Here is a 55,956-nt window from a genome sequence, read left to right as displayed (position 1 = left end):
GACGGCTTCGAGCTCGCCCGCGTCGACCTCGAGCTGCGGCAGGAGGGCGACGTGCTCGGCGCCACGCAGTCGGGCGGGCGGTCGTCGCTGAAGCTGCTGCGCGTCGCACGGGACGGCGACCTCATCGCCGACGCCCGCGAGCTCGCCGCGGAGGTGCTCGCCGCCGACCCCGGGCTCGAGCGGCACGGCGCACTCGCCGCCGAGGTCCGACGCCGCCTGGACGCCGAGACGAGCGGATTCCTGAGCAAGGGCTGAGACTCTCGGGCAGTGCTTCCCGTCCCGTTCCCGGGCACTACGCTGGGGGTTATGCAGCGGATCGCCGTCGTCCCAGGATCGTTCGACCCCGTCACGCTCGGCCATCTCGACGTCATCGGCAGGGCCGCCGGGCTCTACGACGAGGTGCACGTCGTCGTCGTGCACAACCCCGACAAGTCCGCGCTGCTGCCCATCGCCGAGCGCGTGGCCCTCATCGAGAAGTCCATCGCCGACGCCGGCCTCGACGGGCGCATCGTCGTGGCGTCGTGGAGCATGGGACTGCTCGTCGACTACTGCACCGACGTCGGCGCCTCCGTGCTCGTGAAGGGCATCCGGTCGCAGGTCGACGTGGCGTACGAGACGCCCATGGCCATCGTGAACCGGCACCTCGCGGGCGTCGAGACCATGTTCATGCTGACCGATCCCGCGCACGCGCACGTGTCCAGCTCCCTCGTCAGGCAGGTGGCCGCGCTCGGCGGCGACGTCTCGCCGTACGTGCCCCAGGTGGTGTCCGAGTTCCTGCAGGCGGCGATGACGCCATGAGCGAGGCAGCGGTCACGGTCGGCGGTACCGGCACGCCCGACGCACCTGACGTCGTGATGGGCATCGACGAGGTCGGCTCGCGTGCCGCGGCGGTCGTGCAGAACGTCGAGACCGTCATCGCCGGCAAGCGCGACGCCGTCACCGCCGCCCTGACGGTGCTGCTCGCCGAGGGGCATCTGCTCATCGAAGACGTGCCGGGCGTCGGCAAGACGATGCTCGCGAAGGCGCTCGCCCGTTCGGTGGACTGCAGCGTCAGTCGCATCCAGTTCACGCCCGACCTCCTGCCGAGCGATGTCACGGGGGTCTCCGTCTTCGACCAGGCGAGCCGGCGGTTCGAGTTCAAGCGCGGGCCCGTCTTCGCGAACATCGTCATCGGCGACGAGATCAACCGCGCGAGCCCGAAGACCCAGTCTGCCCTGCTCGAGTGCATGGAGGAGCGCCAGGTCACCGCCGACGGCACGACGTACGTGCTCGACCTGCCGTTCACCGTGGTCGCGACGCAGAACCCCGTCGAGATGGAGGGCACGTATCCGCTGCCCGAGGCCCAGCGCGACCGATTCATGGCCCGCATCTCGATGGGCTACCCCTCGCCGGCCGACGAGCTGGCCATGCTGTCGACGCGCGAGACGTCGAGCCCGCTCGAACGCCTGGCAACGGTCGTGACGCTCGGCGAACTCCGCGCCATGATCGCGGCCGTGCAGCACGTGTTCACGTCGCAGCCCGTGAAGGAGTACGCGGTCGAGTTGGCGCGGGCGACGCGCGACGACCGGCAGCTGCGCCTCGGCGCGAGTCCGCGCGCGACGCTGCAGCTCATCCGCGCCGCCAAGGCCCATGCCGCCATGCACGGTCGCGACTTCGTCCTGCCCGACGACGTCGACGCGCTCGCCGTGCCCGTGCTCGCGCACCGGCTCGTGCCGACGAGCCGCGCCGTCGGCGCGCACGACCGCGACAGCGGACCGCTCATCGACGCCATCGTGCGCCGCATCGTGGGGGAGACGCCGGTTCCGGTCGGCAGTGCACGAAGGATCTGACCCATGTTCCGCCCGCGCTCCGTTCGCGTCTCGGCCTGGCCGCGACTGACCAGGCGCGGCGGCTCGCTCATGATCGTGGGCGTGCTGCTCCTGGCGGTCTCGCTGTGGTTCGACCTGCGCGACATCCTGCTCCTGGCGTTCGTCGGCATCGCGATGCCGATCGCGGCGGCGGTGTTCGTCGCGGCGCGCGGCCCCAGACTCTCCGTCACGCGCGTGTTCGCACCTCCGGTCGTCGCGGCGGGAGCCTGGACGCGCGTCTCGATCGTCGTGAAGAACCGCGGCCGGCGCACCTTCGACGGCGCGCATTGGCGCGACACCGTGCCCGACGGACTGATGGGCCCGCCCGAGGCGATCCTGCCGGCCATCGGACCCTACGAGGGCGTCCTCCCATCGGGCGACGACACCGTGCGTCTCGAGTACCGGCTCCGGATGCCGCGGCGCGGCGTCTATTCGATCGGGCCGCTCCGCATCGGGGTGGCCGACCCGTTCGGCCTGGCCCGCATCGACCGCGAGGCGGGCGCGGGGCACGAGGTCGTGGTCACCCCGCGGATCACCCCGCTCGACGCCGCACTCGGCAGCGCCGCGTCCATCGACGGCGTCGTCCACGGGCTTCGTCGGCGGACGCATCCGAACTCCGACGAGCTGATCGCCCGCGAGTACCGCTACGGCGACCCCCTGCGTCGCGTGAACTGGGCGGCGACCGCCCGACGTGGCGAGCTCATGGTGCGCGAGGAGGAGCAGCGCGGCGATCCCGAGGCGCGCATCCTCCTCGACACGACGCTCTCCGGGCGCCCGCCGGGCACCCTGCGTCGGGACGACGACGAGGGGGCGCACTTCGGGTTCGAGCTCGGCATCGAGGTCGCCGCGTCGATCGGCATGCACCTGCTCGAGCGCGGGTTCCGCGTGCGCTGCACGCAGGTCGCGGATCCCGAGCGCGGCGTGATCCCCGGCGCCGCCCACGGCGGTGCGTACCGGATGCCCGGCGGGGACCGCATGCTCCTCGAGGACCTCGCGAGGCTCGACCGCCCGGGCAGGGCTGCGGGGCACGAGGCGGAGCCGGCCCCGTCCGACGCGCACCCCCGTGCGCGCGAGGCGCGTTCACCCGGGTTCGCCGTGCTCGTGGACCCCGACGAGTCGGACGCGCGTGCGCTCGTGGCGCTCCGTCCGACCTTCGAACCGGCGGTCGCGTTCGCCACCGACGGCGTCTCGCGCCTCGTGCTCGACCTCCTCGAGGACGCGGACTGGCGCGTCGTGCGCGTCCGCCGGCCGGCGGAGATCGGCGAGGCGTGGTCGGGCATCGCGACGACGCCGCGTGAGAGGGCGACGCATGCGCCCTGACCTCATGCCGCTCTCGCGCGCGCAGCGACTCGCCCTGACCGCCGCGTCGTTCCTGTTCCTCGTGATCGCGACGATGGCGCTCGGTCCCCTCATCGCGGGCAGCGGCTGGTGGTGGCTGTGCGCATTCATCGCCGCGGGAACGCTGTTCTCGGGCTTCGGCCTGCGTTCGATCCGAACGCCGCCCTCGCTCGTGCCGGTGCTGGAACTCGTGGTGCTGCTCCTCATGCTCACGCTGCTCTTCGGCGGCGGTACGAGCATCGCCCTCGTCGTGCCCACGGCGGGCACGTTCGAGACCTTCGGCGAGCTGATGGCGGGTGCGCAGCGCACGATCGAGCAGCAGTCCGTCCCGGCGGTTCCCGTGCCCCCGCTGACCTTCGCGCTCGCCGTCGGCACCGGGCTGCTCGCCGTCGTCGTCGACATCCTCGTGCAGACCGCCCGCATGCCGGCGCTCGCCGCGGCGCCCGCGCTGGTGCCCGTCCTCATCCCCGGCTTCATCATCGAGGCGGGCGCCGACGTGCCGACCCTGGTGCTCACCGCGGCCGCCTACCTGCTGCTGCTGCGGGTGGACGTGCGCGTGCGCCGACGCGCCCGCCTCGCGGCCGGCGAGGAAGGCGACCAGGCGGCCACCGTGATCGCGCCGAAGCGCGTTCCGATCGTGTCGACGTTCGGCGCATCGCTGGGCCTCGCCGCGGTCGGCCTGCTCGCGGCATCCGTGCTCGCGGCGTCCACGCCGAGCGTCTCCACGAGCCTCCTGCTCGGAAGTCCGTCGCAGGGCACGCTCTTCGCGCGCGGCGTGAGCCCGTTCATCGACCTCGGCCGCGACCTCCGCCGGCCCGAGCCGCTGCCGGCCTTCCACTACTTCGCCCGCGACGGCGACCGGCCGTACTTCACCCTGCTCACGCTCGACCGGTTCGAGGGCGAGGTGTGGGCGCCCACCGAGCGGGCCGTCGACGGCGACAACACCGTCGACCAGATGCCACGGCCCGACGGGCTCTCCAGCGCGGTCGAGACGTCGGAGCACCCGATCGACGTCGTCGTCGACGAGGTGCGCACCACGTGGCTGCCGGTGCCGTACCCGGCCGCGCGCATCGAGGGCCTCAAGGGGTCGTGGTTCTGGGACGACGGCTCGCTCACCGTGCGCAGCGTCGACACCAACACCGGCGGCCAGAGCTACCAGGTGACCAGGCTGGAGGTCGAGCCCACGCCGCAGCAGCTCCGCGCCGCCGATCGCGAGTTCGACGACGAGTTGGCATCGTTCCTCGACCTGCCCGATGAGATGCCGGCGATCATCGGGGAGACGGCGGCGGCCATCACGGCCTCGGCGGCGTCGCCGTACGACGCGGCCGTCGCGATCCAGGCGTACCTGCGCGGCTCCGAGTTCGACTACTCCACCGAAGCACCCGTCGAAGACGGCTACGACGGCGGCGGCTTCGACGTGATCGCGACGTTCCTCGAGACGAAGGCCGGCTACTGCGTGCACTTCGCATCGACCATGGCGGTGCTCGCGCGGGAGTCGGGCATCCCGTCGCGCATCTCGATCGGCTACACCCAGGGCTCGCCCACCGACGAGCGGGTCGACGGTGTCCTGCGCATCGAGGTCGACACCCATGACCTGCACGCGTGGCCCGAACTCTACTTCGAGGGCGTGGGCTGGGTGCCGTTCGAGCCGACGCCGGGCCGGGGCACGGTGCCCGGCTATTCGCGGCCCGGCGCGGGCGAGGAGGGCGCGCCGCCCCTCGCGAGCACTCCGGCCACCGGTCCCGGCTCGACCGGGCGACCCGACATCGACCCCGACACCGGCCTCGCGGGCCCGGTGGTCGACCCCGTCGCCACGGCGACGCAGCTGTGGATCCGCACCGGTGTCGTCGCCCTCGTCGTCGCCGTGCTCCTCCTCGTGCCGGCGGCGTTCCGGCTGAGCCGACGGCTGGCGCGCGTCCGGCGCATCCGCCACGGTGAACGACCGGCGGATGCCGCGTGGGACGAGCTCGCCGCGACCGCCGTCGACCTCGGTGTGGGCGGCAGCGGCGGCGAGACGCCGCGCGAGTTCGCGGCCCGGCTGACCGGGCGCGAGGCGTTCGGCGACGCCGCCGCCCGGGCCGCGGTCGTCCGCCTGCGCGACGCCGTCGAGCGGGAACGCTACGGCCCCGACGGGGCGGGAACGCCGAGTGCCGCGGCATCCGCATCGCTCGTCGACGACCTCGCCACCGCGCGCGCCGCGCTCCTGGCCGACGCGGTGGGCGCCGAGCGGGCGCGCGCGATCCTGATGCCGCCCTCGCTGGTCGACGGCGTCCGCCGGGTGCTCGGCGGACGCATCGCCCGCGGGGCGTAGAATCGTCGATCGTGGCCACTTCGCATTCGCCGTTCCGCGTGAACGTGCGCGACCTCGTGAACCGTCCGGGCGAGATGCGCGAGGAGCACCTCACCGTCCCCGTCGCCGAGCAGATGGGGGAGGGGCTCGTCGCCGTGCGCGAGGGCGCGGAGCTCGACCTCGACGTGCGGCTCGAATCCGTGCACGAGGGAATCCTCGTCACGGCCGAGGTCGACGCGGTCGCCGAGGGCGAGTGCGGGCGGTGCCTCATCGACATCGCCCTGCCCGTCCGAGTCGAGTTCCAAGAGCTTTTCGCGTATCATTCTGGAGAAGCTTTCGAGGTAGAGGTTCAAGACGACCACGTGGATCTTGAACCGCTCATCCGAGATGCGGTGGTGTTGTCGCTACCGTTCCAGCCGGTGTGCCGGCCGGACTGCCCGGGTCTCGATCCCGAGACCGGGGTCCGACTGGCCGATCATCCGGAACTCGTCACCCACGAGCACCGCGACCCGCGATGGGACGCGCTCGCCGGGTTCCAGGCTTCCGAAGACCAGGGCACGGATGTCGCATCCGAGGCCGATCAGCAGAGAGATTGAGAGAGAGTCATGGCTGTTCCGAAGCGGAAGAAGTCACGCGCCAACACCCACGCGCGCCGGTCGCAGTGGAAGGCCGAGGTCCCCACGCTGGTGAAGACCGTCGAGAACGGCAAGGTCACCTACAGCCTCCCGCACCGCGCGAAGGTCGTCGAGGACTCCGCGGGCACCCCGCTGTTCCTCGAATACAAGGGCCGCAAGGTCGCCGACGTCTAGTCGGCCGACGGCATCATCCGACCGGTCGTGACGCGAACGGAGCAGACAGGACACGCTGAGCACACGCTCGGCGACCTGCAGCGGACGCTGCAGGTCGAGGTGGATCCCGACCTGCTCCTGCTCGCGCTCACGCACCGGTCGTTCGCGTACGAGAACGGCGGCATCCCCACCAACGAGCGCCTCGAGTTCCTCGGCGACTCGATCCTCGGGCAGGCCGTCACCGTCAAGCTGTTCCGGGACCACCCCGAGCTCGACGAGGGCGAACTCGCGAAGCGGCGGGCCAGCCTCGTCTCGAGCGTGGCGCTCGCGGAGGTCGGCCGCTCGATCGGACTCGGTCCGCACATCCGCCTCGGTCGCGGCGAGACCATGACGGGCGGCGCCGACAAGCCGTCGATCCTCGCCGACACCGTGGAGGCGATCATCGGAGCCGTCTACCTGGACGCCGGTGGTGAGGCGGCCACCGGGCTCGTGCTGCGCCTCATCAGGCCGCTGCTCAGCGACCCCGAGCGCTTCGGCGCCGCCATGGACCCGAAGACGAGCCTGCAGGAGATCGCGGCGCGGCGCGGCGCCCCGCCGCCCGTCTACACGATCGCCGAGTCCGGACCCGATCACAACAAGCATTTCGTGGCGTCCGTGGTGGTCGGCGATCTCGTCGAGGCGTCCGGCGAGGGCTCGAGCAAGAAGCAGGCCGAGATGGCCGCCGCGCTCGAGGCGTGGACCCGACTGAACTCGCACTGACGTGCCCGAGCTGCCCGAGGTCGAGGTGGTGCGCGCGGGTCTCGCGCCGGCGGTCACCGGGGCGCGGGTGACGGCGGTCGAGGTACTCGACACCCGCGCGCTGACCCGTCACGACGCGGCATCCGGCGACTTCGAGCACCTCGTCACGGGGGCGCGCCTCGGCGCCGCGGTCCGTCGCGGCAAGTTCCTGTGGCTGCCGTTCGGCTCGGACCTGGCGATCGTCGGCCACCTCGGCATGAGCGGGCAGCTGCTGCTTCGGACCCCCGACCATCCGGGCGACGACCGGCACGCGCGCATCCGCTTGCATCTCGAGCACCCCGAGCACGGTGAGCTGCGCGTCGACTTCGTCGACCAGCGCACGTTCGGCTCGCTCGCGGTCGATCGGCTCGTGCCGACCGACGATGGCGAGATCGCCGGTTTCTCGGGGGGCGTCACCGGACCGTGGGCGCGGTCGATCCCGACGCAGGTCGCGCACATCGCACGCGACCCGCTCGATCCGGCGTTCGACGACCAGGCCTTCCTCGACGTGCTCGGGCGACGCGCGTCGGGAGTGAAGCGGGTGCTTCTCGACCAGCACGCGGTCAGCGGAGTCGGCAACATCTACGCCGATGAGGCGCTCTGGGCGGTGCGCCTGCACGGCGAACAGCCCGCGGCATCCGTCTCGCGTCGACGCGCCCGCGAACTGCTCGCGGCCGTGCGCGAGGTGCTGGAGCGGGCCCTGGCCGAGGGCGGCACGAGCTTCGACGAGCAATACGTCAACGTGAACGGGGCATCGGGCTACTTCGCCCACTCCCTGAACGCATACGGCCGGACCGGGCAGCCGTGCCGGCGCTGCGGTACTCCGATCGTGCGCGAGGCGTTCATGAACCGGTCGTCGCACCGATGCCCGCGCTGCCAGCCGCTCCGGCGGCCCCGGCCACCGCTCAGCCGGTGACGTGGGCGCCGCCGGCATCGCCTGCGCGCTGCCAGACCGCCTCGAGGCCGCACCGACGGAACCCGAGCCCGACGTTGATGGCGAGCATGTGCGCGTTCTCGTCGGCGTTCCACGTGTAGACGACGGCGCGTTGCGGAGCGACCTCGGCGAGTCGCACGAGGTTCGCGAGCTTCACGAGCATGCCGAGGCCGTGGCCACGATGGGCGCCCACGACGAGCGTGTCGAACTGGTAGGCGAAGTCGCGTTCGCGCGGCAGCTCGAGCTCGGTGTAGCCCGCGATCTCGCCGTCGTCGGTCACGACTGCGGACACGAGCAGGCTCGTGTCGCCGTCGAGCTCGCGGGACTCGTACTCGCGCACGCGGACGGCGTCCCAGTGCTCCTCGTCGATCGTCAGGCCTCCCGCCGGCACGTCCAGCGCCATGCGCGCCCGGGCCGCCGCGTAGGCGTCGACGAGCCCGGCGGGCGCGCGATCGGTCCAGCGCGCGAGCCGGTAGCCGAGGGCCTCCGCCCGGGCGAGCCGCTCGCCGAGCTCGGCGCGGAACGCCTCGATGCGTCCCGGCACCCGGATGCTGCTGATCCGCTCCAGCTGGCCGAGCGAATACCCGCGCGCCTCGGCGAAGGCGTTGGCGGGCGCGGATGCCGCGAGCACCGCGTCGCCGTCGGGTGCGCGCACGACGGGGCCGGTGGGAGCGGCGCCGTCGTCGGGGTGGTCGGAGTACGCCACGACCTTCGCCCGGCCGAGCTCGCGAGCGTGCTCCTCGGCGGCGACGAGGAGGCGCGAGCCGATGCCCCGACGGCGGTGCGACGGGAGTACCCCGAGGGTGAGCTCGACCGTCTCCGAGCCGGCCGTCAGCTCCCAGGCGAGACCGGCGCGACCCACGATGACGGCGCCGTCCCAGGCGGCGAACTCGGCGTGGCCGCGGCCCGCCGCGTGACGATGCATGGCCAGCAGTCGAGCCGCAGAATCCGCGAAGTGGTCGTGCCCCCAGTTGGCGCGCTCGAGTGCGAACCCCAGGTCGGCGTATGCCTCGAATTCGGCGGAATCGGGGGTGCCGAGGGCGTGGGGGACCGGGATCGGACGGACCTCGACGGACATCCGGACACCCCCTGCGCGGTCTCGACAGCCGCCCAGACTAACCCGGTCCGGTCGCAGGCGGCAAGGGTCGATCCCGCCGACGGCGGCGGGGGCGAACGGCGACGCGTCGTTCCTCGGCTACGCTCGTCGGCAGCGCGCTCGCGAGCCGGAAGGGTGGGACGTGTACCTCAAGAGCCTGACGCTGAAGGGTTTCAAGTCCTTCGCGCAGCCGACGACGTTCGCCTTCGAACCCGGCGTCACGTGCATCGTCGGACCCAACGGCTCGGGCAAGTCCAACGTGGTCGACGCGCTCGCGTGGGTCATGGGCGAGCAGGGGGCGAAGACCCTCCGCGGCGGCAAGATGGAGGACGTCATCTTCGCCGGCACCGCGACCCGCGGGCCGCTGGGGCGCGCCGAGGTCAGCCTCACGATCGACAACGCCGACGGCGCACTGCCCATCGAGTACAGCGAGGTGACCATCTCGCGCACGCTCTTCCGGAACGGCACGAGCGAGTACGCGATCAACGGCGAGACCTGCCGTCTGCTCGACGTGCAGGAGCTGCTGAGCGACTCGGGTCTCGGCCGCGAGATGCACGTCATCGTGGGGCAGGGGCAGCTCGACGCCGTGCTGCACGCGAGCGCGGAGGATCGCCGCGGCTTCATCGAGGAGGCCGCGGGCATCCTGAAGCACCGACGGCGCAAGGAGAAGACGCTCCGCAAGCTCGATGCCATGCAGGCGAACCTCACGCGCCTCTCCGACCTCGCCGGGGAGATCCGCCGCCAGCTGAAGCCGCTCGGCCGACAGGCCGAGGTCGCGCGCGAGGCGGCCACCATCGCGGCGGTCGTACGCGACGCCCGTGCGCGCCTCCTCGCCGACGAGGTCGTGGGTCTGCGCCGCGCGCTCGATGAGCACGGCCGCAGCGAGCACGAGCGACACAGCGAGCGCCTCGTGCTCCAAGACGAGCTCGAGCAGCACCAGGCACGCGTCGCCCGGCTGGAGGCCACCTACCTCGGCGACGACGTCGACACCGCGCGTTCCACCAGCCACGCGCTCGAATCGGCACAGGAGCGCCTGCGCGCCCTCGACGCCCTCGCCCGCCAGCGCATCGCCCTGCTGAGCGCCGAGGCCCAGCCCGCCGAGGCCGCGCCGACCGTCTCACGCGCCATGATCGACGAGGCGACGGACGGACTGGACGCGTTCACCGGCGCGGTCGCCGACGCGGCATCCGGCCTCGAGACCGCCGTCGCGGCCACGCGCACCGCGCGCGACGAGCTCGACGCGGTGGACGAGCGCATCGCCGCGCAGAGCGCGCGCGTCACCGCGTACGACCTCGAGCTCTCGAAGCTCGCGGGTCAGGTCGACACCGCCGCCTCCCGCCTCGCGACCGTGCGCGGCGAGGTGCTCCGGCACGCGAACGCGCTCGCCGCCGCCGCCGAGCGTCGTGACGCCGCCGCCGCCCAGCTCGCGCGCGCCGAGGCCGAGGCGGACGCCGGCGACGGCGCCGAGAGCGACCTCGACGAGGCGTACGAGCTCGCCCAGGCCGCCGTCTTCGAGGCGGAGGCCGAGATCGAGCGGATCCGCGACGAGTTGCACGGTCGCGAGCGCGAGCAGGGCGCCCTTGCCGCGCGCACAGCCGCCCTGTCGCTCGCGCTCGACCAGAAGGACGGCTCGGCGGCCCTCGTGGCGGCCGAGGTCGCCGGCGTGCGGGGCCTGCTGGCCGAGTCGCTGCAGGTCGAGCCCGGGTACGAGCCCGCGATCGCGGCCGCGCTCGGGTCGCTCGCCGACGCCGTGCTCGTCGACGACCGCGCCGCCGCGTTCCGCGCGCTCGAGCACGCCGTGCACGGCGAGCTGGGCCGGGTCGCGCTCACGCTCGCCGACGTGGGACCGGCGCCGAGCGCACTTCAGCCGGTCGGCGGCCTCGTTCCGGCGGCCGACGTCGTGACGGCCCCCGACGGCGTCGTCGCGCTCCTCGCGGAGGTGCTCGTGGCCGACGACCTCGCGGCCGCCCGGGCCGCAGAACCCGCCCTCGCGAGCCTCGACCGCCCCGTCACCGTCATCACGAAGGATGGCACGGTCGCCGGGCGCTACGTCATCCGCGGCGGCACCGGCCGCGAGCAGAGCCGCATCGAGCTCATCGCCGAGCGCGACCGCGCCGGCGCCCGCCTCGAGGAGGTGCGCGCCCTCATCGAGCGCTCCCGCGCCGACCTCGCCGAGCAGCGCACGATCCTCGAGCGCTCCAAGGAGCAGGCGAAGGCGGCGCTCGCCGCGCTCCGCGAGTTCGACGCGAAGCTCGCCCAGCGCACCGAGCAGCTGAACCGGGCCCGCGTGCAGGCCGAGGCGGTCGACGCCGAGACCGAGCGACTCCGCCAGGCCGCCGCCAACGCCGAGGAGCGCGTCGCCGACGCCGAACGCGCCGCCGACGAGGCCCGCGCCGCGCTCGACGCCGCGAAATCCGTCGCACGACCGGTGCTCGACGCGTCGGAGCGCGACGGCGCGCTGGCGGCGCTCGAGCGAGCGCGCGAGCGGGAGGTCGAGGCGCGGCTCCGGCTCGAGACGGCCAAGGAGCGCGTTCGCGCCGAGGAGGCGCGGGTGCGGGCCATGGAGCGCCAGTTCGAGGCCGAGCAGCAGGCGGCGGCGGATGCCGCGCGCCGCGCCGTCATCCGCCGGGCCCAGCTCGAGGCGGCCACCCGGGTCGCCGCGTCGCTGCCCGCGGCCCTCGCGTCGGTCGACGCGTCGGTCGCCGAGGCGCGCGTCGCCCTCGGACGCGCCGAGGCGGAACGGGCCAGCCGCAACGAGGAACTGCAGCGCGTGCGCCGCCAGGAGGCCGCCGTCCGCGAGCGCCTGCACGCGGTGACCGAGGACGTGCACGGCCTCGAGCTCAGGATCTACGAGAAGAAGCTGCACGTCGCAGGCCTCGTCGAACGCGCGGAGTCGGAACTCGGACTCACCGAGGACGTGCTCATCGCCGAGTACGGACCCGAGATCCCGGTGCCGGCCGAGCACGACGACGACGAGCCGCGCCCGTTCGCGCGCGAAGAACAGCAGCGCCGGCTCGCCGCCGCGGAGCGGAAGCTCGCCCAGCTCGGCCGCGTGAACCCGCTCGCCCTCGAGGAGTTCGCCGCGCTCGAGCAGCGGCACCAGTTCCTCACCGAGCAGCTCACCGACCTCGCGAACACGCGCAGGGACCTGCTCACGATCATCGAGGAGATCGACGGCAAGATGGAGGCCATCTTCCGCGGTGCCTTCGAGGACACGCGCGAGGCGTTCGCCGAGGTCTTCCCCGTGCTCTTCCCGGGCGGCACCGGCAGCATCTCGCTCACCGATCCCGAGAACCTGCTGACGACCGGCATCGAGGTGAGCGTGAAGCCGGCCGGCAAGAAGATCGAGCGGCTGTCGCTCCTCTCGGGCGGCGAGCGCTCGCTCGCGGCCGTCGCGCTGCTCATCGCGATCTTCAAGGCGCGGCCGAGCCCGTTCTACATCATGGACGAGGTCGAGGCGGCCCTCGACGACGCGAACCTGGGCCGGCTCCTCACGACCCTCGAGGACCTGCGCGAGTCGAGCCAGCTCATCGTCATCACGCACCAGAAGCGCACCATGGAGATCGCCGACGCGCTCTACGGCGTCTCGATGCGCCAGGACGGCGTGTCCGCCGTCGTCGGCCAGCGCGTGCGCGAGGACCGCGAGGCGAAGGCGAGCTGAGCCGTCGGGATGCGCCGCCTCCCGCGTCCGCCCCGCGTCCGCCCGCATCACCCCGCGTCCGCCCGGCGTCCGCCAGCATCCGCCCGGCGTCCGCCAGCATCCGCCCGGCGTCCGCCTGCATCACCCCGAGTCCAGAATTCAGGAGCCCGTCGGCGGCAGCGGATGGATGATTCGGTGCCGGGCTGGCTCCGTCGCAGCATCCGCTACCGAGTTCCGTGTTCTCGAGGATCGTGCGGGCGCCGGCCGCCAAGTGCACCCGCGCTCCTGAATTCTGAATGCACCTCGCGTCGGCCGGCAGCCGGCCGGCAGCCGACCGGGGCTCAGGTGAGTCGGCGGTCGCCCGGCGCGAGCACACGGAACCACCGGTACCCGTACGCGTCGAGCTCCACGTCGACGCGGCCGCGGTCGTCGAGCTCGTCCGCGGTCACCGCGAACTGGTCCGACAGCAGCGCGCCCTCGGGATGCGGTCCGAGCTCGAGGGTCACCGTGACCGGCCGGGGTGCGAAGTTGTGCACCGCGACGAAGCGCAGGTGGTCCTCGACGATCCGGTGCGCCAGCACGGTCGGCTCGCCCACGTCGAGCAGCTCGAACCGGCCCCAGCCGATCTCGGGCGACGCGCGGTAGCGCGCGGCGAACGCCCGGATCGTCGCGAGCAGCGAGAGCGGGTCGTGCATCTGCGCTTCCACGTTCACGTGTTCGGGGGCGTACCCGTCGGACGGCGGCGTCGCCACGAGCCGGCTCGGGGCGACCTGCGAGAACCCGCCGTTCTTCCCGCCCGTCCACTGCATCGGCGTGCGCACGCTCTGGCGCTTGCCCATCTCGCCGTTCTCGCCCATGCCGATCTCCTCGCCGTAGAAGAGCACGGGCGTGCCCGGCAGCGAGAAGAGCAGGCTGTAGACCATCCGCACCCGGCGCGGGTCGCCCTCCAGCATCGGCGGCAGCCGGCGCACGATCCCGCGGCCGTACACCCGCATCCAGTCCTCCGGGGCGAAGGCGTCGAACACCTCCTCGCGTTCCGCGTCGCTCAACTTGTCGAGCGTGAGCTCGTCATGGTTCCGCACGAAGTTCGCCCACTGCTTCTCGGGCTCGAGCTGCGGACGGCGCGCGAGGGTGTCGCGCAGCGGCGTGGCATCCTGCCGTGCGAGCGAGAGGTACAGCCGCTGCATCGCCTCGAAGTCGAACTGCATCGTCAGCTCGGCGGGGTCGCCCTCGCGTCCGAAGTAATCGAGCTGCTGCTCGTACTCGAGGTTCACCTCGCCGAGCAGGATCGCCTCGCTCGCCCGTCGCTGCAGGTATCGGCGCAGGTCGCGCATGAGCTCGTGCGGGTCGCCCACGTCCTCGCCGTCGGGCGGCTCGATGAGGAACGGCACCGCGTCCACCCGGAACCCCGAGATGCCGAGCTGCAACCAGAACCCGACCGTCTTGGCGATCTCGTCGCGCACGTCGGGATTCGCGATGTTCAGGTCGGGTTGGTGGCGGTAGAAGGAGTGCAGGTAGTGCTGTCCGGTGGGCTCGTGCCACTCCCAGACTCCGTCCTCCTCGCCGGGGAAGACGCTGGCGGGCGGGTTCGGCGGCACCTCGTCGCGCCACACGTAGAAGTCGCGGTACGGCGAGTTGCGGCTGCGCTTGGCCGACTGGAACCACGGGTGCCGGTCGGATGTGTGGTTCATGACCAGGTCCATGATCACGCGGATGCCGCGATCCTGCGCCGCCCGCGTGAACGCGACGACGTCGCCGAGCGAGCCGAACCTCGGGTCCACGCCGACGAAGTCGACGATGTCGTAGCCGTCGTCGAGGTCGGGCGACGGCTGGAACGGCATGAGCCAGATGCACGTCACGCCGAGCTCGGCGAGATGGTCGAGCCGCTGGGCGAGCCCTTCGAAGTCGCCGCAACCGTCGTCGTTCCAGTCCATGAACGTCTCGATGTCGAGGCAGTAGACGACGGCCGTCTTCCACCAGAGGTCGCCGCGATCGGTGACCCTCATCGGCCCGCCTCCCTGAGGTCGGGGAGCACGCGCTCGCCGAAGGCGTGGATGAACGCGTCCTGTTCGGTGCCCACGTGGTGCAGGAAGATGCGGTCGACGCCGAGCTCGGCGATGCCGGCCAGGTGGTCGAGGTGGCGCGACGTGTCGGCGGAGGCGACCAGGGTCTCGGCGACCTGCTCGGGCGTGACCTCCGCGGTGCGCTCGTCGAACTCCTCGGGCCGCTCGAGCTCCCACGCGAGGTGGGCGGGCACGAGGCTCTGCCGCCATTGGTCGTGCGCGATCGCGAGCGCCTCCTCGTCGGTGTGCGCCCAGCTGAGGTGCACCTGCACGGCGACCGGACCGTCGCCGCCGGCCTCGCGATAGGCGTCCATGACCTCCCGGAGCGCGTCGGGCGACTGGTCGATGGTGATGATGCCGTCGGCCCAGGCGGCGGCGTCGCGGGCGGTCTCGGTGCTCACCGCGGCCGCGAGCAGCGGCGGCGGCACCTCGGGGAGGCTCCAGACGCGGCCCCGGTCGACGCGGATCAGTCCGTCGGTCGTGACCTCCTCGCCGGCGAGGAGGCGCCGCATGACGTCGACGGTCTCGGCGAGCCGCGCGTCCCGCTCCTCCTTCTCGGGCCAGGGGTCGCCGGTGACGTGTTCGTTCACGGCCTCGCCGCTGCCGATGGCGGCCCAGAACCGTCCGGGGTACATCTGGCCGAGGGTCGCGATCTTCTGCGCCGCGATCACCGGGTGGTAGCGCTGCCCCGGCGCGGTCACCACGCCGAGCGAGAACCTCGTGGCCTCGAGCGCGGCGCCGAGCCAGCTCCAGGCGTACCCCGAGTGGCCCTGGCGGACGCTCCAGGGCTCCAGGTGGTCGCTGCACATCGCGGCGTCGAAGCCCGCCTCCTCGGCGAGCTTCACGGCGTGGAGCAGGGCGCCGGGCGGGAGCTGTTCGTGCGAGGCGTGGAATCCCACGATCGTCATGCGCATTCCTTCCGTTCGGTTCGAGGGTGTCGCCGGCCCACGGAGGCGGCAACCCCTTGCAATAGGCTCGAGGGCATGGCAGAACACGCATCCTGGTCGCTCGGTGCGACCCTCCGCGGGGTCTTCGGGGCGAGGACGATCGGCGAGGACACGTGGGAGGACCTCGAGTCCGCGCTCATCCGGGCCGACTTCGGCCCCGCCGTCACCGAGGAGATCATCGAGGACCTGACCGCGAAGGTGGACCGCTACCGCACCACCGACCCGCGGGACGTCCAGCGGATGCTGCGCGAGCTCATCGAGGAACGACTCTCGAAGTACGATCCGACGCTGAAGCTCACCGAGCGCCCCGCCGTGGTGCTCGTCGTGGGTGTGAACGGCGTCGGCAAGACCACGACGATCGGCAAGTTCGCGCGGTTCCTGCGCAACTACGATCGCACCGTGCTGGTCGGCGCCGCCGACACGTTCCGTGCGGCCGCCGTCGACCAGCTCGCGACCTGGGCCGAGCGCGCGGGCGCGGGCATCGTGCGTCCCGAGCGCGAGGGCCAGGACCCGGCATCCGTCGCCTTCCAGACGGTGGAGCAGGCCAAACGCGACGGCACCGAGATCGTGATCATCGACACCGCCGGCCGCCTGCACACCAAGGGCGGGCTGATGGACGAGCTGTCGAAGATCAAGCGCGTGCTCGAGAAGCAGGCGCCCATCAGCGAGGTGCTGCTCGTGCTCGACGCGACCACCGGGCAGAACGGCCTCGCGCAGGCCGAGGCGTTCATCGAGCACGGCGGCGTCACCGGGCTCGTGCTCACGAAGCTCGACGGCAGCGCGAAGGGCGGCTTCGTGCTGGCGGTGCAGGAGAAGACCGGACTGCCGATCAAGCTGATCGGCCAGGGCGAGGGCATCGGCGACCTCACGGGGTTCACGCCGCACGTCTTCGCACAACAACTCGTGGGGTAGGGGAGGACGGCATGGCCATCGAACACGACTACTTCGGCCTCATCGGCGACTACTGGTCGGAGCGCAAGGAGTTCGGCGACCAGGACGTCGAGGTCGTGCTCGACGCCGACGCCGACCTCGTGTCGTCGGCGGCGCTCGACGCGGCGGCCGTCATGGTGGGCGAACTCGAGCTCATCGACGACGAGTTGCGTTCGGCGTTCGTGACCCAGCTCGACTCCGGTCGCAGCCCCGTGACGCGCTTCCTGCGCACGGTGCTCGACGACGAGTACGCCGAGGCGACGGATGTCGCGATCACGCGCGAGTCCGGCGACCGCGACATCGACGCGCTCCGCTCGCTGAGCCTCGTGCGGGTCGACCTCCGCCCCGATGCGGACGGCGACGGCGAGGTCTTCGCGGAGTTCGAGTACGGCCTCGCCCCCGAGGACGTCGACGCCCGGCTCGTGGCGACGATCGACATCGGGCGCGAGATCGTCGACGTGCGCTACGACGGCTGACCCCGGCCCGCTCAGCGGGGACGCATCCGCTCTCGCCTAGAATCGAACAACCATGGCTACCTTCGGAAACCTGTCTGACCGCCTCGCCGAGACCTTCAAGAACCTCCGCACCAAGGGCAAGCTGTCGGCCGCCGACGTCGACGGCACCGTGCGCGAGATCCGGCGGGCCCTGCTCGATGCCGACGTCGCGCTCGACGTGGTCAAGCAGTTCACCGCGCACGTCCGCGAACGCGCGCTCGGCGATGAGGTCAACCGCGCGCTGAACCCGGCGCAGCAGGTCGTGCAGATCGTCAACGAGGAGCTGGTCGCGATCCTCGGCGGCGAGCAGCGGCGCCTGCAGTTCGCGAAGAACCCGCCGACCGTGATCATGCTCGCGGGCCTCCAGGGCGCCGGCAAGACGACCCTCGCGGGCAAGCTCGCGAAGTGGCTCGTGAAGGACGGCCACACGCCCATGCTCGTGGCGGCCGACCTGCAGCGTCCGAACGCCGTCAACCAGCTCCAGGTCGTGGGCGGACAGGCGGGCGTCACCGTGTTCGCGCCCGAGCCGGGCAACGGCGTCGGCGACCCCGTGAAGGTCGCGAAGGACGCCATGCAGCACGCGACGCGTTCGCAGCACGACGTGGTGATCATCGACACCGCCGGCCGGCTCGGCGTCGACGCCGAGATGATGAAGCAGGCCGCCGACATCCGCAGGGCGACGAACCCCGACGAGGTGCTCTTCGTCATCGACGCGATGATCGGCCAGGACGCCGTGACCACGGCGAAGGCGTTCCAGGACGGCGTCGACTTCACGGGTGTCGTGCTCTCGAAGCTCGACGGCGACGCGCGCGGCGGCGCCGCGCTCAGCGTGGCATCCGTCACCGGCCGACCCATCATCTTCGCGTCCACCGGTGAGGGCCTCGACGACTTCGAGCCGTTCCACCCCGACCGCATGGCGAGCCGCATCCTCGACCTCGGCGACATCCTCACGCTCATCGAGCAGGCGCAGCAGGCCTTCGACGAGGAGGAGGCTCGCAAGGTCGCCGAGAAGCTCGCGACCGAGCAGTTCACGCTCGAGGACTTCCTCGCGCAGATGCAGCAGCTCCGCGGCGCCGGGTCGATCAAGAAGATGATCGGCATGCTGCCGGGCGCGGGCGGCATGAAGCAGCAGCTCGAGAACTTCGACGAGCGCGAGATCGTGCGCACCGAGGCGATCATCCAGTCGATGACCCCGGCCGAGCGGCGCAACCCGAAGCTCCTGAACGGCTCGCGGCGGCTGCGCATCGCGAAGGGCTCGGGTATGACGGTGACCGACGTGAACCAGTTGGTGCAGCGCTTCGAGCAGGCCGCGAAGATGATGAAGACCGTGGCGCGCGGCGGGGTGCCGCAGATCCCGGGCATGGGTCCGATCCCGGGCGCCGGCGGGTACGGCGGCGGCAGGCGCCAGGCCGCGAAGGGCAAGAAGAAGTCGGGTTCGCGGTCGGGCAACCCCGCGAAGCGCGCCGCCGAGAACGCGGCCATCGCCTCGGGCGTGTCCCCGTCCGGCCAGGGGTCCGCTCCCGCGGGCTCGGGCTTCGGCCTGGGCGGCGGCGCGCCGAAGGGCGCGCCGAGCGAGGAGGAGCTCGCCGCCCTGCAGAAGTTCCTCGGCCGCTAGCGGCCGGCGCCGGCCAGGCGCGCCTCGATCTCCCGCATCCGGTCGATCTCGATCGCCTGCGCCGTGGCGATGGCGCGAGCCCACCGGGCGACGGCCGGGTCGCCCGCCTCTGCGAGCCGGGCCTCGGCCATCTCGACGGCGCCCAGGTGGTGCGGCACCATCGCCGCGAGGAACAGCTCGTCGAACGCGGGCCCGTCGAGTTCGGCCGCGCGGTCGAGCGTCGACCGGCTGATCTCGCCGCGCATCGTCACGCCGTGATCGTGGTCGGCGTCGGCTGAGTCGCGCGTGCGACGCCGTTCCAGCCATGACCGCATGGATGCCGCCTCGGCCGCCTGGGTCACCCGCATGCGGCTCGCGAGGTCGGCCAGCTCGGCGTCGGCGGCACGCGCGGCGGCGAGGTCGCCCAGCTCGACGGCCTGTTCGTGGTGCACGACCATCGCCTCGATGAACGCGACATCGGCCGCCGTGGCGTCCTGGTCCTGCGGCGGGGGCGAGGAACCGCCGCCGTCGGGCGAGGACGACCCGCGTGGGGGAGCGGGCGTGACGAACGCGGTGCCCGCCGCCGGCTCGTCGGGCGCCATGCAGGCCGGCAGCACGAGCGTGGACGCTGCCGAGAGTGCGATGGCGGCGGCGAAGCCGAGGCGGTGCGCCGGACGGCGCGGGCGGTGGGCCGAGTGGTGCGGCCGCGGCATCCGGTCGCTCACGGCCTGCTCCGACGGCGGGCGAGTACGGCGAAGGCGCCGGCGCCCACCACGAGCAGCACGGCGAGGGCCGCGAGGAACGGCCACCACGGCAGGCCGCTGCCGGCGGGCTCGACATCGGGTCCGGGCTCGGGGTCTGCGACGTCGACGATCCCGATCGCGAGCCGCGGCGCCGACGTGTCGCCGCGGACGACGAGGTCGTACCGTCCGGCGTCGAGCGGGCCCGGGACCGTCACCTCGGTCGCGGCGAGCGAGCCGTCGGCGCCCGCGGTGACCGTCGCGAGCACCGCCTGCGTCGGCATCCACCAGACATCGGCGGTCTCGCCCGGCTCGAGCGACCCGGGCGGCAGCGACACCGTCACCGTCGCCGCTGCGGCGGGCGCCAGCGTGGCCGGCTCCACCACCAGCGTCTCGAGCGGCGCGCGCTCGGCCTCCGGCACGACGGGCGCCTCGCGCCATACCCACGCGTACTCGGGCTGCGTCTGCGGGTTCAGACCCGAGTCGTCGTAGCGCGTCGCGTCGGCGAAGATCGGGTCGGTGAGGCGCAGCACCTCCAGCCCCTCGTACATGTCGCTCGCGTAGAGGTAGCCGCGGTACGGGTACACCGACCAGATGCCCGCCGTGTAGTCCATGGAGTACCCGTAGTCGGGCCGGTCGAACCAGGTGAGCTCGACCGGCGCCGCGGGATCGGTGAAGTCGATCACCGAGACCCCGCCCTCGAGCCACGCCTGCGCCACGATGAAGCGGCCCGGCACGGGCACGAGGCCGCCCGAGTGCGCGACGCACTTCTCCAGGTCGGACTGCGTGCGCGGCAGCTTGTACGTGCCCGCCTTCGCGAGGCCGTCGGGCTGGACGAGCCACACGGCGTCGGCGCCGCGGTCGGCACCGAACGCGGGCGAGCACGTGTTGATGAACCCGTCGCCGAGCTCGTCCTGGAACACGATGCGCGTCGCGTCGTGGTCGAAGATGCCGGAGTGCCAGAACGCCACCGCGGGATCCCGCACCCGCTGCAGCACCACCGGCGCCAGCGGATCGGCGATCGACAGCAGCAGCCCGTCGCCGCGGCAGGCCGCCACCGCGATGCCCTTGGCCGGGTAGGCGGTGATGTCGTGGCATCCGGTCGTCGACCGGGTCTCGGCGCCGCCGGCGACCCGGTCGTCGGGTCCGAAGGCCGTCGCATCGTCGAACAGGTCGAGCTCGGTCACGACCGCCGCGTCCTCGGGGGCGCCGAGGGGCACCTCCACGACCTGCAGGGGGTTGCGGCCCGTGCAGTTGAGGGACGCCCCGCGGCTGTACGCGTTGACGTAGACGAACACGCGCTCGTCGCCCGCGGGGTCGGGCACGATCGTGTGCGTGTGCGACCCGCACCGCGTGCGCACGGCCGCGGCGTAGCGCGGCTCGCGCGGATCGCTGATGTCGAAGATGCGGATGCCCTCCCAGTTCTCCTCCGTCTCGGGCACGCGCCACGCCTGGCAGGAGTCGTCGGACATGGTCTCGTCGATCGACACGATCACGAGGTTGCCGACGGCGCTGATGTCGCCCTGGCCGCCGGGACAGGACACTGCGCTCGTGAGCTCGGGCGCCGTCGGGTCGGCGATGTCCCAGACGGAGAATCCGGCGTAGTTGCCCTGCACGAGGTGGTCGCCCGTGAACGCGAGATCCGAGTTGATGAAGTCGGGGTCGTCGCCCTGCCGGAAGGGATTGTCGCGATGCGCCACCCACTCGAGGCCGGGCCCGATCGAGGGCTCGCGGTCGGCGGGCTGCGCCGCGGCGGACGGCGCGAGCAGGGTGGCACCGAGGGCGGCGATCAGCGCCGCGGCGGCCGGCCCCGTTCGCAGCGCGCCGCGATCGCGCATGGTGTCAGGCCGCGGCGTCGCCGTCGCGGCGCGCCGACGCGCCGTCGACGAAGTCGTCGTACGACGGACCGCGGAGCAGGTCGATGGGTCGCGAGCCGTCGTTCGCGCGGCGTGCGAACCCGTCGCCGTCGAGTGGGGCGTCGGATGCCGCGAACACGACGTTGCCGAGGCTCTCTCCCGCGACGACCGCCCGCGCGGCGAGCGCGACGACCTCGAGCTCGAGGGACGCGAGCGTCGCGCCCACCTCGCGACTCATCGAGAGCGCACGCGTCGCGAGAGTGTTCACGACGATGATGCCGCCGGGCGCGAGCAGCCCGCCGAGTTCCGTGAAGAACTCCGCCGTCGACATGTGGCGCGGCGAGACGCTGCCCGAGAACACGTCGACGACGGCGATGTCGTAGCCGCCGCCCGTGCGCGTCGCGCGCTCCACCGCGGCACGTCCGTCGTCGTACTCGATCGTGAGGTCGACGTCGTCGTCGAGCGGCAGCGCGCCGAGCACGAACTCGAGCAGTTCCCGGTGGAGCTCCACGACGTGCTGCACCGACCCGGGCCGCGTGGCGCCGACGTAGCGCGGAATCGTGAGCCCGCCCGCGCCGAGGTGCAGCGCCCGGATGGGACGGCCGGGCTCGCGACATCCGTCGATCATCGACGCCACCATGCGCGTGTACTCCAACTGCAGGTCGCGCGGGTCGCGTGGATTGACGTGCGACTGGGTGACGCCCTCGATGACGAGGGAGAACCCGCCGTTCGTGCCGCGCCCCGGCAGCAGCTTCGCGCTCACGTGCTCGCCGTCGAGTTCGAGTCGCCGATCACCCATGCGTCCCACCATAGGTGGGTGGCACGCGACTGACCAGACGGCGCGTCGAGATCGGATGCCGCGGGGCGGCGTGACCCGATCCGACGCCGACTGCGCCTATGATGTGCGCCAAGGGGCCGCAGCCGATGGTGGCGGCGGCACTGCCGCGATGCCGGGGGTTGGAGGCACGGTGCAGAGAACGGTGACGGCGAACGTCGTGCAGGCCGACCCGTCCTCGAGCGGATGGGACGACCGCATCCTCGCCGCGCACACGTTGCCGCATTTCATGCAGTCCAGCACCTGGGAGCAGATCCGGTCCGAGGGTCCGTGGGCGGCGTCGCCGCGCGTCCTCGACCTCGATCGGGACCTCCCCGTGCTCGCGTTCGAACGGCACGCGGAGGGATTCGGCACGCTGCAGCACCTGCCGCGCGTGAGTGGACTCGCCCCTGCCGACGTCCCGGCGCTCACGGAGCGCATCCGCGCCGAGCGCGGCGGCGCGTTCGCGACGAAGATCGAGGTGCATCAGCCCCGGGACGACGCGCTCGTTGCGGCGTTCGAATCGAGCGGATGGCGCCCGACCCGGGCATCGCAGTACCGGCACGCGATCGTCGTCGAGACGGACGTGGGCGAGGACGAACTCCTGGCCGGCATGAAGAAGCGTGCTCGCGCCGAGATCCGCGTCGCCGAGCGGAACGGGGTCACCGCCGGCCGGGTGGAGCTCACCGAGGAGAACCGCCGGCGCATGCTCGAACTCGTCCGCGAGACCGCGGAGCGCTCGGGCGCGTTCTTCCGCGGCGCGACCTACCTCGAACGCGTGTGGACGGCGTTCGACGAACACGACCGTGGCCGGCTGTACTTCGCGTGGCACGACGGTCGCGTGGTGTCGGGCGCCTTCGTCGCCGTCTTCGGCAACTGCGCCTGGTACAAGGACGGCGGCTCGCTCCGGGACCGGCCCCAGCTCATGGCGTCGCGGTTCCTGCAGTGGGAGATCATGCGCGATCTCGCGGCATCCGGGATCGCACGATACGATCTCGGCCACGTGCCGCCGCCGTCCGAGCCGCACGCGCCCGGCCAGGGCGTGCTGACGTTCAAGAGCGCGTTCGCGCGCGACGTGCTCGAGTACATGCCCGCGTTCCACCTCTCGCACGAGGATCACGCCGAGGCGTGGCGTCGCGGTGAGAGCGAGTTCCTCGCCGCGCATCAGTCGCGAACGGGCGACTACTGGTACTGAGCGACGTCATGGCGGGACGCCGGTCGCGGAACGGTCGGTCGCCCGCGCTACAGTGAGGCCGATATGGCATCGGATGCCGCGATCCGACGACTTGGAGCACGACGATGACGACCGGCAACGCCGACTACCGCGACGCGGGCCTGGCCTTCCCCGACGACTTCCTCTTCGGCTCGGCGACCGCGGCCTACCAGATCGAGGGCGCGGTTCACGAGGACGGCCGAGGACCGTCGATCTGGGACACGTTCAGCCATACCCCCGGCAAGATCTGGAACGACGACAACGGCGACCGGGCCTGCGACCACTACCACCGGCTGGAGTCCGACCTCGACCTGATGGTCGAGCTGGGCTTGGAGGCGTACCGGTTCTCGATCGCCTGGCCGCGCATCCAGCCCACCGGTCGCGGGCCGGCGAACGAGGCCGGCCTCGCGTTCTACGAGCGCCTCGTCGACGGACTCATCGCCCGCGGCATCCGGCCGATCGCGACGCTCTACCACTGGGATCTGCCGCAGGCCCTCGAGGACGTGGGCGGTTGGGCGAACCGCGCGACCGCCGAGGCGTTCGCCGAGTACGCCCGCATCGTGGGAGCGCGCCTCGGCGACCGGGTCGCCCTCTGGACGACGCTCAACGAGCCGTGGTGCAGCGCGTACCTCGGCTACGGATCCGGCGCGCACGCCCCCGGGCTCACCGACGGCGCCACGGCGCTCGCCGCGGTGCATCACCTGAACCTCGCGCACGGCCTGGCCGTCGCGGCGCTCCGGGACGTGGTCACGAACGACCCGGGCTACTCGATCACCCTGAACCTGCACGTGATCCGCCCGTCGGGCCCCACCGGCGCCGAGGCGGCGCGGCGCATCGACGGCCTCGCGAACCGCGTCTTCCTCGGCCCGCTCCTCGAGGGCGAATACCCGGCCGACGTCATCGCCGACACGGCGGGCATCACCGACTGGTCCTTCGTGAGACCGGGCGACACCGAGCTCATCCGTCAGCCCATCGACCTGCTCGGCGTGAACTACTACTCGACCGTGACGGTCGAGATGTGGGACGGCGTGTCGCCTCGCGTGCGGGCCGACGGGCACCAGGACATGGGCGGCACGCCGTGGCCGGGGTCGGAGCACGTCGAGTTCCTCCTGCAGCCCGGACCCTACACGTCGATGGGGTGGAACATCGACCCGTCGGGACTCGAGGACCTCCTCGTCCACCTGCACGAGGCCTACCCGGGACTGCCGCTCATGGTCACCGAGAACGGCGCCGCGTTCGACGACGTCGTGACGCAGGAGGCCGACGGACCGGTCGTGCACGACCTGGATCGCATCGACTACCTGCGCCGGCACTTCACGGCGGCGCACCGGGCGATGACACGCGGCGTCGACCTGCGCGGCTACCAGGTGTGGTCGCTGCTCGACAACTTCGAATGGGGCTACGGCTACTCCAAGCGCTTCGGCATCGTGCGCGTCGACTACGACACGTTCGAGCGGCTGCCGAAGGACAGCGCGAGGTGGTACGCCGAGCTGATCCGCGCTCGGGTCATTCCGGGCTGAGCCCCTCGCGCAGCTCCCGCGCGAGGTGCGCGACCACCGCGGTCAGGTCGCCGCCCGACTCCTCCGCGACGCGCAGTTGCCGCTGGTAGCTCGCCCCGCCGTCGAGCATCGTGCGCAGCTGCTGCAACTCGGCGGCGCACCCCAGCCGGAGCGAGATCGGCACGAGCGTCGTGATGAGGTCGTGCAGGTCGTCGGCGACGAGGCGCTCGGTGCCCGCGACATCCGTGATGATCCGGGCGTCCATGCCGTAGCGGGCGGCCCGCCACTTGTTCTCGCGCACGTACCACGGCTGCAGCACGGTGAGCTTCTCGCCGTCGTCGAGGCGCGTCGACATCCACTCGACGAGGCACTGCACGAGCGCGCCGATCGCGGCGATCTCCCACGCCGTGGAGACGCCGTCGCAGACGCGCACCTCGACGGTGCCCCAGCGGGGCGACGGGCGGATGTCCCAGCGCACCTCGGTGTGGTCCTCGATGACGCCCGTGCGCACCAGGTCGTCGACGAACCGCTCGTACGCCGCCCAGTCGGGGAGGGAGTAGGGCAGGCCTGCGGTCGGCAGCTGCTGGAACATCAGCGCGCGGTTCGAGGCGTAGCCCGTCTCGACGCCCGCCCAGAACGGGCTCGACGCCGAGAGGGCCTGCAGGTGGGGCAGGTAGGCGAGCAGCCCGTCGAGGATCGGCAGCGCCTTGTCGCGCTCCTCGATGCCGACGTGCACGTGGATGCCCCAGATCATCATGTTGCGACCCCACCAGCGGGTGCGCTCGATGAGCTTGTGGTAGCGGGGCTTGTCGGTGAGGTGCTGGTCGTACCACTGGCTGAACGGATGCGAGCCGCTGCAGACGACCTCGTATTCGCCGAGCTCGTCGATCACCGAACGGACCTCCGCGAGCTGGCCCTCGAGATCGGCGACGGCGCCCGCCACACGCTCGTGCACCCCGCTCACGAGCTCGACGGTGTTCGTGAGCAGCTCGGACGTGATCGACGGATGCCGCCCGCCCTCGCTTCTGGCGTCGAGTATTTCGAGCACCCGATCGGCGATCGGCGCGAGTTCCCCGGTGGTGCGGTCGACGATCGCGACCTCCCACTCGAGTCCCACGGTGGAGCGGGCCGACCGGGCGAACTGGATCTCCATACGCGAACCCCCTCGGGACGGCGGATGCACCGGTGTCGGCCCATCTTGGCATGCGAGCCGGGCGATTATCCTTACGCCGCGATATCTGCAAGAATGGTCAGTCGAGTTCTGTACCGCCCGACCCTCTATCCGGCGCGCAGAACCCCATTGAGCTTCCGCCGAGTGTGCACCCCACGCTCACGGCTGTCAGTTCGCCAACCTCATCACATCATCAGGAGAATTGTGGCTGTCAAGATCCGTCTCAAGCGCCTCGGCAAGATCCGTGCGCCGTACTACCGCATCGTCGTCGCCGACTCGCGCACCAAGCGCGACGGTCGCGTGATCGAGGAGATCGGCAAGTACCACCCCACCCAGAACCCCTCGTTCATCGAGGTCGACTCGGACCGCGCCCAGTACTGGCTCTCCGTCGGCGCCCAGCCGACCGAGCAGGTCGCCGCGATCCTCCGCCTCACGGGTGACTGGGGCAAGTTCAAGGGTGACAAGAACGCCGCCTCGAGGGTCGAGGTCGCCGAGCCCAAGGCCGCCTTCGTCGCCGACGAGGCGAAGAAGCCGGTGCTGAAGCCCAAGGCCGAGAAGCCGGCGAAGGCCGAGGAGGCGCCCGCCGACGAGGCCGCCACGGACGAGGCCTAGGCCTTGCTCCAGTCCGCGCTCGAACACCTCGTCAAGGGGATCGTCGATCACCCTGACGACGTGAAGGTCGTCGCAGCGTCGAGCGCACGCGGCGAGGTCCTCGAGGTTCACGTGAACCCCGAGGACCTCGGTCGCGTGATCGGACGCGCCGGCCGCACCGCGAAGGCGCTCCGCACGCTCGTGACCGCACTCGCCGACGGCCGACGCGTTCGCGTCGACGTCGTCGACACCGACGACTGACGTGAGCGCCGCAGCCCGAACGCAGCTCCGGGTCGGCCGTCTCACGAAGGCCCACGGCCTCAAGGGCGCCCTCAAGCTCGAGCTGTACACCGACGACCCCGAGCGCCGCTTCGTGCCCGGGGCCGAGTTCTCGCTGCAGGTGCCCGCCGATTCGCCCTGGCACGGCAGGCACCTGCGGCTGCGCGAGCTCCGGTGGTACAACGGCCACCCCGTCGGGTTCTTCGAGGGCGTCGACGATCGCACGGCCGCCGAGAGCCTCGTCAAGGCCATCCTCTGGGTCGACCACGTCGATCAGGAGGCACCCGAACCCGACGCGTGGTACGACCACCAGCTCGTGGGGCTCACCGTGCTCCGCGACGGCGAGAAGGTCGGCGAGATCGCGCACGTCGACCACCTCCCCGCCCAGGACCTGCTGATCGTGAAGACCCGCAGCGGCGAGGTCATGGTGCCGTTCGTCGCCGCGATCGTGCCCGAGGTCGACCTCGAGGCCGGCACCGTCACCGTCACGCCCCCGGCCGGGCTCTTCGAGGAACTGCCAGACGCCGGCGCTCCCGACGCGGAGACCGACGAGCGCGACGAGTAGGCGGGCGCCATGCGGATCGACATCGTCACGATCTTCCCCGAGTTCTTCTCGGTGCTCGACATCTCCCTGCTCGGCAAGGCCCGACAGGCGGGACTCATCGAGGTGGCCACGCACGACCTGCGGGACTACACGCACGACCGGCACCGCACGGTCGACGACACCCCCTACGGCGGCGGCGCCGGCATGGTCATGAAGCCCGAGCCGTGGGGCGAGGCGCTCGACGCGATCGTCGGCGACGGGGCATCCGACGCCCTGCTCGTGGTGCCGTCGCCCGCCGGCGAACCGTTCACGCAGACCATCGCCCGCGAGCTCGCGGCCGAGGAACACCTCGTGTTCGCGTGCGGGCGTTACGAGGGCATCGACCAGCGCGTCGTCGACCACTACGCCACGCGGATGCGCGTGCGCCTCATCAGCCTCGGCGACTACGTGCTGAACGGCGGCGAGGTCGCCGCGATGGCCATGATCGAGGCCGCCGGCCGGCTCGTTCCCGGTGTCGTCGGCAACCCCGAGAGCCTCGTCGAGGAGTCGCACGAGGACGGCCTGCTCGAGTACCCCAGCTACACGAAGCCTGCCGTCTGGCGCGGACTCGAGGTGCCGCCCGTGCTGCTCTCGGGCAACCACGGGAAGGTCGCGGCCTGGCGTCGCGAACAGCAGCTCGAACGCACGGCGCGCGTGCGGCCCGAGCTGCTCGGCGACGCACCCGCCGACGCCCCCGCGTGAGACACTCTTCACCTGTCGGAAACACCCGGGTGCGGTTCGCGTAACACGCCGTGCATAGCGTCGAAACCGGCGGATGAGACCGGATACCGCCGGAAAGCGCGGGTCTGGAGATGGTCGGGTCGACTGGTACGGGCGTCCCGGAAGATCATCTCGGCGCCCATCCGCTCCGGCTCGTCGCCGTGACCCATGGGGCGCCGTCGGGTGAGAACCGAGAGGCGATCATCCGCCTCGTCGACGGCGTCGCATCCGCGCGCCCCGACCTGGACGTCTCGATCAGCTTCGTCGACGCGTCGAACGCCGACGTCGCGGCGGCGCTTGCGGCCGACGCCGAGTCCGATGCGGTCATCGTGCCGCTCGTGCTCTCGGCCGGGTTCCACGTGCGCACGGGGCTCTCGCTCGGGCTCGACCGGCTGGGCGGCGGTGCGCAACTGGCCGCGGAGCTCGGCCCCGACGATCGCATCGTCGATGTCCTCGCGAGCCGGCTTCGCCGGCTGGACCTCGCCGACGGCGACGCCGTGCTGCTCGCCGCGGCCGGATCGAACGATACGCGGGCCGTGCGCGAGTGCTTCGAGACCGCGAGGCGGCTCGCGCAGCGCCTCGGCCGCCCGGTGACCGTGGGCTTCATCGCGGCCGCGATCCCGAGGCTTCCCGACGCGATCGAGATGATCCGAGAGGTGCACCCTGGCGCGCGCGTGGTCGTCGGGTCCTACCTGCTCGCCCCCGGCACGTTCTACGACGCGGCATCCGCCGCCGGTGCCGACGCCATCGCCGAGCCGCTGCTGCTTCCCGAAGAGCCTGCCGCGCCCGAGCTCGTCGATCTCGTGCTCGAGCGCTACGACGACGCCGACGCGAAGAGCCGCGAGCGGGCTTGACGTCGGTTCGATCGCGGCGCTCGGCGCCGGTCAGGCCGTGAGGCTCGGCGTCTCGTCGGCCTCCGCTGCCCGCGCCAGGATGTCGGCGATGCGGCCGCGGCATCCGCCGCAGCCGGTGCCCGCGCGCGTATCGCGGCCGACGCCCTCGACCGTGGTGTTGCCGCACGCGGCGGACTCCTCGATGCGTCCCACCGTGACGCCGTTGCACCAGCACACGGTGGTCGCGGGCGCGAATGCGTCGGCGTCGTCGCTCGGGTCGTAGTCGGGTCCGTCGAAGCGCAGCAGGAGCGATCGATCGGCGGGCAGTTCGCCACGACGTTCGAACAGCAGCGTGAGCTCGGCGGCGGTACGCGGCATCCCGACGCTCACGAAGCCGGTGAGCGCGCCGTCCTCGGTGACCATCTTCACGTAGCGGAGATGCTCGGGGTCGGCCCACTGCGACACGCGCCGCCGCGGACGCACGACGTCGTCGTCGAACGGGTCGGCCGAGACGTCGCCGACCGCGACCACGTCAATGTGCTCGGCCTTGAGCATCACGATCGGGTCGCGTTCGGTCGGCCCCGCGGCATCCGTCGCCTCGCCGGCGGCCTCGTCCGCGAGCGCTCCGGCGAGCCAGGCGGCCTGCCGCCACCCGGGCCCGATGAGCCCCGAGGGCGCGCCGGGGAGCTCCCGCCGGCCGGCGAGCTCGGCGGTGCGCTCGACGACCTGCGCGCAGTCGCCGATGGCGTACACGTTCGGGTCGGTCCAGCTCGCGAGGCTCGAGTCGACGACGATGCCGACCGCGGTGCGGAGGCCGGCGAGCGTGGCCAGTTCGTTGCGCGGGCTCACGCCGCAGGAGAGCACGAGGAGGTCGCCCCGCAGCTGCTTGCCGTCGGCGGTGACGAGCTGGTCGAACCTGCGCGTGCCGTCGGCGTCGGTGCGGAATCCGATCGCCTCGGCCCGGCTGTGCGCGATGACGGCGATCCCGGTGCGGCGGAGTGCGGCGCGGAGCACCTGGCCGCCGCCTCGGTCGAGGTTCCGGGGCATGGGGTGCGGACCGTGGTGCACGACGCACACCTGTGCGCCCGCATGGGCGGCCGCGAGCGCGAGCTCGAGGCCGAGCACGCCCGCGCCGAGCACGATGATGCGGCGGCGACCGCGCACCGCCTCGAGCACCCGCTCGGCGTCCGCGAGGTCGCGGAGCGCGGTGACGCCCTCTGGCAGCGCGTCGTCGCGGGCGACCAGTCGGTCGGCGTACCGCTCGAGCGATGCGAGGTCGCGGCGGTGCCGCTCGACACCCTCGAGGGTCGGCACGTTGGCGCGGGCGCCGGTGGCCAGCACGAGACGGTCGTACGCCACCTGCTCGCCGGTGCTGAGCCGCACCACGCGGTGCTCGCGATCGATCGCGGTCGCGGCGACGCCGAGCAGCACGCGGGCGCCGGCGGCCTCCGCCGCCTCCCGGTCGCCGACCAGCATCGACTCCAGCTCGGTGTTGCCGACGGCGTACTCGGCCACGAGCACCCGGTTGTAGGCCTCGATGTGTTCGCCGGCGACAACCGTGAGCCTCACCGCGCCGGACCGGACCGAGGGCAGCAGTTCCTCGACGAAGCGGGCGCCGACCGGGCCGTAGCCGACGAGGACGATCCTGAGGGCAGCGCTCATGCGAGGACTCCGGTTTCCACGAGGCGCCTGGCGCGCACGACGTTGGTCTTGAATTCGGGCATCGACGAGACGGGGTCGACCGCGTCGCTCGTCAAGAGATTCGCGGCCTGCTCGTCGCCGTAGTGGAACGGCAGGAACACTGCGTCGGGCCGGATGTCGGTGGTCAGCCGCGCCAGGCAGCGCACCGTGCCCCGGCCGTTCGCGAGCTCGATGCGCTCGCCGTCGGTGATGCCGAGGCGTTGGGCGGTCGACGGATGCATCGACGCGACCGCCTCGGGCCGTGCGTCGTGGAGCTCCGGAACCCGTCGCGTCTGCGTGCCGCTCTGGTAGTGCTCGAGCAGCCGCCCGGTGACGAGCGTGAGCTCGCCGTCGGCGGGACGCGGACGCGCGGACTCCCGCGCCGACACGGCCGCGAAGCGGGCACGGCCGTCGGGATGCGCGAACCGGTCGGCGAAGAGCCGGGGCGTGCCGGCGCTGCCGCTCGGGTACGGCCAGTAGGCGGCTTCACCGCGGTCGAGCATCGCGTAGTCGATGCCCGAGTAGTCGGCGATCCCGCCCTCCGACGCGAGGCGCAGCTCCTCGAAGACCGCCTCGGGGTCGGTGCCGAACGTGGCCGTGCACTCGAGGCGCCGGGCCAGCTCGGCGAGCACCCACAGCTCGTCGCGCGCGCCGGCGGGCGGCGCGATCGCCCGGCGACGACGGATGACGCGGCCCTCGAGGTTCGTCATGGTGCCGTCCTCCTCGGCCCACTGGGTCACGGGCAGCACGACGTCGGCGAGCGCGGCCGTCTCGGATGGGAAGACGTCGCACACCACGAGCAGGTCGAGCCGCGAGAGCCCCGCGCGCACGTCGGCGACGTTGGGGGACGAGACCACGAGGTTCGAGCCGTGCACGAGCAGTGCCCGCACGCCGTCTGGCCGGCCGAGCGACTGCAGCAGTTCGACGGCGGGGACGCCCGGGCCGGGGATCTCCCCCGGGTCGACGCCCCAGACGCGGGCGACGTGCGCTCGGGCCTCGGGGTCGGTGATCCTGCGGTAGCCGGGGAGCTGGTCGCACTTCTGGCCGTGCTCGCGGCCGCCCTGGCCGTTGCCCTGCCCCGTGAGGGTGCCGTAGCCGCTGCCCGGCCGGCCCGGGAGGCCGAGGAGCAGCGCGAGGTTGATGGCCGCGGTCGCGGTGTCGGTGCCGTCGACGTGCTGCTCGACGCCGCGCCCGGTGAGGATGTAGGTGCTCTCGCCCGAGGCGAGCCGGCGCGCCAGCCGGCGCAGCGTCGGTGCAGGGACGCCCGTGACCGACTGCACGCGCTCGGGCCACCACGAGGCGACGCTCCGGCGCACCGATTCGAACCCGGTCGTGCGGGCGGCGACGTAGTCGACGTCCACGAGCCGCTCGGCGATCACGACGTGCGCGAGCCCGAGGAGGAGTGCCAGGTCGGTTCCGGGCTCGGGCTGGATGTGCAGGCCACGGCCGTCGTCGGTGAGCCGCGCGGTCGGCGTGCGTCGCGGGTCGACGACGACGAGCCCGCCGGCGGCCTGCGCGCCGGCCAGGTGCCCGATGAACGGCGGCATGGTCTCGGCGACGTTGGTGCCGAGGAGGAGGATCGTCGAGGCCCCGTCGAGGTCCTCGACGGGGAAGGGGAGTCCCCGGTCGACGCCGAACGCGCGGTTGCCCGCCGCGGCGGCCGACGACATGCAGTACCGCCCGTTGTAGTCGATGCGGCTCGTGCCGAGCGCGAGCCGCGCGAACTTGCCGAGCAGGTACGCCTTCTCGTTCGTCAGCCCGCCGCCGCCGAAGACCGCGATGGCGTCGGCGCCGTGCCGCGAGCGGATGCCGCGGAGGCGCGTCGTGACGAGGTCGAGCGCCTCATCCCAGCTCGTCTCGTGCAGTTCCCCGTCGGCGCCCCGGACCAGCGGGGCGGTGAGGCGCGACGGTGCGCGGAGCAGTTCCGCCGACGTCCAGCCCTTCGTGCACAGTCCGCCGCGATTCGTGGGGAAGTCCCGGCCGGTGACGGTCACGGGTGCGGCCGCGGCATTCGAGGCATCCGTGGGCGTCAGCGTCATCGCGCACTGGAGCGCGCAGTACGGGCAGTGCGTGTCGCTTGGGGTGCTCACTGCCGCCTCCTCTCGGACGTCGTTCGGTCGGGCGGGGGAGGGGCGCGCCGTGCCGGCGCGCCCCATCGGGTTCAGATCCGCGTGCCGGCGCGGCGTGCGCCGAACACGTAGACGATCGCGGTGAGGACGAGCATGCCCGCGTACGCCCACACGAACCAGCCGAGGCCGGTGGTGTACTCGCCGAAGGTCGTCTTCGAGAGCCCGAGCAACTGCGGGATCGCGAAGCCGCCGTACGCGCCGATGGCCGAGATGATGCCCAGCGCCGCGGCCGCCTTGCGCTGCGAGCTGATGTCGCCCGCGGTGTTGTGCGCGTCGGCGGCGCCGGCCTTCAGCGCGAACACCGTCGGGATCATGCGGTAGGTCGAGCCGTTTCCGACACCCGATGCGGTGAAGAGCACGAGGAACAGGACGAGGAACAACCAGAAGTTGCCGACCGGAAGCGTCCAGATGACCGCGAGCGCGCCGAGTGCCATCACCGCGAAGGAGAAGATGGTGATGGTCGCCCCGCCGAAGCGGTCGGAGAGCTTTCCGCCGTAGGGGCGGGCGAGCGAGCCGACCAGGGCCCCCATGAAGGCGAGCGAGATCGAGGCGGACCCGACCGCGAAGGGGGTGGAGAAGTCGGGGAACTGGTCGGCGATCAGCTTCGGGAAGACCCCGGCGAACCCGATGAACGAGCCGAAGGTGCCGATGTAGAGCACCGAGAGGATCCACAGGTGCGGCTCCTTGAGCGCGGCGAGCGACGCGGCCACGTCGGCCTTCGCGCTCCCGAGGTTGTCCATGTAGCGGTAGGCGCCGAACATCGCCAGCAGGATGAACGGGATCCAGATCCAGCCGGCGAGCGGGAGGTTGAGCGTCGCGGCGGCGCCGACGGTGATGACGATGGGCACGACGAACTGCGCCACCGAGGCGCCGAGATTGCCGCCGGCGGCGTTCAGGCCGAGCGCCCAGCCCTTCTCGCGCTGCGGGTAGAAGAACGTGATGTTCGCCATCGAGCTGGCGAAGTTGCCGCCGCCGAAGCCGGCGAGCGCCGCGATCGCGAGCATCACCGGGAACGGCGTGGCGGGGTTCGAGACCACGATGCCGAGTCCCACCGCGGGGATGAGCAGCAGCGCGGCCGAGACGATCGTCCAGTTGCGGCCGCCGAAGCGCGGCACCATGAACGTGTACGGGATCCGGAGCGTGGCGCCCACCAGGGCGGGAATGGAGATGAGCCAGAAGACCTGGCCGGTGTCGAATGCGAAGCCGGCCGCCGGCAGCGACACGACGACGATCGACCACAGTTGCCAGACGACGAAGCCGAGGAACTCGGCGAAGATCGACCAGCGGAGGTTGCGGCGCGCGATCGCGCGCCCCTCGCCCTCCCACTGCACATGATCTTCGGGATTCCAGTTGTCGATCCATCGGCCGGGCCTCGTGGCGAGTGCCGGCGCCGTCTCGACGGCGGTGGGGGCGAGGTGCGGGGGAGCGGTGCTCGTGGTGTCGGTCATCGTTGCCTCCGGGTGTCGGTCACGGGTGGAGTTCGTGGAGCCGACGCTATGCGGCCGGTGTTTCCGCGGATCGTGCCGGTCGTAAACCCTGCGTCTCCACCTGCTCACCCGGGCCCGGCGGCGGTGTGAGGTCGTGGTCAGACATCGATCCGGTAGCCGCGCTTGACGACCGTCGCGATGAGCCCGGGCACGCCGATGGTCTGCCTGAGGCGGCTGAGCGCCACCTCGAGGGCGTGCGGGTCGGTGGTGCCGGGCAGCGACGCGGCGAGCCGGTCGCGCGCGACGACCGAGCCGCGCGCCTGCACGAGGGTGCGCAGGATCGTGAGCGCAACGGGCGCGAGCGCCACCCGCCGATCGTCGATGTCGACCACGGAGCCGCGCAGCGCGAGCGGTCCGTGGCGGGTGTCGAGGCGGATGATCCGGGACTGTTCGAGGTGCTCGCACACGAGCCGGATGAGTGCGCCCATGCGATACCGCTCGGGCTGGATGGGCGCGATGCCCGCGGCGAGGAGCGGTGCGGCCGTCACGGGCCCGACGGCGGCGGCCACGACCGGGCCGCACATGGCGTCGACGAGGTCGTCGTGGCGCCCGCGGGCCTCGGCGGCGCTGAGCAGCGCGTGCACCGCCGGCGCGCTCGTGAACGTGATCGCGTCGAGTCCGCCCGAGCAGGCGGCGTCGATGAGCCGGTCGACGCGGTCGTCGGCGTCGTCAGTCTCGATCCAGCGGTACGGCTCGACGGTGAGCACGCGGTCGTGCGCGTCGTGCAGCCGATCGAGCTGCCACGGGTTCAGGAAACCGTGCAACTGCACCGCCACGGTGAGGCCGGGAGGGTACGTCGTGAGCACCTCGTCGATGAGCGACTCGGTGGTCTCCTCCGCACTCATCCCGACGTCGTTGAGCCCCGCGGCACGGATGCCTCCGCGGGCCTTCGGCCCGCGCACGAGGATCGCGGTGTCGGAGAGCGCGTCGACGAGGTCCTCGCCGAGCCCCGCGGCATCCGCGACCTCGAACCACCGGCGCACGCCGTAGGCGGTCGTCGCGAGGAGCACGTCGGGTCGCGCCTCGATGATCGCCCGCGTGTCGGCGATCACGGGGTCGTCGGAGACGGCGTTCGCCATCCGCAGCGTCGGCGCGTGCAGCACCTGGGCGCCCCGGCGCGCGAGGGCGTCGATGAGGTCGGCCGACCGTCGGTCGCTCGTGACGCCGATGCGGAAGCCCTCGAGCTGATCGGGCCGGAAGCCGGGCGGGCACTCCAGGACGTCGGTCATGGCGCCACCGCCGCGAAGCCCGCCGCTCGCGCCATGAGGTCGGCGGCGCTCGCGTCGCCGTCGTGCGCGAGCCGCACGACCTCGCCGACCACGACGACGGCGGGCGAGGAGACCCGGGCACGGCCGGCGGCGACGACGATGCCGGCGAGGTCGCCGATCGTCGTGCGCTGGCGGGCGCTGAACCCGCGCTCGACGATCGCGACGGGCATGTCGGCGCGCATGCCGTGACGGCCGAGACCCGCCACGAGCTGCGGGAGCGAGCCCATGCCCATGAGCACGACGATCGTGCCGCCGAGGCCCGCGAGGTTCGCGAGTTCGGCGTCGGTCAGCGGCGCATGGCCCGAGACGACCGTGAACAGGTGGCTGACGCCCCGGTGCGTGAGGGGGATGCCGGCCGCGCCGGGCACGGCGACGGCACTCGTGACGCCCGGGATCACCTCGACGCGCACGCCCTCGGCGTGGCAGGCGAGCACCTCCTCGCTGCCCCGGCCGAGCACGTACGGGTCACCGCCCTTCAGGCGCACGACGTGCCGGCCCTCGCGGGCGTGCGCGACGAGGAGCGTCTCGATCTCGGCCTGCGGCACGGCGTGGTGACCGGGACGCTTGCCGACGTCGACGAGCTCGGCGCCGGGCGCCAGCTCGGCGAGCCGTTCGTGCGGGGCGAGGCGGTCGTAGAGCACGACGTCGGCCTCGGCGAGCGCGCGCACGGCGGCGAGCGTGAGGAGGTCCTCACGGCCGGGGCCGCCGCCGACGAGCGTCACCCGGCCGGTCATGCGTCGGCCCCCCGGACGGGGATCGAGGGACCGGCGACGAGCACCGCCTCACCACGCGCGCGTTCGTCGGCGGTGGCCGGCCGGAACTGTCCGCGCCGGTCGGGCACCCGCGCGATCGAGGGATCGGGCACGTTCGGCGCATTCACGAACGAGCGGAAGCGGCGCAGGCGGTCGGGGTCGGCGAGCGTCGCGGCCCATTCGTCCTCGTAGGCGTCGACGTGTCGCGCGACGGCCTGCTCGAGCTCGTCGGCGAGGCCGAGCGAATCGTGCACGACGACGTCGCGCACGTGGTCGAGGCCGCCCTCGAGGTCCTCCATCCATCGGGCCGTGCGCTGCAGGCGGTCGGCGGTGCGGATGTAGTACATGAGGTAGCGGTCGATGTAGCGCAGGAGGGTCTCGTCGTCGAGGTCGCTCGCGAGCAGTTGCGCGTGCGCCGGCTGGAAGCCGCCGTTGCCGCCGACGTAGAGGTTCCAGCCGCGTTCGGTCGCGATGACGCCCACGTCCTTGCCCCGGGCCTCGGCGCACTCCCGCGCGCAGCCCGAGACGCCGAACTTCAGCTTGTGCGGCGAACGCAGGCCGCGATAGCGCAGCTCCAGCTGCACGGCCATCGCGACCGAGTCCTGCACGCCGTACCGGCACCAGGTCGAGCCGACGCAGCTCTTCACGTTGCGGAGGGCCTTGCCGTACGCCTGTCCGGATTCGAAGCCGGCGTCGACGAGCCGCTTCCAGATCTCGGGGAGCTGGTCGAGCCGGGCGCCGAACAGGTCGATGCGCTGGCCGCCCGTGATCTTCGTGTAGAGGCCGAAGTCGGTGGCGACCTGCGCGATCACCGCGAGCTTCTGCGGCGTGATCTCACCCGCGGGGATGCGGGGGACCACCGAGTACGTGCCGTCCTTCTGCATGTTCGCCATCGCCCGGTCGTTGGTGTCCTGCAGGCCGCCGCGGCCGCCGTCGAGGATGTACGAGCCGTGCTGGGTGGCCAGGATCGAGGCGACGACCGGCTTGCACACATCGCAGCCGCGGCCGGTGCCGAGGCGATCGATGATCTGGTCGAAGCTCGTCAGCTCGAGCACGCGGATCGACTCGAAGAGCTCCTGACGCGACATCCCGAAGTGCTCGCAGAGGGCGCGCGACGGCGTGACGCCCGCCTTCGTCAGTTCGGACTCGAGCAGCTTCTTCACGAGCGGCACGCACGAGCCGCACTGGGTGCCGGCGCGCGTGCACGTCTTCACCGCACCCAGCTCGGTGCAGCCCTCCTCGTGCGCGCCGTGGGGCCCGTTCACCGCGTCGCGGATCGTGCCCGCCGAGACGTTGTTGCAGGCGCACACGAGCGCGGAGGCGGGCAGCTCGTCACCGGCCGGCGCCTCCATGCCCGACGCCGAGAGGTAGGCGGCCGGTTCGCTCGACAGCTGCGTGCCGAGCAGCGGCCGCAGCGAGGCGTACGGCGACGCGTCGCCCACGAAGATGCCGCCGAGCAGTGTCTTCGCGTCGTCGGTCACGACGAGCTTCTGGTAGAGGCCGCGCGCCGGGTCGGCGTAGACGATCTCGAGGGCCTGCTCGGTGCGGGCCAGCGCGTCGCCGAAGCTTGCGACGTCGACACCCGAGAGCTTCAGCTTCGTCGCGTCGTCGACGGTCGTGAACTCGGCGGCGCCGCCGAGCAGGCGGTCGGCGACGACCTCGGCCATGGCATTGGCCGGCGCGACGAGGCCGGTGCAGCGGCCCTCGAAGCTCGCGACCTCCCCGATCGCCCAGACGTGCGGGGCGGATGCCGCGCACGACGTGTCGATCGCGACGCCGCCCCGCGGTCCCAGCTCGAGGCCGAGGCCCCGCGCCAGCTCGTCGCGCGGGGAGATGCCGATGGCGAAGACGATGAGGTCGCAGGCGATGAGGCGGCCGTTCGTGAGCTGGACGGCCACGACCGCGTCGTCCTCGACCACGACCTCGGCCGGGCGGGTGCCGAGATGGAGGCCGATGCCCTGGCCGGCGATGATGCGGCCGAGCGCGCGCCCGGCGCCCTCGTCGAGCTGCGCCGACATGAGCCAGCCGCCCGAGTGCACCACGGCGGTGTGCGCGCCGAGCTTCGCGAGCCCGCCGGCCGCCTCGAGGCCGAGGAGTCCGCCGCCCGCGACCACGACCTGCGCCGGGCGGGCGTGCCGCCGGGCGAGCTCGCGCGTCTCGGCGACGAGCGCGTCGACGTCGTCGATCGTGCGGTAGACGCGGGCGTGCTCGCGGCCGGGGATCTCGGGCACGGGCGCGCTCGAGCCGGTGGCGAGCACGAGCTCATCCCAGTGCAGCGCGCGTCCGGCCGACGTGGTCGCGACGCGGGAGACCGGGTCGACGTCGACGACGCGCTCGCCGGTGACGAGTCGGATGCGGCCGTCGTCCCACATCGACGAGGGCTGGAGGGTGAGGTCGGCCGCGGCATCCGCGAGCCTCGTGCTGAGCGCGACGCGATCGTAGGGCTCGTGCGCCTCCTCGCCCACCACGGTGACCCGCAGCCGGCGTTCGGTGTCGCGGGCGTGCAGGCTGTCGGCGAGTCGGTGCGCCGCGGGCCCGCCGCCGACGATGACGACGTCGCGCACGCCGGACGCGGCGTGGGTGGTCTCGGTCATGGCTGCCTCCGGTGACTCGGTTGCAGGCGAGCGTAGGACCGGGCCGTTTCCGCCCTGTTACGGCGACGTAACCTCGTGCGCCCTCGACCGCACGCCTGCCTGCGACCGATGTGAGGGCGGTTTCACGTCGGGGAAACACGGAACCGCCGCGGCGGTAACAGACGGCACGTAGCGTCGCAGCCACGACGAGAGGAGCCGGAATGCCGCCGACGATCGAGATGACGACCACCTGGGAACGCACCTGCCGAATCGACGACCTCGAGCCGGGATGGGGCGAGGCCGCCCTGCTCGGAGGCCGTCAGGTCGCGATCGTCCGCCTGTCGGACGAAGAGGTGTACGCCGTCGACCACCACGACCCGCACACGGGCGCGCCCGTCATGGCCAGGGGGATCGTCGGTTCGCGCGGCGACCGCCCGACGATCGCCTCGCCGCTGCACAAGGAGGTCTACGACCTCGGCACGGGCGAGTGCTTCAGCGACGGCTCGCTCGCCCTGCGCACCTATCGCACGCGCGTGGTCGGCGGCATGATCGAGGTGGAGCTCGACGGATGACCCGGTCCGCCGCGCTCGTCGCCGCCTCGCACGGCACGTCCTCGGCCGCGGGGCGGGCGGCCGTGGCGGCGCTCGTGGCCGAGGTGCGACGCGCGGCGCCCGACCTCGTGGTCGAGGACGCGTTCGTCGACGTGCAGCAGCCCGACGTGGCATCCGTGCTCGGGTCGCTCGCGTCGGGGCACGATCCGGTGATCGTGCCGCTCCTGCTGTCGGCCGGCCACCACGTGCACGTGGACCTCGCGCGGGAGGCAGCCGGGGCATCCGGCCCGACCCTGCTCGGCGCCGCGCTCGGACCCGACGACCGGCTCGTCGAGGTGCTCTGCGCCCGACTCGCCGAGGCGGGCCTGCGCGGCGACGACCGCGTCGTGCTCGCCGCGGCCGGGTCGAGCGACCCACGCGCCGTCGCCGACTGCCGCGACGTGGGCCGGCGACTTGCGGCGCGCCTCGGGCGCCCCGTGGCCGTCGGATTCCTGTCGGCGGCGCGCCCGGCACTCGCCGACGCCATCGCGCGGACCCGTGCGACCCATCCGGTCTCCCGGGTCGTCGTCGCGAGCTACCTGCTCGCGCCCGGCTACTTCCACGACCTCGCGGTCGCCGCCGGCGCGAACATCACGACCGCGCCGCTCCTGCGGCCGGATGCCCCGACGCCGGCCGCGCTCGTCGAGCTCGTGCTCGATCGCTTCGCCGCCGCCCGCGCGCTCAGCCGCGCTGCGTGAGCACGATGGGATCGCCGTCGGTGACCGCGATGGTGTGCTCCGAGTGCGCGCCGCGCGACCCGTCGGCGCTGCGCAGCGTCCAACCGTCGGGGTCGGTGAAGATGCGGTCGGTGGTCTCGAGGAACCACGGCTCGATCGCCACGACGAGGCCGGGCTTCAGGGGCAGCCCCCGCCCGGGACGGCCGTTGTTCGGGATGTGCGGGTCGCCGTGCATGGTGCGTCCCACGCCGTGCCCGCCGAAGTCGGTGTTGATCGAGTAGCCCCCGGCCTTCGCGACATCCGCGATCGCGCGGGAGATGTCGCCGATGCGGTTGCCCGGGCGCGCCGCGGCGATGCCCGCCTCCAGCGCCCGCTCGGTCGTCTCGATGAGCCGCAGATCCTCGGGGCGCGGCGTGCCGACCACCACCGAGATCGCCGAGTCGGCGACCCAGCCGTTCACCTTCGCGGCGAAGTCGAGGTTCAGCAGGTCGCCGTCGCGGAGCCGGTAGTCGTGGGGGAGTCCGTGCAGCACGGCATCGTTCACCGACGTGCAGAGCACCTTGCCGAACGGGCTCGCGCCGAACGACGGGTGGTAGTCGATGTAGCAGCTCTCGGCGCCCGCCTCGCGGATCATGTCGTGCGCGAGCGCGTCGAGCTCGAGCAGGTTCACGCCCACGGCCGCGGCCTTCGACGTCGCCTCCAGCACGCTCGCCACGAAACGGCCCGCGGGCCGCATCTCCTCGATCTCGGCGGGGGTCCTCAGTTCGATCACGCTCAATCCCTTCCGAGTCCATTCTGTCGGCTCCGCCCTGAGTGAACACCCGGCCCGCGCGAAGGATGCCCGGGTTACGCTGTGGCCATGCTCATCCGGCGCGCATTCCTCTGGTGGCTGATCGCCGCCGCCGTCGTGCTGCCGATCTGGCTCGGTATCGGGTGGATCGTGTTCGGGCAGGGCGGCTGGGGCACGCTCGGCCTCGTGATCACGGTACCCGTCGCGTTCATCACGCTCGGGGTCGTCGCCCTCCTCGTGAGGATCCGTCCGACCGTGCGTGCCGAGCGCGCGGCGTCGTGGATCGACGTCGGCGTGATCGGGGCGTTGCACGCCGCCGTCATCGGCGTCGGGTTCTACGGCGAGGGCGGCTCGTTCTTCGGCGTCATGGCGATCCTGCTCGCGATCGCCGCCTTCTGGACCTCCGTGTGGCAGCTCGCCACCGACGGGGCGAAGCGCATGCAGGCCACCATGGCCGAGTTCGAGCGCCTCGCCGCCCAGCAGGCCGGCCAGGGCGGTGAGCCGGATGCCGCGTCCCGCACGTTCATCCGCGCTGACGAGGAGGTCATCGTCATCCGGGAGCGCACCGAGCGCACCGGCGACGACGGAGGGCAGCGGGGCGACCGCCGGGCGTGACCGCGACGGGGCATCCGTCAGCGAACTCGCCGGCTCGCGGTTTCGCCGCTTCGGTCCGCTTTGGCGCGCCGGGCCGCGGCATGGCACAATAGACGATTGTGCCGCCGCAGGTCTCTGCCTCCGGGGAGCAACGCACGGCGCGAGCGATCGCGCGGGCGGCACCGGACACTTCCATCCATGATCCGCGTTCGACCGGTGGCGGGCGCAGAGAGCGAACCATCATGCACATCCTCGACCACGTCGACGCCGCGAGCCTGAGGTCGGACATCCCCGACTTCCGCCCCGGCGACACCGTCAAGGTGCACGTCAACATCGTCGAAGGCACGCGCTCGCGCATCCAGGTCTTCCAGGGCGTCGTCATCGGCCGCTCGGGCGAGGGCGTGCGCGAGACCTTCACGGTCCGCAAGGTCAGCTTCCAGGTCGGCGTCGAGCGCAAGTTCCCGGTGCACTCGCCGGTCATCGACCACATCGAGGTCGTCACCCGCGGTGACGTCCGTCGCGCGAAGCTGTACTACCTGCGCAAGCTCCGCGGCAAGAAGGCGAAGATCAAGGAGAAGCGCGAGAGCTGATCCGATCGCCGCCGCCCGCGCGTCGCGAGCGGCCCGTCATCATCACCGAGCTCCCCACCCCTAGACTGGGTGGGGAGCTCGGGCGGTTAAATGACAGAAGAAGCAAGCACCACGCGGATGGACCGCGCGGGCTCGATATCGGCACGCAGGAAGAAGAGCACGCTCCTCTTCCTGCGAGACCTGCTCGTCATCTTCCTGGTGGCGGTGCTCGTCTCGTTCCTCATCAAGACGTTCCTCATCCGGTCGTTCTTCATCCCGTCGCAGTCGATGGAGCAGACCCTCGTGATGGACGACCGCATCATCGTGAACCAGCTCGTGCCCGAGGTCACGCCCATCTCGCGCGGCGACGTGGTGGTGTTCAAGGACCCGGGCGGTTGGCTCCCCGCGCGGGAGGAGTCGCAGCAGCCGCCGCTCATCGCTGCGGTCGACTGGTTCCTCGCGTTCGTGGGACTCTCGGCACCCGACTCGAACGACCATCTCGTCAAGCGCGTCATCGGCCTGCCGGGCGACCACGTCGTGTGCTGCAACGCGCTCGGCCAGCTGAGCGTCAACGGCGTACCGCTCGACGAGCCGTACGTGGCGCTACCGCCCGGCGAGACCAAGGTGTCGCGCGACGACTTCGACGAGGTCGTGCCCGACGATTCGCTCTGGGTCATGGGCGACAACCGGTACAACTCGAAGGACTCCCGCTACAACGGCGACACGCCGCTCGAGGGCTTCGTGCCCATCGACAACGTGGTGGGCCGGGCGTTCGTGGTGAGCTGGCCGGTCGACAACTGGGCGTGGCTGGGCAACTACCCCGAGACGTTCGCCGGCGTCGACGAGGGAACCGGCTGACCATGACGCCGCCCGTCCCGGTTCCCACCCTGAAGCTCGAGCGCGAACTGTTCGGCTCGGGGGCGCCCATGGTGCTGGCGTGCGACGAGGTGGGACGCGGTGCGCTGGCCGGGCCCGTCACCGTCGGCATCGTGCTCATCGACCCGACCGTCCGGCGCATGCCCGCGGGCCTGCGCGACTCCAAGCTGATGCCCGAGCCGAAGCGCGAGGCGATGGCGCCGAGGGCGTCGTCGTGGGTGCACGCCTGGGCCGTGGGCGAGGCATCCGCCGCCGAGATCGACGAGCACGGCATCATGGCGTGCCTCGGCCTCGCGGGCGCGCGCGCCTTCCAGGCGCTGACCGCCGCCGTCGACGTGGCCGCCGACGCGCCGCTCCTCCTCGACGGCAACTACGACTGGCTGAGCGCGTCCATCGAGCGCCGCGTGCAGGTCACGACGCGTACCAAGGCCGACCGCGACTGCGCGTCGGTGGCCGCGGCATCCGTCATCGCCAAGGTGCACCGCGACGGCGGCATGCGCCGTGCGCACGAGGAGTTGCCGCTCTACGGCTGGGACGAGAACAAGGGCTACTCCACGCCCGGCCATTTCGCGGCCCTCGACGAGCACGGCCCGAGCGCCCTGCATCGTGCCACCTGGCTGCACGAGCGTCGGGCCGAGGCGCCGACGCTCTTCGACCTCGGCGTAGGATGAATCACAATGGATGAGGACGAGTTCGAAGACTACGACCGCGAGGTCGAGCTGGCCCTGTACCGCGAGTACCGCGACATCGTGTCGCAGTTCCAATACGTGGTCGAGACCGAGCGACGCTTCTACCTCGCGAACGAGGTGGAACTCGTGCGTCGCGACACCGAGCACGACTTCTACTTCGAGCTGAACATGAAGGACGTCTGGGTCTGGGACGTCTACCGCGCCGACCGGTTCGTGAAGTCGGTTCGCGTGCTGACGTTCAAGGACGTCAACGTCGAGGAGCTCGCGACGCGCGAGTTCGAGCTGCCCAAGGAACTCGCGCTCGACGAGTAGGACTCGTCCTCCGGCTCGCGCTCGGGCCGGGACTTGTCCGCGGATCGGCTGTGGACGCCGTATCCGTGATCGATCCGCGTCACCTGCCGTTCCGGCCGGACGCGCGCCGCCACGCTGTTCGCGGAGGTGGTGCGGATGGCGCACAACGCGGAACTCGGTCGGCGCGGCGAACAGCTCGCGGTCGACCATCTGGTCGGTCGCGGCATGGAGGTGCTCGACCGCAACTGGCGGTGCCGGCTCGGCGAGATCGACATCGTCGCGCTCGACGGGCGTGACACGGTCTTCGTCGAGGTGAAGACGCGCACCACGCACGATTACGGGCATCCGTTCGAGTCGATCACGCCGGTCAAGCTCGCGCGGCTGCGGCGCCTTGCGGTCGCGTGGTGCGAGGCGACGGATGCCGCGGTCTCGCGCATCCGCATCGACGCGGTCGCCGTGCTCGCCCCCACCGAGGCGCCCGCGCTCATCGAGCACCTCGAGGGGATCAGCTGATGCCGGTCGCGCGCACGCGTTCGGTGGCGTTGCTCGGCCTCGCCGGGTCGATCGTCGAGGTCGAGGCCGACCTGTCGAGCCAACTGCCCGGGTTCGTGATCATCGGCCTGCCCGACGCGGCGCTCGGCGAGGCGCGGGAGCGCGTGCGCTCCGCGGCGACGAACGCCGGCTGTCCGCTGCCGCAGCGCAAGCTCACGATCAACCTCTCGCCTGCCGCGTTGCCGAAGCACGGGTCGGGGTTCGACCTCGCGATCGCGCTCGCGTGCCTCGCAGCATCCGGCGATCTCTCGGTGGAGTCGATCGATCGCGTCGTGCACCTCGGCGAGCTCGGCCTCGACGGCCGGCTGCGCCCGATCGACGGCATCCTGCCCGCCGTGCTTGCCGCCGCACGCGCCGGATACGACACCGTCATGGTGCCCGAGGCGAACGCCGCCGAGGCGGCCCTGGTGCCCGGTGTCCAGGTGATCGGGGTCGCCTCGCTCCTCGAGGCCGCCATCCGGCACGGGGGTCGGTTCGAGGAGCGGCCGGTGGATCCGGTGCCGGCGATCGTGCGCTCTGACGCGGGGCCCGTCGCCGTCGGGGACCTCGCGGATGTCGCGGGCAACCACGAGGCCGTCGACGCCCTGCTCACCGCGGCCGCCGGTGGGCACCATCTCTTCCTCCTCGGGCCGCCGGGTGCCGGCAAGACGATGCTCGCGTCGCGGCTGCCCGGCATCCTGCCCGACCTCGACGCCGACGCAGCGCTCGAGGTCGCGTCGATCCGCTCACTCTCGGGGCTCCCGCTCGACGGCGGCCTGTCCAGTCGGCCGCCGTTCGAGGCGCCGCATCACACGGCCTCGGCCGCGGCCATGGTCGGCGGCGGCAGCCGCGTCATCCGCCCGGGCGCGGTGGTGCGCGCCTCGCACGGCGTGCTCTTCCTCGACGAGGCTCCCGAGTTCCCCGCGAGCGTGCTCGACGTGCTCCGCCAGCCGCTCGAGTCTGGGTCGATCGCCATTCACCGGGCGAACGCGGTCGCCTCGTTCCCGGCACGCTTCCAGCTCGTGATCGCCGCGAATCCGTGCCCTTGCGGCAACGCGGGGGTCAAGGACTCGACGTGCACGTGCACGCCCGTGATGCGCCGCCGGTACCTCGCCCGTATCTCCGGACCGCTGCTCGATCGCATCGACCTGCAGATCCCCGTGCCACGGATCACCGCAGCCGCCTTGCGCATGGCGGGTGAGCAGCCGGGCCTGAGCAGCGTCGAGGCACGGCGGCGCGTCGTCGAGGCGCGTGCCGTCGCGGGCGAGCGACTCCGCGGCACGCCGTGGCGCACGAACGCCGAGATGCCCGGCCCATGGCTCCGCGGCGCGGGGCGGTTGCACCCGGGCGGTCGGGCCACCGCCGCGCTCGACTACTCGCTCGAACGCGGCGGCATCACCATGCGCGGCTACGACCGCGTGCTGAAGACCGCGTGGACGCTCGCCGACCTCGACGGTGCGACGGCGCCCGACGCGGGGCACGTCGGCCGTGCGCTGCTGTTCCGGAAGGGGATCACGGCATGAACGTCGTCGAACGCTCGGCGAAGCAGTCGGAGGCCGAGTTCGCGGCGGTGCGTCGCGGCGTCGCGGGTACGGAACCGGGCGACCTCGACGCGTTCGCGAGGGCGGTGCTCGGGCTCGTCGCCGAGCCCGGCGACGGGGTCCTCGGGCGGGTGATCGCGGCGATCGGGGCCGTCCGCACCGCGGAGCTGCTGCTCGAGCGCGTCACGGCCGAGACGCTCTCGGGTGTCGTCGCCGATGTCCGCGGCGACCTCGACGAGCGGGAGGCCGCCACGGGCCTGGATCGCTGGCTGCCACGACTGGAACATGCGGCCTTCGTGCGCTCGCTCGGGCAGGCCGCACGGGTCGGTGCCGGCTTCGTCGTGCCGGGCGACCGTGCCTGGCCGGCGCAACTCGACGAGTTGGGCGCGCACGCCCCGATCGGCCTCTGGGTGCGTGGCCGCCGGGATGCCCTGGCCCGAGACATCCGTTCGATCTCGCTCGTGGGCGCGCGGGCCGCGACGGGCTATGGCGAACACGTCACCATGGAGGCGTCGGCGGGCCTCGTCGACCGCGGCTTCACCATCGTCTCGGGTGGCGCGTACGGCATCGACGGCATGGCGCACCGTGCCGCACTCGCGAGCAGCGGAGTCACGGTGGCGTTCCTGGCCGGCGGGGTGGACCGCTTCTATCCGCTCGGGCACGAGTCGCTGCTCGGCCGCATCGCCGAGACCGGGGCCGTCGTCTCCGAGCTGCCGTGCGGCGCCGCGCCCACGAAGTGGAGATTCCTGCAACGAAACCCGCAATAAGTGCATTCACCGGGCTCAGTGCGTTTACACGCTTTCGAGCGTGTCGCGCATGGTGCGCCATTCGGCCGCGTAGGCCGTCAGGATCCCGGCGACGACGGATCCCGGCTTACCTGCCTGCTGGGCCGCGAGGGCCGCGGCGTAGGCCGCCTGAGCGAAGCTCTCTTGGAGGGACTCGGTCGCTGGGCGAGCGGCGACTGAGGCGTGGATCTCGGCGGCGTCCATCGGCACACTCAGAACATGCGGACGCTGGTGTCTGGGGCCGCTGCCTTGGATGCGGCGATGTACGGCAGGACTGTGGGCGGGATCTGAGGCCTCTTCCCGGCGAGGAGTTGGTCCGTCGTGATGATCTGAAGGCGAGGGTACGTCTGGCCGGTCGCCGGGTGGGTGTACGAGCCGGAGTGGTGGACTTCTTCGAGCATTCCGCGCGTGGGCTCTGTCTGCGTAATGAGGACGCCGAGCTCGGCTTTCTGCCGTTCAATGGTGCCTCGCAGATCGCGCACCATCGCCGGGTTGAGCTGCTTGCCTCCCTTGACGCTCACGAGGACGCGACCGAACTCGTTTGCGGTGCCTAGGGGGAAGCGCGCGACGCCGTCGATCCCACGGTCGCCGACCTGCTTTTCGTTCGGCTGAGCATTGATCTGCGACACCGCCCAGCGCTCGAAGTCGAACGGGTTTCGGTCGAATAGGGCCTGAGCACCGCCGCTGTCCCGCGGTATCCCGCTTACGTCGTATGAGGCTTTGATCGAGGGGCCGTGGGCGTGAAGTAGGCGCTTCTCGATCAGATCCACGGCGATGTACGTGATATCGATTCCGATCCATCGTCGCTTCAGGTTTTGCGCCGCGTCGATCGTGGTCCCACAACCGGCGAATGGATCGAGGACCACGTCGCCCTCGTTGCTGGCCAGCTTCAGGATGCGCTCCAGCAAGGCAAGGGGCTTCTGTGTGGGATAACCCAGTCGTTCGGCGGCTTGTGAGTTGAGGGGGGCGATGTCTTCCCAAACATCACTCATGGGTCGGCCGCGCATTTCGTCGAGGTAGCGCTTCATCTGCGGGACTCTTCCCGGCGCTGTCTGTACCACGATCCCTGCCTCGTACGCGGCTTGCATTCGCTCCTTAGTCCATCTCCATACGCGGGTAACCCCGAGGAATTCGTAGGTGAGATTGGGCCGGTCGCGGTTTGGATTCACGAGGTTGTCGAGCCGGTAGAGACGGCCGTCGGGATCCCGGTGGCTGTACTTGCTGAGGGTCTTCGCATCGAGCGCGTCGGCGTCGTAGGCGATGAAGCTCGCGCGCTCGTTCCAAACCGCTTTCTCGCTAGCTGCGTACACGAGAATGACGTCGTGGTTACTCGCAAGTCGAGTGGTTGAGTGACTCTTGGACGACGTGCGTTTCCAAATGACCTCGTTCCGGAAGCTGCGAGGGTCGAATATCGCGTCCAGTAGCACCTTCAAGTAGTGCGACATTACGGGGTCGCAATGAAGCCAGAGCGAGCCAGTTGGCTTCAGAACGCGGCGAAGCTGAACTAGGCGTGGAGCCATGTTGACGAGGTACGCCAGCGCGTCGTTCTCGCCGAGTAGCGTTCTAAATGCCGTGAGGGCATCGCCGACGGTAACCGGTAGACCGCCACTGACGTACGCGGCGAATTCCTCCTCGGTCGCCTGCGTCCATGTCCAAGTGTCGGTGAACGCTTCGATCTGTGCGCCGACGTCGTGGTGGGCGTCGGTTCCTCGGGCGAAAATGACGTTGTAATTGCGGGCGGAGTTGAAGGGCGGATCCAGATACACGAGGTCGACGGAGTCCGTCGGTAGCTTCGCGAGTACTTCGAGGTTGTCACCGTAAAAGAGCTTGTTGTCCGCCACGTCGCGAGCCTATAGGTCCGGGCCGACTTGCCGGGCGCGGCGCTCAGCGGGCCGCAGAACTGACGACAGCTCCGCCCCAGTGCGAGACAGGGGCGGAGCGTAATCAGCCGCCAACAAATCGCCTGCGGCCGGGACGAGGCTGGCTAGAGCGGGGCGGGGTCAGCCGCGACGGGTGAGGACGTCGTAGCCGGGATGCGACGTCTCGCGGTCGAGCTGGCAATCCCAGCACCGGCCGTAGCCGTTCTGCGGGAAGTCGCCGACGAGGAGGAGGCGGCCGCATGGGCCGACGCATCGCTGCATGGGGGCTCCCTTCGGGGGTCGTGGAAAACGGGGCGGTGTACGTAAAAATCCGGAGCTATACGTACGGACAATGAGGCGCTATGCCACACCGATGTGGAAGCCGTAGGGGGGAGGGGAGACATCCCCCACCCCCTCCGAGCGAGCCGGGGGGCTTCTCAGGAAGTCACGCCGACGGAGCGCCGAGGTCGAGCTCGTCGAGCTTCGCGCTCGTGCGCTGTACCGTCGCGATGGACGCCGCGAGGGCCCGGCGGCCTTGGATGTAGGCCGCGCGGACGGCGAGGCGGCGAGGGTCGGCCACAGTGTCCCCGGTCGGGTCCGGGACGCCGCCGGGCGAGCGTCGTCCCTCGTCGTCGCGGGGCCGGGGCGTGGGCCCGCGGGTCCATTGGACGTCTTCGGCAGCGCCGAGGACATGGGCGAGGAGGAGCGTCTCCTCGGCGAGCTCGTCGAGGGGGGCGGGGAGCGTCGGCATGGGGCGTCCTTTCGTTGGGGGCGGGTTCGTCGACGGGCCGGGGGCTACGCCGCGCGACGGGCGGCGCGGGCGGCGGCCTCCTCGCGGCGGATCTCGGCGATCGGGAGCCACTCGCCAGAGACGTCCGAGAGGGCGAGGCGCTCGCCGGGGCGGAAGGCGCGGACGGCCTCGGGCTTCGGGGCGGCAGGCTTCGAGGGGGCGAGCTTCGCGGTCTTCGGGGCCGTGAGCTCGCGGGAGCGCTGCTCGGCGTGCGCGAGGCGCTCGGCCGCCGAGAGGCGGGCCCATTCGCCCATGCTGTGAGGGCGGCGGAGGTTCGCCGGGGCGCGTCGCACGTCGACGCCCTCGACGAAGCGCTGGAAGATATCGAGCTGGCGGCGGGCGGCGACGGAGAGCGGGGCGGTCGGGGTGGTGGTCATGCGGCGGGGTCCTTTCAGGAGTGGGCGGAGGGCGTGCGGACCGTGCCGACGAAGCCGCGCGAGCGGCCCGTCGCGGCGCGGCGGAGGTAGCGGATCTCGCGGCGGGTCAGATAGACGCCGGAGGACTCGGAGAGGCCGACGGAGTGTTCGCCGAGCGTCTCCTGTGCGATGCCGCGGGGGTTCTCGTACTCGCGGCGGGCGGCCTTCAGGACGACGGACGCGGCGATCGGTGGGGCGTCGAGCTCCCACGAGGCCGCGACGGAGGCCGGGACCTCAGCGAGGGCGAGGGTCGTCGCGTCGGCGAGGGCGGACTCGGCTCGGACGAGGTCCTCGGCGGCGAGAGATCCCACGGGGACGCCGAGGCGAGACTCCAGCGCGGAGACGGGGGGAGGGAGAGCGGGCATGACGGGGCTCCTAACGGGATGCTCGGGCGGCGGCGCGCTCAGCGGCGCGACGGGCCTCGCGGGAGGACATGGGACGGGTCGGGGCCGACGGGGACGGGGCGGCGAGCCGCGGGCGCTGGAGCTGCGAGCGCTTCAGGCCGCGGTCGCCTGCTCCCAAGGCGCGGACGGACGCGCCCATCAGCGGGCCGCCTTCCGGGCGTCGAGGGCGAGCTTCTCGTAGGCTCGCGCCTCGGCGATTGCGGCCCTCTGAGCCGCTCGGGCCTGAGTCAGGGCCTCCTGCGGGTCGAGGCCGCGCTCGGCGGCGTAGCGCTCGACGTGGGCGCGAGACGCCGGAGAGAGCTCGTCGAGGGTCTTCGGCAGGCGGGCGGCCTCGATCGCGGCGTACATGGCTTCCTGAAGGCGGGGGCTGAGGTAATGCATGGAGGTTCTTCCTTTCGGTCGGGGTTCAGGCGGGGAGCTCGACGAAGCGGCGGGGCCAGTCCTTCACGAGGTCGTAGAGGTCCGGTCGCCAGTCGAAGAGGGGGCGGTCGTGCTTGCCGCCGGGGCCGCGGTTGCAGCTCCAGCAAGCGGGGACGGTGTTCTCCGGGACGTCGAGGCCGCCGAGGGAGACGGGCTCGACGTGCTCGACGTCGGAGAAGGGGCCGCCGCAGTAAGCGCACGTCCAGAGGTCGCGGCGCTCCCAGTCGTCGAGGTAGACGCCGAGGTAGCGGCGGGCGGCACGGGCGGCGGCGCAGTCGCGGCATGAGGCACGGAGGGCGTCGGGCCTGCTCCGGTCGTCGCCGAACGCTGCGAGGGGCAGCGGCTCGCGGCAGGTGCGGCAGCGCTTCAGGCCGTCCGGGCGGAGGCGGGCGCGGTCGGCGGCGATCTCGGCGTCGGAGCGGGCGGCTCGGCGGGCGTGCTTGCGGCGGGTATCCTCGGCGTCACGGCCGGAGGCGACGCGGCGGCGGGAGTACTCGCGCGAGCGCTCGCGGATCTTGTCGGCGTTCTCGGCGCGGTAGCGGGCCTGCTGCTCGCGGACCTTGTCGGCGTTCTCAGCGCGGTAGCGGGCCTTACGCTCGCGGTCGCATTCGCGGCAGGACGAGGCACGGTCGTCGCGGCGGCGCTTGTCGCGGGGGAAGTCGTCGAGGGCTTTCGTCTCGCCGCATCGGGTGCAGCGCTTCACGAGCGGGCCTCGGCGGGGGCGGGGAACGCCGATGGATGCGCGGCCAGATACGAGTCGAGCCGAGCCTCGATCCGGCCGAGGCCGAGGCGGGCGGCAAACCTCGGGCCACGGCTCGCGGCGAGGGCCTCCAGCGCGGCGAGGCCGAAGCGGTCGACGAGGTCGACGAGCGACTGGGGGGAGGTCTGAGGGGTCATCGTGAGGTCCTTTCGTGGGTACGGGCCGCAATGGCGGCGTGGGCGGCGTCGAGGTCGAGGGGCTCGTCGGAGGCCTCCAGCTCGCGCCGGTCGCGCTGGAGGAGCAACGCTCCGAGCTTGTCTCCGGCGGCGAGGCGCTCGCGGATCGCGTCGAGGTAGAGCGCGGCGATACGGTCGCGGGTCGCCGGGGTGGCGGCGTCGGGCGTGGGCTGGGTCATGGTGGGCTCCTCGGGGGTTGCGCGGGTGGGTTCGGGGATGACGAGGTAGCGGCGTCGGGCTCCGCCGGAGACGATCTCGCCGAGCTCGTCGAGGAGCTCATAGAAGGTCGTCCGGCCGACGCGGAGAGCGCCGGGGAAGGCCTCGCGGACGCGCCCGGAGTGGGAGACGGCGGCTCGCCATGAGTCCCAGACGTCGCCGAGAAGGTGGCGGCCGGAGGTCAGCGTCGGGAGCCACTTCGAGAGGACGGCGCGGGCGTCGTCGCGGTCGCGGGAGCGAGAGGCGGCGGCGTAGGCGTTCGCGGTCGTGCGGCCGAGGGCGGTGCGCTTGGCGGCGCGACGGGCGCGTGCGGCCTCGGCGAGGGCGTCGAGGTCGTCGTCGGTTGCCTCCGGGAGGAGGTCGCGGGCGTGGGCCGTCAGTCGCCGGAGGTATCCGCCGTCGGCGTGGTCGCGGATCGCTCGGGCGGTGGCCGTCGCGCGTGCGCGGGCGCGGGCGTCGTCGACGAGGTCGGCGGCGGCGTCGAGAGCGGCGAGGGCGAGGTCGCCGACGAGGGGCCGGAGCTCGTCGAGGGGGATCCGGCGGGGCTCGTCGCCGGAGACGTCGAGGACGGTCGAGTAGGTCTCGTGCTCGACGATGCGGAGGCCGCGGGTGGCGAGCTCGTCGGCGATGACGCGGGCGAGGCTGACCGCGTGGGCGGCCCACTCGCCGGAGGGAAGGGCGGCAACGCTTTGCTGGGTGATCGCGGCGGCCTGTTCTGGGGTGAGGTTCATGTGAGGTTCCAAGGCTCGGGGTGGGTGATTGGGCGGGGAGGCGGCCGGGGGCCGCATTGCAGCGCCGGGGCGGGCGCTTTCGGGTGGGGTGAAGAGTTGGCGTGGGCGTGGTGGTGAATCGTCACTTCCCTTCTCCTGCACTAGAGCGAGCGCGCTAGTAGAGGGAATAGAGAGTGACGATTCAGCACCACGCACACGCGAACTTTTCACCTTGGGAGGGCTCAGGGCTTCGCTCGGCGTGGCCCGGGGGCGTCGCCCGCCCTCTTCGGCGTGGTGGACCGGCGAGGTCCGCAGAACTGCCACCTTTTCGACCCAGAGAGGGGGAGATACGAAGTGGTGATTCACCACCACGCACACGCGAACTGTTCACCCCCTCAGGGAGCGAGGGCCGTTTACACGGCCTCGTCGTCGCCGAGGAGGGCGCTGGCGCGGTCGAGATCTGGGCCGTCGGCCGTCGCGAAGAATGCCGCGGCGTCGAGGATCAGCGCCGAGCGGCGGCGGGTTCGGCTGAGGGCCTTACGGCAGGCGTCCGAGCATGTCTGAGCGTGGGAGCGCGGCGAGTCGAAGCGGACGCCGCAACGGATGCAGCGGATCGAGTGAAGCATGAGGCCTCCAGTCACGGATTGAGTGCGAGAGAAAGCGGGGCCGCCCCTCAGCTCCGAAGAAGGAGAGAGGCGGCCCCGCGAAGGGGTGATTACGCCGCGGTGAGTACGCGGACCGCGCCGCCGTTCGCGACGAGCGAGACGGTGCCGTCCTCGTTGTCGACGGGGAGCGGGAGCGGCTTCACGGCGACGAACGAGCTCACGAGCGAGCGCTCGACCGCGACCGTCGGGTCGTAGGCGCGGATCACGCGGAGCGCGAAGCCGCCGTGAGTCACCGACGCCGAGTAGGGCGCGCCCTCGGGGGCGAGCGGGGCGCGCACCACGAGCGCGAAGGCGTTCGGGATGAAGCCGATAACCTCGTCGGCGGCGAGGCGGGTCGACTCTACGATCTCGAAGCCGCGGACCTTGCCGTTGCCGTCGATCGCCTCGGCGTCGAGGAGGTCGCCGTAGACGCCGGAGCCGACGGCGGCGATCATGCGGGCCCCGGTTGGGACGCCGTTCTCGCGGAGCTTCGCGCGGATCTTCGTGAAGGTCTTCGCCGGAGTGAGCGCGTCATAGGTGATCGCGGTCGACTCGGGCGTCGCCTGCATCCCGGCGGCGACGGTCGCCTCGATGTCGCGGGCGATCGAGCTGGCCTGAGGCACGAGGACGCGAGACGTGTAGTTCTCGATGTTCAGCGTGAGGTCCTCCTCGGAGAGGGGGACCGAGCTGTAGACGTGGTCCTTCAGCTCGACCGGGATCAGTTGCTCGTTGATCGAGCCCTGAGCGAGCGGGGTCGTCGTGTCGCCGACGTCGCGCTTGCTCACAGCCGCCGAGCCGGGGACACGGATCGAGACGATCCGGCCGCTGCCCTCGCTGAAATCGTGGGCGAGGTCCTTGTAGAGGTACTGACCGAGGTTCAGGTCGAGGCCGACGAGCTTGGCGGCGACTCGTGCGACGGTATCGGGGTTCTCAAATGCGTTCGCCATGGTGGCTTGCTCCTTGTGGGTAGCTGGGGTGGATGGGAGGAGCCGCGTCTAGCGGAGAGGTCGTCGCCGATGCCTGATCGACGGGTTGCTCTAGGGGGTGGCGGGGTCGCCGGGGGTCGCCGTGGAGAGGCCTGCTCTCGGAAGGCGGGAGCCGCTCGTCGTGGCGATGCCACGCGGGCGGAAGCTTGGAGGGGGCGAGCCGAGGAGATCCCCTTCCCCGTCGCCACCCCAACAGGCGCGGGAGGGCGGCTCGCCCGGTGCATCGCGTCGGCCCGAAAGGCCCTCAGAGAAAGCAGCCGGGCGATGCAGTTCGCGCGCCGGGAACCTCATTACAAACGGCGCGCCCTCGCGGGCCGTCGGCGTCATTGGCGACGGTCGCGAGTCTTTGGCGGTCACAGGTTGACCGCGAAGAAAAAGGCCCGCCGCGAGGGCGGGCGAATGGGCCCTAGGGGGCTCACAGGAGGAGAGGGCCAGGACTACGCGGACTACCCCTCCACAGGAGGAGAGGGCCAGCAGTACGGCACGTTTCATGGCCGTTTGGCGTGGGATCGTCAGGAGACACAATTCAATTGCGTCCGCCTGTACTGCGACGCAACGAGCACGGCGAATCAGCGGTCGAAAGTCGCAGGAATCCTGTGCATCGGCGTGTCGCGCCGGGCATGACGAAGGCCGCCGGAGGGCGTGTAAACGCGGTCGGCGGCCTTCGGGGGTGGGGTCTAGACGGCGTCGTAGTCTTCGACGGCGTCGGGGTTCAGGTGCGTTGCGATCAGGTGCCAGACGCGGACGCGTCGAGGATCGCGGCCGGGGTAAAGCTCGACCGACAGGAGGCCGCGGACCGTGTCGCGCTGGCGGTCGATATCGAGGTCGGCGAAGCGGGCGGCGACCTCGTCCGCCATGGGGCCGAAGACGTCGCCGAGAGGGACGCTGTCGGCGTCGCCGAGGAGGTCGGCGGCGACGTCGGCGAGCGCCGAGGAGGCCGAGCGCTCCACGCGCGCGGCGTCGAGCTTCGCCTCGATCGAGAGGCGGGCGTCGCGGAGGGAGACGAGGCGCTCTCGGGCGGCGGTCGGCGAGAGGAGGCCCTCGTCGCGGTCGGCGGCCGTTGCGGCGGCGGCGGCATCGTTGCGGCGGAGCTCGTCGAGGAGCGGGGCGAGCTCGGCGGATCGCTGGCCGGGGAGGAGGTCGCGGGCCGTCGTCAGGAAGGCAAGGGCGACCTCGCGGCGGAGGCGGTCGTCGAGGAGCTCGCGCTTGATCGTCGGGTGCGAGCTGTCGGCCTTGCAGCGGTAAGCCTTCGCGAGGTTGAAGATTCGGCCGCCGCAGATGCCGCAACTCACGAGGCCCGAGGCGAGGTAGCGGGGAGTCGGGCCGGGTGTCACGCGGCGCTTCTCGTCGGCGAGGATTGCGCGGACCTCCTCAGCGAGCGCCGGGGCGACGATCGGCTCGACGATCTCGGAGGGGAGGGCCTCGCCGAAGCGGTGGACGGATCCGCCGTAGGCGGGGTTCGTCAGGATGTAGCGGACGCGGCCGGTCGACCACGAGCGGCCGGGCGCGGGGTCGACGCCCTCGGCGGTGAGTGCGAGCGCGAGGGAGCGGAGCGAGCCGCCCTCGGCGACGTGCTGGAACATGCGCCGGACGACGGCGGCCTCGGCTTCGCGAGGGGTGACGCCGTCGACCTCGTAGCCGTAGCGGCGGCGGCCGGGCGTCGGGCGGCCCTTCGCGGCGCGGGCCTCGTTGGCGCGGCGCTGGCGCTCGGACTTG

At 72.0% G+C, this 55,956-nt stretch carries 57 protein-coding genes (2 of these 57 running past the window's edge); 30 read left to right on the top strand and 27 right to left on the bottom strand.

Annotated features, from left to right (window positions below; genetic code table 11):
* The 9 genes from EZM51_RS16680 to mutM form a co-directional block, all read left to right on the top strand.
* Positions 1–255 carry the 3' end of an ATP-dependent DNA helicase RecG gene (locus EZM51_RS16680; RefSeq protein WP_136709435.1) on the top strand. Its footprint begins 1,953 nt before the window's first position, so the window shows 255 of its 2,208 coding nt (coding positions 1,954–2,208); its start codon lies beyond the left edge, outside the window; the stop codon is at positions 253–255.
* A gap of 51 nt (positions 256–306) precedes the next feature.
* Entirely contained in the window at positions 307–798 is a 492-nt protein-coding gene (gene coaD / locus EZM51_RS16675; protein WP_136709434.1) for a pantetheine-phosphate adenylyltransferase, read from the top strand.
* A 56-nt stretch (positions 799–854) separates the two neighbouring features.
* The gene (locus EZM51_RS16670; RefSeq protein WP_136709457.1) at positions 855–1,829 is read left to right on the top strand and encodes a MoxR family ATPase; all 975 of its coding nucleotides are present in this window, start codon (positions 855–857) and stop codon (positions 1,827–1,829) included.
* Positions 1,830–1,832: 3 nt separating this feature from the next.
* Entirely contained in the window at positions 1,833–3,167 is a 1,335-nt protein-coding gene (locus EZM51_RS16665) for a DUF58 domain-containing protein (protein WP_136709433.1), read from the top strand.
* Positions 3,157–5,496, top strand: a complete 2,340-nt coding sequence (locus EZM51_RS16660) for a DUF3488 and transglutaminase-like domain-containing protein (RefSeq protein ID WP_136709432.1) — start codon at positions 3,157–3,159, stop codon at positions 5,494–5,496. Before EZM51_RS16665 ends, EZM51_RS16660 begins: the two co-directional genes overlap by 11 nt.
* A gap of 74 nt (positions 5,497–5,570) precedes the next feature.
* Positions 5,571–6,071, top strand: a complete 501-nt coding sequence (locus EZM51_RS16655; RefSeq protein WP_136709456.1) for a YceD family protein — start codon at positions 5,571–5,573, stop codon at positions 6,069–6,071.
* Between the two features lie 9 nt (positions 6,072–6,080).
* The gene (gene rpmF, locus EZM51_RS16650; protein ID WP_022887809.1) at positions 6,081–6,284 is read left to right on the top strand and encodes a 50S ribosomal protein L32; all 204 of its coding nucleotides are present in this window, start codon (positions 6,081–6,083) and stop codon (positions 6,282–6,284) included.
* Between the two features lie 75 nt (positions 6,285–6,359).
* On the top strand, positions 6,360–7,022 hold the full coding sequence (gene rnc / locus EZM51_RS16645; protein ID WP_248305718.1) for a ribonuclease III: 663 nt from the start codon (positions 6,360–6,362) through the stop codon (positions 7,020–7,022).
* A 1-nt stretch (position 7,023) separates the two neighbouring features.
* Complete coding sequence (mutM, locus tag EZM51_RS16640) at positions 7,024–7,956, top strand: bifunctional DNA-formamidopyrimidine glycosylase/DNA-(apurinic or apyrimidinic site) lyase (protein WP_136709430.1); 933 nt, start codon at positions 7,024–7,026, stop codon at positions 7,954–7,956.
* Here mutM and EZM51_RS16635 read toward each other — a convergent pair.
* Positions 7,946–9,052, bottom strand: coding sequence for a GNAT family N-acetyltransferase (locus EZM51_RS16635; protein ID WP_136709429.1), 1,107 nt, complete (start codon positions 9,050–9,052; stop codon positions 7,946–7,948). The genes mutM and EZM51_RS16635 overlap by 11 nt on opposite strands.
* A 160-nt stretch (positions 9,053–9,212) precedes the next feature.
* Between EZM51_RS16635 and smc the strand changes: the two genes are divergently transcribed.
* Positions 9,213–12,731, top strand: a complete 3,519-nt coding sequence (gene smc / locus EZM51_RS16630; protein WP_136709428.1) for a chromosome segregation protein SMC — start codon at positions 9,213–9,215, stop codon at positions 12,729–12,731.
* 320 nt (positions 12,732–13,051) lie between these two features.
* Here the strand turns inward: smc and EZM51_RS16625 are convergent, their stop codons facing one another.
* Positions 13,052–14,716, bottom strand: a complete 1,665-nt coding sequence (locus EZM51_RS16625; RefSeq protein ID WP_136709427.1) for an alpha-amylase family protein — start codon at positions 14,714–14,716, stop codon at positions 13,052–13,054.
* On the bottom strand, positions 14,713–15,681 hold the full coding sequence (locus EZM51_RS16620; protein WP_136709426.1) for a TIGR03885 family FMN-dependent LLM class oxidoreductase: 969 nt from the start codon (positions 15,679–15,681) through the stop codon (positions 14,713–14,715). Before EZM51_RS16620 ends, EZM51_RS16625 begins: the two co-directional genes overlap by 4 nt.
* Positions 15,682–15,756: 75 nt before the next feature.
* On the opposite strand from EZM51_RS16620, the gene ftsY reads away from it, so the two are divergent.
* Genes ftsY through ffh form a run of 3 tightly spaced genes read left to right on the top strand, consistent with a single transcriptional unit; the run spans position 15,757 to position 18,759 of the window.
* Complete coding sequence (ftsY, locus tag EZM51_RS16615; protein WP_136709425.1) at positions 15,757–16,632, top strand: signal recognition particle-docking protein FtsY; 876 nt, start codon at positions 15,757–15,759, stop codon at positions 16,630–16,632.
* 11 nt (positions 16,633–16,643) lie between these two features.
* Positions 16,644–17,126, top strand: a complete 483-nt coding sequence (locus EZM51_RS16610; RefSeq protein WP_136709424.1) for a DUF2004 domain-containing protein — start codon at positions 16,644–16,646, stop codon at positions 17,124–17,126.
* Positions 17,127–17,178: 52 nt separating this feature from the next.
* Complete coding sequence (gene ffh / locus EZM51_RS16605) at positions 17,179–18,759, top strand: signal recognition particle protein (RefSeq protein WP_136709423.1); 1,581 nt, start codon at positions 17,179–17,181, stop codon at positions 18,757–18,759.
* On the opposite strand, the gene EZM51_RS16600 is transcribed toward ffh, so the two are convergent.
* Genes EZM51_RS16600 through EZM51_RS16590 form a run of 3 tightly spaced genes read right to left on the bottom strand, consistent with a single transcriptional unit; the run spans position 18,756 to position 22,133 of the window.
* Positions 18,756–19,463: a DUF305 domain-containing protein gene (locus EZM51_RS16600; RefSeq protein WP_136709422.1), complete on the bottom strand. Its 708-nt coding sequence runs from the start codon at positions 19,461–19,463 to the stop codon at positions 18,756–18,758. The genes ffh and EZM51_RS16600 overlap by 4 nt on opposite strands.
* The gene (locus EZM51_RS16595; protein WP_136709421.1) at positions 19,460–21,316 is read right to left on the bottom strand and encodes a hypothetical protein; all 1,857 of its coding nucleotides are present in this window, start codon (positions 21,314–21,316) and stop codon (positions 19,460–19,462) included. Before EZM51_RS16595 ends, EZM51_RS16600 begins: the two co-directional genes overlap by 4 nt.
* A 4-nt stretch (positions 21,317–21,320) precedes the next feature.
* The gene (locus tag EZM51_RS16590; protein ID WP_169053951.1) at positions 21,321–22,133 is read right to left on the bottom strand and encodes a fused MFS/spermidine synthase; all 813 of its coding nucleotides are present in this window, start codon (positions 22,131–22,133) and stop codon (positions 21,321–21,323) included.
* A 169-nt stretch (positions 22,134–22,302) separates the two neighbouring features.
* On the opposite strand from EZM51_RS16590, the gene EZM51_RS16585 reads away from it, so the two are divergent.
* Positions 22,303–23,343 carry a peptidoglycan bridge formation glycyltransferase FemA/FemB family protein gene (locus EZM51_RS16585; RefSeq protein ID WP_169053950.1) on the top strand — a complete coding sequence of 347 codons (1,041 nt, stop codon included), beginning with the start codon at positions 22,303–22,305 and terminating at the stop codon, positions 23,341–23,343.
* Positions 23,344–23,447: 104 nt separating this feature from the next.
* A complete protein-coding gene (locus tag EZM51_RS16580) occupies positions 23,448–24,881 on the top strand; it encodes a GH1 family beta-glucosidase (RefSeq protein ID WP_136709418.1) in 1,434 nt (477 codons plus the stop codon).
* Here EZM51_RS16580 and EZM51_RS16575 read toward each other — a convergent pair.
* A complete protein-coding gene (locus tag EZM51_RS16575) occupies positions 24,868–26,013 on the bottom strand; it encodes a glutamate--cysteine ligase (RefSeq protein ID WP_136709417.1) in 1,146 nt (381 codons plus the stop codon). The two genes, EZM51_RS16580 and EZM51_RS16575, sit on opposite strands and share 14 nt — an antisense overlap.
* 222 nt (positions 26,014–26,235) lie before the next feature.
* Here EZM51_RS16575 and rpsP point away from each other — a divergent pair, with 222 nt between their 5' ends.
* The 5 genes from rpsP (at position 26,236) to EZM51_RS16550 (ending at position 29,058) form a co-directional block, all read left to right on the top strand.
* Positions 26,236–26,643, top strand: a complete 408-nt coding sequence (rpsP, locus tag EZM51_RS16570; RefSeq protein ID WP_136709416.1) for a 30S ribosomal protein S16 — start codon at positions 26,236–26,238, stop codon at positions 26,641–26,643.
* Between the two features lie 3 nt (positions 26,644–26,646).
* Positions 26,647–26,883 carry an RNA-binding protein gene (locus EZM51_RS16565; protein WP_136709415.1) on the top strand — a complete coding sequence of 79 codons (237 nt, stop codon included), beginning with the start codon at positions 26,647–26,649 and terminating at the stop codon, positions 26,881–26,883.
* Position 26,884: 1 nt separating this feature from the next.
* Complete coding sequence (gene rimM, locus EZM51_RS16560) at positions 26,885–27,466, top strand: ribosome maturation factor RimM (protein ID WP_136709414.1); 582 nt, start codon at positions 26,885–26,887, stop codon at positions 27,464–27,466.
* A gap of 9 nt (positions 27,467–27,475) precedes the next feature.
* Complete coding sequence (gene trmD / locus EZM51_RS16555) at positions 27,476–28,186, top strand: tRNA (guanosine(37)-N1)-methyltransferase TrmD (protein WP_136709413.1); 711 nt, start codon at positions 27,476–27,478, stop codon at positions 28,184–28,186.
* A gap of 179 nt (positions 28,187–28,365) precedes the next feature.
* Positions 28,366–29,058 carry a CbiX/SirB N-terminal domain-containing protein gene (locus tag EZM51_RS16550; protein WP_248305713.1) on the top strand — a complete coding sequence of 231 codons (693 nt, stop codon included), beginning with the start codon at positions 28,366–28,368 and terminating at the stop codon, positions 29,056–29,058.
* A 30-nt stretch (positions 29,059–29,088) separates the two neighbouring features.
* Here EZM51_RS16550 and EZM51_RS16545 read toward each other — a convergent pair whose 3' ends face one another.
* From EZM51_RS16545 to nirB, 6 genes are all read right to left on the bottom strand, one after another.
* Positions 29,089–30,699, bottom strand: coding sequence for an FAD-dependent oxidoreductase (locus EZM51_RS16545; RefSeq protein ID WP_136709411.1), 1,611 nt, complete (start codon positions 30,697–30,699; stop codon positions 29,089–29,091).
* Positions 30,696–32,807: a molybdopterin oxidoreductase family protein gene (locus EZM51_RS16540; protein WP_136709410.1), complete on the bottom strand. Its 2,112-nt coding sequence runs from the start codon at positions 32,805–32,807 to the stop codon at positions 30,696–30,698. The genes EZM51_RS16545 and EZM51_RS16540 overlap by 4 nt, the downstream gene beginning before the upstream one ends.
* A gap of 71 nt (positions 32,808–32,878) precedes the next feature.
* Positions 32,879–34,294, bottom strand: coding sequence for an MFS transporter (locus EZM51_RS16535; protein ID WP_136709409.1), 1,416 nt, complete (start codon positions 34,292–34,294; stop codon positions 32,879–32,881).
* Positions 34,295–34,431: 137 nt separating this feature from the next.
* On the bottom strand, positions 34,432–35,562 hold the full coding sequence (locus EZM51_RS16530) for a uroporphyrinogen-III synthase (RefSeq protein WP_136709408.1): 1,131 nt from the start codon (positions 35,560–35,562) through the stop codon (positions 34,432–34,434).
* On the bottom strand, positions 35,559–36,335 hold the full coding sequence (cobA, locus tag EZM51_RS16525; protein ID WP_136709407.1) for a uroporphyrinogen-III C-methyltransferase: 777 nt from the start codon (positions 36,333–36,335) through the stop codon (positions 35,559–35,561). Before cobA ends, EZM51_RS16530 begins: the two co-directional genes overlap by 4 nt.
* Positions 36,332–38,947: a nitrite reductase large subunit NirB gene (nirB, locus tag EZM51_RS16520; protein ID WP_136709406.1), complete on the bottom strand. Its 2,616-nt coding sequence runs from the start codon at positions 38,945–38,947 to the stop codon at positions 36,332–36,334. The genes cobA and nirB overlap by 4 nt, the downstream gene beginning before the upstream one ends.
* Before the next feature lie 200 nt (positions 38,948–39,147).
* Between nirB and nirD the strand changes: the two genes are divergently transcribed.
* Together nirD and EZM51_RS16510 are read left to right on the top strand one after the other, a co-directional pair.
* Positions 39,148–39,498, top strand: coding sequence for a nitrite reductase small subunit NirD (gene nirD, locus EZM51_RS16515; RefSeq protein ID WP_136709405.1), 351 nt, complete (start codon positions 39,148–39,150; stop codon positions 39,496–39,498).
* Positions 39,495–40,214, top strand: coding sequence for a CbiX/SirB N-terminal domain-containing protein (locus EZM51_RS16510; protein ID WP_136709404.1), 720 nt, complete (start codon positions 39,495–39,497; stop codon positions 40,212–40,214). The genes nirD and EZM51_RS16510 overlap by 4 nt, the downstream gene beginning before the upstream one ends.
* Here EZM51_RS16510 and map read toward each other — a convergent pair.
* The gene (gene map / locus EZM51_RS16505; RefSeq protein WP_136709403.1) at positions 40,198–40,965 is read right to left on the bottom strand and encodes a type I methionyl aminopeptidase; all 768 of its coding nucleotides are present in this window, start codon (positions 40,963–40,965) and stop codon (positions 40,198–40,200) included. The two genes, EZM51_RS16510 and map, sit on opposite strands and share 17 nt — an antisense overlap.
* 87 nt (positions 40,966–41,052) lie before the next feature.
* Here map and EZM51_RS16500 point away from each other — a divergent pair, with 87 nt between their 5' ends.
* From EZM51_RS16500 to EZM51_RS16465, 8 genes are all read left to right on the top strand, one after another.
* Positions 41,053–41,598 carry a hypothetical protein gene (locus EZM51_RS16500; protein WP_136709402.1) on the top strand — a complete coding sequence of 182 codons (546 nt, stop codon included), beginning with the start codon at positions 41,053–41,055 and terminating at the stop codon, positions 41,596–41,598.
* Positions 41,599–41,819: 221 nt separating this feature from the next.
* Positions 41,820–42,167, top strand: a complete 348-nt coding sequence (rplS, locus tag EZM51_RS16495; protein ID WP_136709401.1) for a 50S ribosomal protein L19 — start codon at positions 41,820–41,822, stop codon at positions 42,165–42,167.
* 117 nt (positions 42,168–42,284) lie between these two features.
* Entirely contained in the window at positions 42,285–43,004 is a 720-nt protein-coding gene (gene lepB, locus EZM51_RS16490) for a signal peptidase I (protein ID WP_248305717.1), read from the top strand.
* Between the two features lie 2 nt (positions 43,005–43,006).
* Complete coding sequence (locus tag EZM51_RS16485) at positions 43,007–43,693, top strand: ribonuclease HII (RefSeq protein WP_136709399.1); 687 nt, start codon at positions 43,007–43,009, stop codon at positions 43,691–43,693.
* Positions 43,694–43,699: 6 nt separating this feature from the next.
* Positions 43,700–44,023, top strand: a complete 324-nt coding sequence (locus tag EZM51_RS16480) for a DUF2469 family protein (RefSeq protein WP_130352672.1) — start codon at positions 43,700–43,702, stop codon at positions 44,021–44,023.
* Positions 44,024–44,158: 135 nt separating this feature from the next.
* Complete coding sequence (locus EZM51_RS16475) at positions 44,159–44,515, top strand: YraN family protein (RefSeq protein ID WP_136709398.1); 357 nt, start codon at positions 44,159–44,161, stop codon at positions 44,513–44,515.
* The gene (locus EZM51_RS16470) at positions 44,515–46,056 is read left to right on the top strand and encodes a YifB family Mg chelatase-like AAA ATPase (RefSeq protein ID WP_136709397.1); all 1,542 of its coding nucleotides are present in this window, start codon (positions 44,515–44,517) and stop codon (positions 46,054–46,056) included. The genes EZM51_RS16475 and EZM51_RS16470 overlap by 1 nt, the downstream gene beginning before the upstream one ends.
* Positions 46,053–46,841: a DNA-processing protein DprA gene (locus EZM51_RS16465; protein WP_136709396.1), complete on the top strand. Its 789-nt coding sequence runs from the start codon at positions 46,053–46,055 to the stop codon at positions 46,839–46,841. The genes EZM51_RS16470 and EZM51_RS16465 overlap by 4 nt, the downstream gene beginning before the upstream one ends.
* Positions 46,842–46,865: 24 nt before the next feature.
* Here EZM51_RS16465 and EZM51_RS16460 read toward each other — a convergent pair whose 3' ends face one another.
* The 13 genes from EZM51_RS16460 to EZM51_RS16410 form a co-directional block, all read right to left on the bottom strand.
* Positions 46,866–47,063, bottom strand: a complete 198-nt coding sequence (locus EZM51_RS16460; protein WP_136709395.1) for a hypothetical protein — start codon at positions 47,061–47,063, stop codon at positions 46,866–46,868.
* Between the two features lie 8 nt (positions 47,064–47,071).
* Positions 47,072–48,700: a DNA methyltransferase gene (locus tag EZM51_RS16455; protein ID WP_136709394.1), complete on the bottom strand. Its 1,629-nt coding sequence runs from the start codon at positions 48,698–48,700 to the stop codon at positions 47,072–47,074.
* A gap of 159 nt (positions 48,701–48,859) precedes the next feature.
* Positions 48,860–49,000, bottom strand: a complete 141-nt coding sequence (locus EZM51_RS20645) for a hypothetical protein (RefSeq protein ID WP_169053949.1) — start codon at positions 48,998–49,000, stop codon at positions 48,860–48,862.
* A gap of 163 nt (positions 49,001–49,163) precedes the next feature.
* The gene (locus EZM51_RS16450; RefSeq protein ID WP_136709393.1) at positions 49,164–49,469 is read right to left on the bottom strand and encodes a hypothetical protein; all 306 of its coding nucleotides are present in this window, start codon (positions 49,467–49,469) and stop codon (positions 49,164–49,166) included.
* Positions 49,470–49,513: 44 nt separating this feature from the next.
* Positions 49,514–49,885: a hypothetical protein gene (locus EZM51_RS16445; protein ID WP_136709392.1), complete on the bottom strand. Its 372-nt coding sequence runs from the start codon at positions 49,883–49,885 to the stop codon at positions 49,514–49,516.
* A 14-nt stretch (positions 49,886–49,899) separates the two neighbouring features.
* Positions 49,900–50,289: a hypothetical protein gene (locus EZM51_RS16440; RefSeq protein WP_136709391.1), complete on the bottom strand. Its 390-nt coding sequence runs from the start codon at positions 50,287–50,289 to the stop codon at positions 49,900–49,902.
* Positions 50,290–50,466: 177 nt separating this feature from the next.
* Positions 50,467–50,709, bottom strand: a complete 243-nt coding sequence (locus EZM51_RS16435; protein ID WP_136709390.1) for a hypothetical protein — start codon at positions 50,707–50,709, stop codon at positions 50,467–50,469.
* Between the two features lie 25 nt (positions 50,710–50,734).
* Positions 50,735–51,451 (bottom strand): HNH endonuclease, encoded by a 717-nt coding sequence (locus EZM51_RS21275; RefSeq protein WP_169053948.1) that lies wholly within the window; start codon positions 51,449–51,451, stop codon positions 50,735–50,737.
* Complete coding sequence (locus tag EZM51_RS20640) at positions 51,448–51,645, bottom strand: hypothetical protein (protein WP_169053947.1); 198 nt, start codon at positions 51,643–51,645, stop codon at positions 51,448–51,450. Before EZM51_RS20640 ends, EZM51_RS21275 begins: the two co-directional genes overlap by 4 nt.
* Positions 51,642–52,631 carry a hypothetical protein gene (locus tag EZM51_RS16425; RefSeq protein ID WP_136709388.1) on the bottom strand — a complete coding sequence of 330 codons (990 nt, stop codon included), beginning with the start codon at positions 52,629–52,631 and terminating at the stop codon, positions 51,642–51,644. Before EZM51_RS16425 ends, EZM51_RS20640 begins: the two co-directional genes overlap by 4 nt.
* Before the next feature lie 392 nt (positions 52,632–53,023).
* Entirely contained in the window at positions 53,024–53,236 is a 213-nt protein-coding gene (locus EZM51_RS20870; protein WP_136709387.1) for a hypothetical protein, read from the bottom strand.
* 89 nt (positions 53,237–53,325) lie between these two features.
* Positions 53,326–54,201 (bottom strand): P22 phage major capsid protein family protein, encoded by an 876-nt coding sequence (locus tag EZM51_RS16415; protein WP_136709386.1) that lies wholly within the window; start codon positions 54,199–54,201, stop codon positions 53,326–53,328.
* A 716-nt stretch (positions 54,202–54,917) separates the two neighbouring features.
* Positions 54,918–55,956, bottom strand: the 3' portion of a protein-coding gene (locus tag EZM51_RS16410) for a recombinase family protein (RefSeq protein WP_136709385.1). The gene runs 404 nt beyond the window's last position; only the last 1,039 of its 1,443 coding nucleotides appear in the window; its start codon lies off the right edge, out of view — the gene reads right to left on this strand; its stop codon occupies positions 54,918–54,920.

It is taken from the genome of Agromyces sp. H66 (assembly GCF_004959775.1).
GTDB lineage: Bacteria > Actinomycetota > Actinomycetes > Actinomycetales > Microbacteriaceae > Agromyces.
Note: the sequence above shows the minus strand (reverse complement) of the source record. Positions and strands in the feature narration are given on the sequence as shown.

Coding starts and splice junctions, on each gene's coding strand:
- EZM51_RS16475 (WP_136709398.1), top strand. CDS start 44,159: ATGGCGCACAACGCGGAACTCGGTCGGCGCGGCGAACAGCTCGCGGTC.
- EZM51_RS16665 (WP_136709433.1), top strand. CDS start 1,833: ATGTTCCGCCCGCGCTCCGTTCGCGTCTCGGCCTGGCCGCGACTGACC.
- lepB (WP_248305717.1), top strand. CDS start 42,285: ATGGACCGCGCGGGCTCGATATCGGCACGCAGGAAGAAGAGCACGCTC.
- EZM51_RS16580 (WP_136709418.1), top strand. CDS start 23,448: ATGACGACCGGCAACGCCGACTACCGCGACGCGGGCCTGGCCTTCCCC.
- ffh (WP_136709423.1), top strand. CDS start 17,179: ATGGCTACCTTCGGAAACCTGTCTGACCGCCTCGCCGAGACCTTCAAG.
- EZM51_RS20640 (WP_169053947.1), bottom strand. CDS start 51,645: ATGACCCCTCAGACCTCCCCCCAGTCGCTCGTCGACCTCGTCGACCGC.
- trmD (WP_136709413.1), top strand. CDS start 27,476: ATGCGGATCGACATCGTCACGATCTTCCCCGAGTTCTTCTCGGTGCTC.
- cobA (WP_136709407.1), bottom strand. CDS start 36,335: ATGACCGGCCGGGTGACGCTCGTCGGCGGCGGCCCCGGCCGTGAGGAC.
- EZM51_RS16625 (WP_136709427.1), bottom strand. CDS start 14,716: ATGAGGGTCACCGATCGCGGCGACCTCTGGTGGAAGACGGCCGTCGTC.
- EZM51_RS16535 (WP_136709409.1), bottom strand. CDS start 34,294: ATGACCGACACCACGAGCACCGCTCCCCCGCACCTCGCCCCCACCGCC.
- EZM51_RS16480 (WP_130352672.1), top strand. CDS start 43,700: ATGGATGAGGACGAGTTCGAAGACTACGACCGCGAGGTCGAGCTGGCC.
- EZM51_RS16620 (WP_136709426.1), bottom strand. CDS start 15,681: ATGACGATCGTGGGATTCCACGCCTCGCACGAACAGCTCCCGCCCGGC.
- EZM51_RS16635 (WP_136709429.1), bottom strand. CDS start 9,052: ATGTCCGTCGAGGTCCGTCCGATCCCGGTCCCCCACGCCCTCGGCACC.
- EZM51_RS16510 (WP_136709404.1), top strand. CDS start 39,495: ATGACCCGGTCCGCCGCGCTCGTCGCCGCCTCGCACGGCACGTCCTCG.
- EZM51_RS20645 (WP_169053949.1), bottom strand. CDS start 49,000: ATGCAGCGATGCGTCGGCCCATGCGGCCGCCTCCTCCTCGTCGGCGAC.
- EZM51_RS16610 (WP_136709424.1), top strand. CDS start 16,644: ATGGCCATCGAACACGACTACTTCGGCCTCATCGGCGACTACTGGTCG.
- EZM51_RS16595 (WP_136709421.1), bottom strand. CDS start 21,316: ATGCGCGATCGCGGCGCGCTGCGAACGGGGCCGGCCGCCGCGGCGCTG.
- EZM51_RS16460 (WP_136709395.1), bottom strand. CDS start 47,063: ATGGACGCCGCCGAGATCCACGCCTCAGTCGCCGCTCGCCCAGCGACC.
- coaD (WP_136709434.1), top strand. CDS start 307: ATGCAGCGGATCGCCGTCGTCCCAGGATCGTTCGACCCCGTCACGCTC.
- EZM51_RS16545 (WP_136709411.1), bottom strand. CDS start 30,699: ATGAGCGCTGCCCTCAGGATCGTCCTCGTCGGCTACGGCCCGGTCGGC.
- EZM51_RS16670 (WP_136709457.1), top strand. CDS start 855: ATGGGCATCGACGAGGTCGGCTCGCGTGCCGCGGCGGTCGTGCAGAAC.
- ftsY (WP_136709425.1), top strand. CDS start 15,757: ATGGCAGAACACGCATCCTGGTCGCTCGGTGCGACCCTCCGCGGGGTC.
- EZM51_RS16575 (WP_136709417.1), bottom strand. CDS start 26,013: ATGGAGATCCAGTTCGCCCGGTCGGCCCGCTCCACCGTGGGACTCGAG.
- EZM51_RS16660 (WP_136709432.1), top strand. CDS start 3,157: ATGCGCCCTGACCTCATGCCGCTCTCGCGCGCGCAGCGACTCGCCCTG.
- EZM51_RS16425 (WP_136709388.1), bottom strand. CDS start 52,631: ATGAACCTCACCCCAGAACAGGCCGCCGCGATCACCCAGCAAAGCGTT.
- EZM51_RS16465 (WP_136709396.1), top strand. CDS start 46,053: ATGAACGTCGTCGAACGCTCGGCGAAGCAGTCGGAGGCCGAGTTCGCG.
- EZM51_RS16435 (WP_136709390.1), bottom strand. CDS start 50,709: ATGCATTACCTCAGCCCCCGCCTTCAGGAAGCCATGTACGCCGCGATC.
- EZM51_RS16415 (WP_136709386.1), bottom strand. CDS start 54,201: ATGGCGAACGCATTTGAGAACCCCGATACCGTCGCACGAGTCGCCGCC.
- EZM51_RS16655 (WP_136709456.1), top strand. CDS start 5,571: ATGCGCGAGGAGCACCTCACCGTCCCCGTCGCCGAGCAGATGGGGGAG.
- nirD (WP_136709405.1), top strand. CDS start 39,148: ATGCCGCCGACGATCGAGATGACGACCACCTGGGAACGCACCTGCCGA.
- EZM51_RS20870 (WP_136709387.1), bottom strand. CDS start 53,236: ATGCTTCACTCGATCCGCTGCATCCGTTGCGGCGTCCGCTTCGACTCG.
- EZM51_RS16485 (WP_136709399.1), top strand. CDS start 43,007: ATGACGCCGCCCGTCCCGGTTCCCACCCTGAAGCTCGAGCGCGAACTG.
- EZM51_RS16530 (WP_136709408.1), bottom strand. CDS start 35,562: ATGACCGACGTCCTGGAGTGCCCGCCCGGCTTCCGGCCCGATCAGCTC.
- rpmF (WP_022887809.1), top strand. CDS start 6,081: ATGGCTGTTCCGAAGCGGAAGAAGTCACGCGCCAACACCCACGCGCGC.
- rplS (WP_136709401.1), top strand. CDS start 41,820: ATGCACATCCTCGACCACGTCGACGCCGCGAGCCTGAGGTCGGACATC.
- EZM51_RS16450 (WP_136709393.1), bottom strand. CDS start 49,469: ATGCCGACGCTCCCCGCCCCCCTCGACGAGCTCGCCGAGGAGACGCTC.
- EZM51_RS16440 (WP_136709391.1), bottom strand. CDS start 50,289: ATGCCCGCTCTCCCTCCCCCCGTCTCCGCGCTGGAGTCTCGCCTCGGC.
- EZM51_RS16500 (WP_136709402.1), top strand. CDS start 41,053: ATGCTCATCCGGCGCGCATTCCTCTGGTGGCTGATCGCCGCCGCCGTC.
- EZM51_RS16445 (WP_136709392.1), bottom strand. CDS start 49,885: ATGACCACCACCCCGACCGCCCCGCTCTCCGTCGCCGCCCGCCGCCAG.
- EZM51_RS16590 (WP_169053951.1), bottom strand. CDS start 22,133: ATGGGTGATCGGCGACTCGAACTCGACGGCGAGCACGTGAGCGCGAAG.
- EZM51_RS16470 (WP_136709397.1), top strand. CDS start 44,515: ATGCCGGTCGCGCGCACGCGTTCGGTGGCGTTGCTCGGCCTCGCCGGG.
- nirB (WP_136709406.1), bottom strand. CDS start 38,947: ATGACCGAGACCACCCACGCCGCGTCCGGCGTGCGCGACGTCGTCATC.